A 44,022-nucleotide genomic window follows, 5' to 3' on the forward strand; every position below is an offset into this window, starting at 1 on the left:
TGGAACGGTCAACAGGTTATACTGGAACGCGCGACGACTCCAGGGTTGAGTGCAAATGGAGTGATAGCAGTGAATACTCAAACTGCGACACCGCAAATTACGGATATAAATTTGAATGTGGCTGCACGTAACTTTAACTTACAAAGGGCGCCGATTACAATTCCGAATTTAGCGGTTGCTGGTAGGCTTGACTTTACAGGTGCTGTTACAGGTAATCTGAAAACACCTGTTGCGAATGGAAATATAGAGTTACGAAAATTTGCAGTCAATAATTTAGCGTTCGACCCAGTTTTAACGGGATATGTGAGTTATTTGGGAGGAACAGGCGCCAGTTTAGATTTAACGGGTAACAAACAAGATAGAATAGCACTGAACCTTGGCGCCAATAATTTTCCCACATCATTTTCAATTCAACGTGGGAATAGTACTGCGAGTGGTCAGACTACTGGAGATATATTAACAGCTAGAGCAGAAAAATTCCCTGTAGCTGTTTTAAGAAGTCTTGTCCCAGCAAATAACCCAAATATCCAACCGTTAGCTGGAGATATATCAGGTAACGTTGTAGCGAATATCAAAACGAGAAATGTTGAAAGCGGCGCCGTTGCAATAGAGAAACCGAGAATTGGTAGAATAGCAGGGAAGAGATTCCAAGGAAACTTCAGCTTTATTAATGGAACTGCGAGTTTAAGTAATGGACAATTTCAAATAGATGATAGTAGTACTTTGGCATTAAGTGGTAGTGTAGAAACACGGGGAAATCGTCAAGTTCAAGTTACAGCGGGTATAAATCAAGCTAGAATTGAAAAGCTTTTACAAGCGTTTAGTATTTTCGAGATTCAAGATTTATCAACAGGTATACAGTCACCACAGTTAGTAGGTGCAAATGTATTAGGAACTCCATCTTTATCGATATCGCAGAATGTGAGTTTGTTAAGACAGTTAGATGAATTTAGTAAGATTACAGAAAAGATAGATGCTCAACAAACACAGCTTGAGCAGCAAGAAGCAATGGGTATACCAGCACTTTCAAAATTACAAGGTTTAATTAGTGCAAAGCTGGATGTGACAGGTTCGTTGCAGTCGGGGTTGAATGCGAACTTTAATGTAAACGGTTCAGATGTGGAATGGGGAAATTACAATATTGGAGAAGTGACAGCGAATGGTGGTTTTAAAGATGGTGTATTAAACTTGCAACCTTTACGAGTTGGTTTCGAGGGTGGAGTTTTAGCATTTACTGGACAGTTGGGTCAAAAAGATTTAGGTGGACAGTTACAGATATCTAGCTTACCTATATCTATAATAGATAGATTTGTGAAATTACCAGTTAAAGCGACAGGTGAGATAAATGCTTTAACAACGTTGAGTGGAAGTCTAACTAACCCTAGTGCGATAGGGGATGCGTCATTAGCAAATGCGACATTGAATGAAAAACCGATTAAAGACGCACGGTTGAGTTTTAATTTAAATAACGCGCGTTTGAATTTTGGTAGTACTGTATCTGCTACAGATGCACAACCGCTTAATATTATAGGTAGTATACCTGCTGCATTACCATTTGGTGCCAAGCCAGATAGTAATCAAATAAATATTACAGCGAATGTGAAAGATGATGGGTTATCGCTGTTGAATGTGTTGACCGACCAAGTAAGTTGGGTTAATGGTTCTGGAAATGTGGATGTGACGATAGGAGGAACATTAAGACAACCGACTATTACCGGAACAGCCAATGTTAATAATGCGACAATAACAGCACAAGTGTTGACAAAACCTTTAACTAATGTAACAGGCGCCGCGCAATTTGACCGTAACGTAGTGAATGTAGAGAATTTAGAAGGTGTATATAATAAGGGGAGAGTTGCAGCGGTAGGAAGTTTACCAATATTTGAACAGCAAACGGTAAATAATCCTCTTGTTGTATCGTTGAATGACTTGAATGTGAAATTAAAAGGGTTGTATGAGGGGGGAGTTAGCGGAGATGCGAGGATTACGGGTAGTGCAGTGAAACCAGTAATAGGTGGGACAATTACATTAGCTTCAGGTGAAGTGTTATTACCAAGTCAAAACTCGCAAACACAGCAAACGCAACAAACGCAACAACGATTTCAAATAATACAGCAAAAATCTTTAGATAGCTCAAATATTGAAGTAGCTCAAACTAGGCTGAACCAATTAAATCCAATCAATCAACCAACAGAAGTAAATCAAACCACTCAAACTAATACTACACCACGTCCACCGATTGGGTTTTCAGATTTAACATTAATATTAGACAAAAACGTGCGCGTTACGAGTCAACCGTTACTAGCAGGTTTCAATAATCAACTTTTATCGGGGTTTACTAGTCAACAACAGTTATTAAGTTTTAATGCGGAAGGCGCCTTAAAGATAAATGGTAGTTTAGAGAAGCCATTACCTGAAGGGGTGATAAAATTAACGGGGGGGAGAATAAACTTATTTACGACAGAATTTGTATTAGAGAGAGAGTATGAGCAAACGGCAAAATTTACACCAAGTCAAGGTTTAGACCCAACACTGAATGTAAGGTTATTAGCAATAGTACCAGAATCAGGAGCAACTCGACTACCAACAGCATCATCACCGAGTGAAATAAGTGATGTTCCGATAACAGGCTTAGGTACATTACGCAGCGTCCGTGTATACGCGCGCGCTTCGGGACCAGCGAGTAAACTTACAGACAATTTAGAATTAACAAGTGACCCAAGACGCAGCGAAGCGGAAATAGTATCATTAATAGGAGGGACTTTTGTTAATGCCTTGAATCAGCAAGATTCAGGTTTAGGAATAATATCGATAGCAAGTAATAGTGTATTATCGCCGTTGCAAGGGTTAATAAGTTCACTAGGTCAAACAATAGGTTTAAGCGAACTACGTTTAGCTCCTACAGTGTTAAATAGTCAAACAAGTCGCAGCAATTCTAGCACCTCGGTGTTAGGATTAGCGGGAGAAGCAGGATTTAATGTGAATAAAAATATTTCGTTATCAGTATCGCGCGTCTTCCTTGTAGATGAACCATTTAGATACAACTTATTATATAGAGTCAATGATGAAGTATTATTGCGGGGTTCAACCGACCTGACCGAAGACAGTCGCGCGTTAGTAGAATATGAAACGAGGTTTTGAGTAGGGTGCGTCACAGCTAAAACAATTAAACAACGAAGCGAAAATCTACTAGCTGTGACGCACCATCACTTATAGCGGTTCCTATTCAAATGAAGTACACTTCTGGACGGGCAGGGATGCCCGTTCCACAAGAGGTTCCACAAGAGGTTTACTGATTTAGTTTGTACCTTACTTGGTTAAAAAATGCTATATAAACTTTTTAATACCTACCAAATTCTATCTATAGAGTAGCAATCAAACGTAACTTCGGCGCCAATAATTGATACTTTTTCAGTAAGTACTTGTGCAATAAGCAACCTATCAAAAGGGTCGCGGTGATGTAATGGCAATGCAACATAATTAAATAAGTGTGCCATTCTAATTGGCAAAATCTCAATATCATTTAATGCAAGTTGTTCAGCAATACCTTCGCCAAAATAAAGAGGGCTTTCTGTAGTAGGGTTATGTTTACCAGACTACAACTCAAACACAACCAGAAAGCCCATGCCAAATATATTAGCACTACTCGAATGCTTACAACGATATACAACAAGAACAACTTTGCGACGATGGAGCCGAATCATACCAGCAATATTGGCGATGAGCGGAAGAATAACCATGTTGGGGATATCACGATGGTGTGGTAAAGGGGGTAGCTATCGAACAATACAACGCTTTTTTGCTTCTTCTCTACCTTGGGCAGCATTGCGAGCGGGTATTTTTTCGAGAGCATATATTTCGCAGTAAAGAAACATATATATTAGCAGCAGATGAAGTAGTAATTAGTAAAGCAGGAGAAAAAAGCTACGGGATTGATAGATTTTTTTCATCGTTGTATGAAAAGCCTATACTCGGATTATCTTTTTTTGCTTTATCCCTCGTAAGCATAGAGCAAAGAAAAGCATTTCCTATTAGTATAGAGCAGGTTATAAAACCAAAAGTAGAGAAACCAAAAAAAGTAAAATAAAAGCCTGAAGTACCTAAAAATGAGCCTCAAGCAGAAACTGCAAAAAAGAAAGGTGGGTGCCCAAAAGGGAGTAAGAATAAGGATAAGAAAGAAGTAAATTTAACTTCTGACTTTCTACGTATTCGTAGTATGGTTCAAGGTTTACTCAAAAAAGTTAGTAATTTTTTACCATTAACTTACTTGGTGTTGGATGGTTATTTTGGAAATAATAAAGCTGTAGTTATGGCTCGGCAGTTAGGTTTGCAGCTAATTTGTAAAATGCGTTGTGACTCTGCATTATACATCCCTTATGAGAATCCAGACCCTGTTTGAGTAAAGGTATTTGACGGCGCCTATCCTGCTTGTAAATTTGCTTGCTCGACTAACCAAGGGTCTACAGGTTGACCGTCTTTACGCTGAAACTCAATTTCCACTACCATTACAGACTTGGAACCAGGAGGCGCCGGTTTTTGTTTGAAGGTAATATTATAGTCGTTCGGGTCATGTCCATGTTCTTTTAACCAGTCATGTACTTTCGTAGCCGCAAAAAAAGATTGCCCTTGCTCAAACATCCGGGTAATCTGTAATTGTAAAGAGAATGGATTTAAACGTCCCATGCTTTTCTACCTAATGTGAGTTCTAACCATAACTTATATGTTATCTCTAAGACTATTTTTTTGCCAATAGAATAATGTTTGTCAAAAATTAGTAAATAAATAATTACTAAAGCAATAAATTATATTTAATTTAATTTATGTAACAAAATCTTTACTTTGCGTTTTCAATATGCGTCAAAGCTGCGCGGTCTCATGATGTCATCATCAAAAATCTTTAAAGGCGCCTGTACTGCGCTATTTTGTTACCAATACGATATATTTATCTGAGGATTATCTCAAAGAATATGGAAGTAATATTGATGCGGTTGCTTCAGTTATACTCGAAGAAATTGGTCACGCTGTAGATAACGAGTTTAACACAGTTGATGCTCTTGGTGATGAAGGAGAGATTTTTTCAGCACTTACGCGCGGTATAACGTTAGAACCTCAACAGTTAAAGCAGCTAAAAGCTGAAGACGATAGAGCAAGTATTAACATAGATGGGCACATTATTGAAATTGAGAAAGCAACAATTTCAGACAGTGGGGGTTTTGAAGGAAGTCAAAAAACTATCAAGTTAGATTCAAAGGGTGGTGTCGGTTACTATGGGCGCCCCGAAGTACATTTTTTTCAATCAACTTGCGCTCAAGCTCAGTATGTGCAAGTGTCTCTAGACTACCAATTATTCCAGGAATACATGTTTGTTGCCATATAGTCATGATGCTTATGCTCCTTTGTTGATTGTTTCACAGCAGCAGAAGCCGCTTAAAACTTCGGTAGAGGCAGAGAAAGAGAAAAAGTATGAGTAGTCGTTAGTCTCTTACCCATTTCAACACCTTTGGGTCTTTGTTATAGCTATAGGTAACACCATCTTTAGTAGTGATGGACTTTCCATGACTAGCCCTACTTCTGATAGTAGTAAGAGAGTAATCAGTTAATATGTTAATTTCCTGATGAGAAAGTCCTGTAATTGTGTCTATATTTTTTGATATCTTTGGTTGAACTTTGAGTTGATTTTTAGGACAGGTATCTATTGTAATTTTAGCTTTTTCAGGTGGAGTAATGACTATTGCTTTTTGCTTTCGATAATCCTGCATAGAAAGAAGCTGCCAGTTAGAATCTTCTGAAAGTTCTAGAACCCATTGATGATAATTCAACAGACTTTCCCTATGTCCAACACTGATAAAGGTTGTTTTCGTAGATTGTAATTGTTTGTATAAATTCTCTTCATTAGTTAAATCCAAAGCACTCGTAGCTTCATCTAAAATGGTGAAGCTAGGGTGAGTAATTAATAGTCGTGCAAAAACAAGACGTTGTTGTTCTCCCAAAGATAATATATTTTCCCAAGGAACTTCTATGTCAAAACCATCCACGCGCGTTAGCAAGTTTTGCAGGTTAACTTGCAGCAAAACTTCTTCGAGTTCGCGATCACTTATTTTCCGGTCTGTATGTGGATAAAGTAACTGTTCGCGCAAAGTACCCAAAATTATGTAAGGGCGTTGGGGTAAAAATAAGACTTCTTCAAGAGGAGGTCGGATCAAACGACCAGTACCCGCATTCCACAAACCAGCAATCCCTCTCAACAGAGAACTTTTACCCCGACCACTAGCACCAACGATCAATAACCCTTCTGCTGGTTGAACAGACACTGACAAGTCTTCAACGATCACCTGCTCATAGTTTGGTGTTTGTAAAGTGACATTCTCAAAAGCCAAATGTTTTTCTTCTATGATTTTAATAGTACTTAGATTCTCTGGTTTTCTAGTAACAATTTCTAACGCATCTGAAAACTCAGCTAAACGCTGTACATAACTAGAAAATCGCCCTAAATACCCAAATTGAGCTATTAATTCTCCCAGAGAACTAGAAAATACAAAGCAAGCAAAGCTAACTTGGTTAATTTGCCCATAATCAATTTGACCCTGAATAAATAAAGGTGTGAGAATGAACATCGAAAATACAGTGATAGCAGATTGATATGCTCTGTAAAAAGCATCTTGCCCTTTTTCCCAATTCAGCCTGGTTTCAGCATTTTTTATCACATTATTAAATCGGCGCTGAATTATATTGAATTCTTCGTTTTCTCCCTGGAAAAAAGCGATTGATTCAGCATGGTTGCGAACATGAGTTAGGCAATAAGCAAAGTCGGCTTTAAACTCAAGTTCTTCTTGATTAATTTTATTTAGTTTTTGATTTAAGTAAACAGCTATTAAATTACCTATAATTGTATAAATCACCAAATAAATTGCAATTTGTGAGGAAATTATCCAGAGAATTATCAGAGAACTTCCCATTTCCAAAACTTTTTCTATGAAAGTAGTAGAAAAATTCAAAGCATTGCTGATAATCGGCTCTATTTCTTGCGATAGGCGCTGATCTGGATTATTTATATCGGATTTAAAATTTATTCTATAATAAGCCTGATTGCTTAGATATTTTTTTAAAATATGATTATTTAGCCATTTATACCAATCAATAACTATTTTTTTTCTAACATATCTTAAAGAAGTTACCAAGAGGACTATCGCTACAATAATCAGACTGGACAGTAACAAAGTGCTATTATACTTATCAAGGTCTCTCTCTTCAATAACGATATCGAGTACATAGCGATTCCAGTAACTATTCGCAGAATTTATACCTACAATTCCAACTATTAATAATACTAATAGAATCAGCATTCCCCATGAACGAATCACGTCTGCAAATGCTCTGCCTTCTACCTCTGTTGGATACCAGTAAGGTTGAGCTACTACTTTGACATCTTCCCAAAATTTAGTCAAAGCTGAAAAAGGATTTGTTGTGGTTTGATCGCGCGCAACTGGAGTTTGCATATTTTCAAAATCAAATATCGCTAAAAATTGTTTGCCCCTGCCCTATTTTTGAGTCATTAAAATTTCTGCGATTGCCTGCGAAATCGGATAATGTGGTGGATATATCTCCATCCAGAAAAACTCTCCAACTGGGTTAACCTCAAGGAATACGTGCTGATTATCGGGTGTGACTATAATATCAATAGCCCCATAGTTTAAGCCAAAATAAGCCATGAGTTTAAGCAGCTTTTTCTCAACATCTTCAGGCAATTCATAAGGTTTCCAAGCCTTAACTAAGGCGAGTCCCTCTTTGCGCCAGTCGAAAGTAGAACCGGACAAACTTTGAGAGTCTACTGCGGCAGTAAATACGTGGTGTCCCACAATAGTTGTTCGCAACTCTAACGCCTTTGGTATATTTTCCTGAAATGTCATCGGACAAAAACGCAGTCCTTCAAGATATTTTAGATCCTCATCTGTGACTGGATTGGTGAACACAACATTTTCTCGCCCCTGCTCATCATAGATGGCGAAGGAAGAAAGCATTTTTGTAATTATACCCTGTTGTTTACACTCACAAGCAAATTGTTTGACTGCTTCTGGATTATTTGAAGTTAAGGTACGCGGAGTAATAAGACCTATCTCGCGCGCGACTTGTAGCTGTAGTTGCTTATTGTTAGCCCGATCCACATTTGCCATTTTGTCGAAGTGGAATCCTTGCAGGCTAGCAATCATACCCCTAACTGTGGTACGACATTCATTTATGGACGCTTCTCTAAATTGCTGATCCATTGAGTCAGGTATTTTTTGCCCGTAGCGCATCCGCCGATACCAAACTGAGGACACCTGACTCAAATCGAGCTTTTCGTCATCAGTAATAATTACCCGCTCAGTATTACCGTAGTAGATATCTAGCTTCACTTCGGTGGGATATCTGTCTGTGTCAAAACGAAATGCTTTTTCTCCTCTAGCTTCAATTGCTTTCATTACTAGAGGAATGCTTTCGTTGTCTTGGCTAAAAGTAACTATTAATACTGTCATAATTGAGTTGTGCTTACTTAGTTACCAATTGGTACAAGAGCATCGGCAATTGCACTTGAAATTGGCAACTCCAAATCTTTCTCTAGCATTCCCCACTCACCTACAGGATTAATTTCCAAAAAGACATATTCTCCTGATGGTGTAAGGATGAAATCTAACGAGCCTAACTTAAGCCCAAATCTATTCATAAAAGCTTGGAGACGACGCACTACTTCCGACGGAAGCTCATGATGAACCCATGCACCAACATTAACACCAGGTTTACGCCAATCAATAGCTGCATTTTCCGAGGCATTAAGTGCGCCTACAAAGACATTGCCATTCACATATACCACCCGCAATTCTTGCTGTTTAGGGATTTGCTCTTGAAAAACCATTGGGCAATAGCGCAGTGACTCAGCATTTTGTAAGTCTTCCTCTTTAACAATGTTGGTGTAAAGAAAAAACTCGGAGTTAGCTTCCATGCTGCGGGAAAGAGCAGTTAATAGCTTGGCTACCATTTTGCCATTGACTTGATGGAAAAACTCTCGTACTGCATCCGCTTTGTTGGTAACAATAGTCTGGGGAATGATAAAACCGACCTCAGACGCAATTCGCAGTTGACGTAGCTTACTACTTGCATGATTTATCCGCTCTAAATCATCTACCCAACGAGCTTGTTTGAGACTGTCCCAAAAACCTTCTAAAGTTGCTTGTGATTCTCTAACACAGGCTTCTCTGAACTCTGGAGCTAATTCTTTACTCAGTTCTGGTTCCCAAATGCGCCGCATCCAAACAGCTTGCACCTGTTCTGTGCTGATAGAGTAGTTGCCATATTCTAAACTGTGATAGCTTTTAGATTTGTCAAAGTGTGCTGTTAATTGCACTTCTAGGGGAAACTTATCGGTGTCAAACCGAAACGGTTTTACCCCTTTTTTGGACAAAGCTTGTGCCACTCTATCTATTGTAAAAAAATCACCACTGTGGGTAATTAATAAAACAATATCACGCGACAGGTGCATAAAAACTCCTGCTTACATAGCGATGAAATATTTTTTTAGTTGGAATTCCTTTAGCGATCCTCGAAATCGGAAGGATACTTAATAGTGTAAGGAAGAGGAGGAGGGAGAGTAGGAGTATCTTTATCTTTATCTTTGTCTTTGTCTTTATCTGTAGATTGCACTTCCAAGAAGCGCGCGAAGAATGGCACTACTTGAACATCTGATACTTTAACTGTATTTGTAGACATTGCTATTTTCCTTTGGTAAAATTTCTCAGGACTAAAGCTACTTATGGTAAATTCATAGTTGAGTCTGTCAATAGTGAATCGTCAAGAATTTTCTATTTTTGACTTTTGTCAACCCTCACCTTGATTTACTGTGCCAGTTGCGTGAGTCCTGTTTTTTTGAGCTATTAAAAGTATACCAGTAATTAAAAATGTGTACAAGAAAAGTTAAAATTCTTAAGAAATTAATCAGAAGACAGTTAAGACAGTTAAATTGCCATCCACAGGCAAAATTACCACTGTGACATGGAAGCATGACCATTTCGACGAAGAATTTTTAATGTAATAGCCCTAATTATTGAGAGATTAGCGGAAGCATTCCTCCCGCACATTCGTTGAATCGTCTTAATTAAAAACTTAACACCTTTTTAGCTAAAAAATTTTAGCTAAAAAATATGACTAACCGCTAAACTTTCACCCATTTCAAAACTTTGGGGTCTTTGTTATAGCGGTAGCTAGAGCCATCTTTGCCTTGAATGGACTTACCTTGGCTTGCTCTGCTTCTAATGGTAGTAAGTGAATAGTCTGTTAATGCCTGCATTTCTTTATGGGAAAAACCTTCAGTTATGTCTGTTTCTACTTTGTTTTCAGGTTGAGGTTGTGATTGATTATTAGGAATATTATCTACGGCTATGGTAGTTTGAATATTTTCAGTAGAATTAGTGACAATTTGTTTTGCTTTTTGGCGCCGATAATCCTGTACGGTAACAAGTTGCCAACTAGATTCTTGTGAAAGTTCCAAAACCCATTGATGATAATCAAATAGACTTTCTCTATGCCCAACACTGATAAATGTTGTTTTTGTCTCTTGTAACTGTTGATATAAATTCCCTTCATTTTTCAAATCCAAGGCACTTGTTGCTTCATCTAATATTGTAAACCTCGGATGAGTAACTAATAATCGCGCGAAAGCAAGGCGTTGTTGTTCTCCTAGCGATAATATATTTTCCCAAGGAACTTCAGTATCAAAGTCTTCTACTCGACTTAACAGATTTTGCAGGTTGACTTGTTGCAAAACTTCTTTAAGTTCAGAGTCGCTCATTTGACGATTTGTACTAGGATAAAGCAACTGTTCCCGCAAAGTCCCTAAGATTATATAAGGACGTTGGGGCAAAAATAAAACTTCTTCTAATGGAGGTCGCACCAGACGACCAGTCCCCGCATTCCACAAACCAGCGATCGCTCTCAGTAGAGAACTTTTACCTCGGCCACTTGGCCCCACAATTAATAAACCTTCTCCTGGTTGAACAGACAGAGATAAATCTTCAACGATTACCTGCTCATAGTTAGGCGTTTGTAAGGTGACATCCTCAAAAGCAAGATGATTTTCTTCTATTGTTTTAATTGTACTTACATTTTCTGGTTCTTTAGTAACAGCTTCTAACGCATCTGAAAACTCAGATAAGCGCTCAATGTAACTCGAAAAATTTCCGGAAGCCCCAAATTCAGTTATTAATTCTCCCACAGCAGTGGCAAACATATAACTAGCAAAAGAAGCTTGTACAAGTTGTCCATATTCCAGTTCACCTTTCAGGTATAAAGGTCCGAGTATTGCATATGGAAATATTTCAATAACAGCTTGATAACCTCTGTTAAAAATGTCTTTACCTCTCTCCCAATTTATCTTGCGTCCAGTATTTTTGAGGAGATTACTAAATCGGCGCTGAATTATTTCTGACTCTTGTTTTTCTCCCCTAAAAAAAGCTATTGATTCGGCATGATTCCGAACATGAGTCAAGGAATAATTATAGTTGGCTTTAGATTCAAGTTCCTCTTGATTAATTTTATTTAATTCTTGACTCAAGTAAGCAGCGATCACATTACCAACAATTGTATAAACCAGCAGAACTACAGCAATCTGTTGAGAAATTGACCAGATAATTATTAAAAAAACTGTCATTTCTAGTACTTTTTCTAAAAAAGTAGTTGAAAACGAGAGAGCATTACTAGTAACAGGTTCAATCTCTTGGGATAAGCGCTGGTCTGGGTTATCAATATCGCTTTGAAAATTAATTTTATAATAAGCGCGATTGCTCAAATATTTATCTAAAATCTGATTATTGAGCCATCGATACCAATCAAGAGCGATTTGTTTCCTCAGAAATTTAGAAAATCCCACTAGAAGCGTTACCAAAACAAGCCCAACAGCATAAACTGATAAAATGTTAATAAATTTAGAATAATCTTTTTCTTGAATGATGATATTGGCTATATTACGGTTAAGAAAACTATTGAACCCAGTCACACTTACAAGTGCGATGATTGATAATATCAGGAGAATGAGCATCCCCCATGCACGAATCACGTCTGAAAATGCTCTTGCTCCTGGTTTAGTTGGATACCAGTAAGGTGCTGTGATCGCTTTTACATCTTTCCAAAATTGAGTAAAACGAGAAAAAACATTTGTTGGGGGTTGAGCGTGAAAAACTTGGGTTGTCATATTATAGAAATAAACTAAATATCTTTTTTTTAGCCGTTCAGCACTTTTTAGTGCTGATGAATGAGTAATAAGTACCGAACAATAAACCCATTCAGCACTCGGTACTTATTACACTTACTAAATGCCCTATCTATTCTGGGTGAAATTTGATTATGCAGAGAAGGTTTTTTTCATTTAAAAACACTTCATCTGCTCATATTAAAGTTGATATTTTATTGTTTTAAATATCTCCTTTTGCCTGAACTGACTGTATGCTCTAACAATTCAATATATTTTTGAAGCATTGAGCGAATATATTTGTAACTAAAATACATCCTATCATACTCCACGGCTATACTTACATTACCTTCAGATAAATCCATTGACACAGCATAATTTAAAGGAAAGTTGAATTGGTCGTGAGACTTTCTCACATTTACCTTTAAGCCAGTATGAGCCAAAATCTTTTTGGAATTACTGAATCCTACAAAGTTAAATGTAGCAAAAAACAATTCCATTTTTTCTTGATCCGACAAAATTTTGAGGAGTGGATATCTAACATAAGGTTCCATATCAATTAAGGATTGATGCACATTTTTTATTTGTACACTTTTATCTTCAATAGTTCGTTGACAAAAAGGAACCATATTCCAGAACAAACCTAAAGTTTTAAACGGTTCGGATAGTCGTTCTGTCCTACCATTGGAGACAATTCCTACAGAAACCGTATGTTCTTTCATTTCATTTCCAATTATATCAAGGTAGGTACTCAAAAAAATTGCTTTTGGTGAAACTCTCAATTTTCCACATAATTGACGTAAATCAACAATTATTTCCGAGCCAAGCTGGTATTTTTCAGCAACAGGTTCTACTTTTTCCACTGGAGTAGTTAATGGCTTCAATGGAGTATATGTATAGTTCTTCAGTTGAAGCTTCCAGAAATTTGCTGCATCTTTTGACTCAATGATTTCTTTCTCTAATGCCACAAATTCTCTGTATACAATATCAGAGGCGGCTATTGTTAATTCTTCTCCTTTCTTGAGAGCAGAATATAACTCGTACAGTTCGCTCTGAAATTCAGTATTGCTCCAGCCATCTATAATTGCATGATGAATTGACATCAAGAATTCAAATCTATTTTCGGATTTTTGAAAAATCCAGAATCGGAAAAGCGGCTCATTCGGATTTTCAATCTTGAATAAGTTTTGCCGATCGCGCTTCATTAGCGTATCAATATAATTTTTCTGCTCGTTCGATTTGAGGTGACTAATGTCTTCCTGATTTATTGAAAATTCCAGATTCTTTCTTACCACCTGAACTGCTGGCTTTCCATTTTTAATGATAAATACAGTTCTCAAAGCCGGATGTTTTTGCACTAACAATTCTAATGCTTTTTTGAAAGCATTTAACGAAAGACTGTCATCTTCTAAATCATACGACCCTTGGCAGTGATAAACACCTGTTTTTTGATGGTTATTTGAGTAATGATGCAACATAAACTCCTGCATTTTGGCAAGAGGGTATGCTGATTCAATATCTTCGGGCAATAATTCACAGATTCCCTCTGGAAGTTCTAATAAATGTAGAGGTGTAGGAGCCTTATTTTCCTTTCTTTGGTAATTATTTAATGGTTGATCCAGGCTGTCAAACACTTGATTCTCAAATCCATCAAATGTAAAGTCTCCTGCATCAACAGATAGACAATGAGCAATAAGCGATCGCAATGCTTCAACAAAATCTTGAGCTAAACTTTCAATTGTGGCAAGTTGGTGAAAATTTTCACTGTAAGTCCAATTTACCTGTAACTGACCTTCTACTACAATTGAATTAACAGCTAATAAATGACTGCGGTATCCAACCAGGCTGTGTTCTGATCCGATTGATTCGGAGGCCATTTTAAATACAGAATTTTCTTGTATTCCCCAGTCGAATTGCCCCATATAATTGAAACTGACTTCAGCTTTGGAAAGTGCTTTGAGTGTGGAGGTAATTTCTGCATCTCCACTTAAATAGCGCAGTAAACCATAACCAATGCCTCGATTGGGTATGGCACGGAGTTGTTCTTTAATAGACTTTAACCTATCTCCTAAATCGTCAGTTGCTTTAAGTGTTAAAAGCACGGGAAAGATTGTCGTAAACCAACCAACTGTACGAGATAAATCTACATCTTCAAATATATCTTCTCGCCCATGACCTTCAAGGTCGAGTAGTAGAGAATCATCACCAATCCACTTACTTAAAACTTGCACCAGAGCAGTCAGTAGTATATCGTTAATCTGAGTTTTGTAAGCTTTAGGAACCTCTTGCAATAAAGCACGAGTTTCTTCAATGTTCAGCGACACCGATACCGTGTGGGCAGATGCTACAGTGTTAGTCTCACAAGCAAAGTCCACTGGTATGCCCAAAACTTGTTGACGTGATTGTGCCTGCCAATATGCAAGCTCTGATTTAAGATTATTTGAGCGCGCGTACTCTGCCAGTTTTAAAGCCCAATATTTAAAAGATGTCGTTTTGGGAGGAAGTTGAATCTCTTCACCTTGACTAAGCTGTTGGTAGCCCGAAAATAAGTCCTCTAACAAAATCCGCCATGAAACGCCGTCTACTGCCAGGTGGTGGATAACTATTAGTAAACGGCTAGGTTTGTCAGTACCCAGAGCAAAAAAGGCTACTTGCACCAGTGGGCCAGAAGAGAGGTTGAAGCTTGCTTGTAGTTCAGCGGCAGCAGTTTCAATGGCAGCTTTTTGCTCCTCATCTGGTATTGTCGATAAATCGATTTGGGAAAATGGAATAATATCATCAATATTATCACTTTCGCTATTGATTTGTTGCCAATAGTCACCAGACTGCACAAAGCGTAAGCGTAGCGCATCGTGATGCACCAATAATTGCTGCACCACTTGCGACAATAGGTTAGGGTCAAAATTTTGTGGTATTTCCAATAGGAAAGCTTGATTAAAGTGGTGAGGTTCTGGTAAATTTTGTGCAAAAAACCATTGTTGAATGGGCGTTAAAGGTAATGACCCAGTTACTTGACCTTGTTCTGCTTGAACAGTTGCAGTAGTGTGTGCCACGCTTGCTAATTCTGCAATCGTCTGATGTTCAAATATCTGTTTGGGATTGAGTTGCAGTCCTGCTTGATTGGCTTTAGAAATAATCTGGATGCTAACAATGGAATCTCCTCCTAGCTCAAAAAAGTTGTCATGGATGCTAACTTGCTGGAGGTGGAGAACGTCACACCAGATTTGGGCTAGTATTTTTTCAACCCAAGTGCGGGGTGCTACTTTGGATACTGTTAGTCCTTGATCTACTGTTTGAGGTGTTGGTAGAGAGCGACGATCTACTTTGCCATTGGGTGTTAATGGCAGGGCATCTAAGATTACGAATGCTCCTGGGATCATGTAATTGGGCAGTTTTTCTTTAAGAAAGCTGCGTAGCTCACTGTTAGTAGTTGCTAAGTCCTGGTTAGAGACGATGTAGGCTGCTAAGTATTTGCGCTCAGGAATATCTTCTCGCACCACAACCACAGTTTCTCGCACTGCTGGGTGCTGAACAAGTGCTGCCTCAATTTCCCCTAACTCAATTCGGAAGCCGCGTATTTTAACTTGATTATCAATGCGTCCTAAGTATTCAATACTACCATCATTCAGATAGCGTCCTAAGTCCCCAGTTTTGTAGAGACGGGAATCAGGTTCAGTGCTAAAAGGATTGGGGATGAATTTCTCTTGTGTCAACTGTGGACGGTTGAGGTAGCCTCTTGCCAACCCGGCGCCACCAATGTGCAACTCTCCTGGCACACCTACAGGAACTGGTTGATTGTACGAGTCTAGGATGTAGACTTGCGTGTTGGCTATCGGGCGCCCAATTGAAATTTTGTTGTCATCAGGAGTGCATTTTGCAACTGTAGCACAGACGCTAGCTTCTGTCGGACCATAAGCGTTGAAAAAGTTTCTGCCAGCAGACCATTTGTTAAGCAGTTCAATAGAACAAGCTTCTCCGGCGACAATTATTGTTTGCAGTGATGGGAGTTCAGAAGTTGGCATCACCGCCAATGCCGATGGTGGTAGGGTGATATGGGTAATGCTATAATCGCGTAATCGCTCAATTAACGGCATACCCGGCATTAGAGACTCTTTTGTTCCCAGGTAAAGTGTTCCCCCTGACCCCAAAGCCATCACCACTTCCCAAATCGAAGCATCAAAACTCACAGAGGCAAACTGGAGAACGCGACTATTACAGTCCAAGCCAAAAGTTTGAATCTGAGCTATTGCTAAGTTAACTAGTCCTCTATGCTCAACCATCACGCCTTTGGGTTTGCCTGTAGAACCGGAGGTATAAATCACATTAGCCAGATCAAAAGCCCTAACTTGAGTTGTTAGGTTATCTTGATTGTTTTGGCTAATTTTTGACCAGACCTGATCCAAACACACAACCTGCGCTTGATGCTTTGGTAGTCTCTTAACGAGGGACTGCTGGGTTAACAGCACTGAAACGTTAGCATCTTCTAACATGAAGCTCAAACGGTCTTGGGGATACTCTGGATCAAGCGGCACGTAAGCACCACCCGCTTTGAGAATGCCCAGTAGTCCTACAATCATCTCTAAGGAACGCTCGACGCAAATGCCAACAAGTACATCAGTTTCTACACCCAAAGACTGTAAGTAATGTGCCAATTGGTTAGCACGGTAGTTTAATTCGCCGTATGTGAGATGTTGATTTTCAAATACCACTGCCACTGCATCTGGAGTGCGCTTTACTTGCTCCTCAAACAACTGATGGATACATTTATATTGAGGATAATTTACCTGAGTATTATTCCACTCAACTAATAACTGATGCTCAACTTTCGTCAACATGGGCAACTGTGCTAGCTGCTGCTGGGGATTAGCAACAATTCCCTCCAGCAATTTCTGGAAATGTCCCAACATTCGAGTAATCGTTGCATCATCAAATCGGCTTGTATCATAGCTAATCTTCACAAATAATTGCTCACCAGGGACAGCAACTACCGTGAGGGGATAATTTGTTTGTTCAATAGCATAAATATTGTCTAGCTTCAAACTACCATCTTGTTGTTGCAGTGCATCATCAAATGGATAATTTTCAAAGACTACAATGCTATCGAACAAAGACGTTCCCCCAGGGATTTCACTAAGACCCTGAATCTCAGCTAATAAGCTATATGAATATTGCTCAGACTCAATTTGCTGCGTTTGTAAATCCTTTAACAAATCCAAAGCCTTCGTTTCTGCTGAAACTTGTACTCGCACTGGCAAAGTGTTGATAAATAGTCCTACCATCGATTCAATGCCAACAAGAGATGGCGGACGACCGGACACAGTTGCGCCAAACACTACATCTGTTTCTTGGCTGTAACGACACAGCAGCAGTGCCCAACTTGCCTGTACCAAATTATTCATCGTCAGTTGATGCTGTCGTGTAAAAGTCCCGGCTGCGGCTGTTGCTTGCGCTGTTAGTTGAATTTCTTGTGTACTATAACTGGAAAGTAAATGCTTTCGATTTGATGATCTTTTATTGACACTTAGAGGAGTTGGGGCGCCAAAGCCTTTAAGCTTTTCTCTCCAAAATTCTCTAGCTTTGAGTATATCCTGTTTCTGTAGCCAAGCGATGTAGTTGCGGTAGCTGGTAGTTGGTTGTAATGGTAAACTTTTACCCTGAGAAATTGTTTGATAAAAGTACAACAAGTCTTTGAGAACCAAAGGTAACGACCAACCATCAAGTAATATGTGATGATGACTCCAAATAAATTGATAACTATCCGCATCCAATTGAATGAGATTTAGCTGTATCAGTGGTGCAACAGACAGTTGAAAACCTTGTTGTCGCTGTGACTGTAAAAAAACTTCTAATTGCTGTTGCTGTGCTTCAACAGATAACTCTCGCCAGTCATGAGTTTGAAGAGCCACTTTTACCTGCCGATGTACTACTTGCAGTGGCTGGCTCACTAACTCCCAAATAAAACTAGTCCGAAAAATTGAATGCTGCGCTACTACTTGCTGCCAAGCTTGCTCAAATGCTGGCACATCTAAGTTTCCACTCAATGTCCAACTGGTTTGTTCAAAATATACTCCTGAGTTTGGAGCAGACAAGCTTTCAAACAGCATACCCTGTTGCATAGGAGAAAGCGGATAAATATCCTCAAGATTTTTCCATTTAGCTCTGCCCAGTTCTTGTTTCAATGCTAGGCTTGCCAAAACTTGATCCAGTTCTATCTGGTTGAGCTTGACTAGCGGAAAATCTGTTGGTGTATAACCTCCAGCATCAGCAGATAGACAATGGGCAATCAGCCCTCGCAATGTCGTCACAAATTTTTGCGCCAGATTTTCAATTGTAGCGTGCTGGTAGACATTTTTGCTGTAAGTCCAATATATTTGTAGCTGTTTGCCAGTAATGATGCTGTTAATGTCCAGCAAATGAGTGCGATTATTCTCTAAACCATGCTCAGCTCCAGCAGACTCATTAGCCAGTTGCATCCAAGAAGATGTACTCAGAACTTGATCAAATTGACCCAAATAGTTGAAGCTAATCTCAGCTTGAGGAAGTGCCTGTAGTTTGGCAGCAATTTCTACATCTTGAGTTAGATAGCGCAATAAGCCGTAGCCAATTCCTTTGTTGGGAATCGCGCGCAGTTGTTCTTTGACAGATTTTAAAGCAGTTCCTAAATTGTCTATTGCTTCGAGTTCTATAAGCACAGGGAAAATCGTCGTAAACCAGCCGATAGTGCGTGATAAATCCACATCATCAACAATATCTTCTCGCCCATGACCTTCTAGGTCAAACAACACAGAGCTTGAGTTAGTCCATCTGCTCAAAACCAGCACTAGGGCAGTCAACAGAATATCATTAATTTGAGTGTTGTAAGCTTTTGGTACATCTTGTAGTAACGCGCGAGTTTCTGACTCATCTAACGGTACTGTGATTGTACTAGCAGATGCAACAGTATTCGCTTCTCGTCCATCGTCCACTGGTATGGCAGGAACCCAGGAGCGAGACTCACTCAGCCAATAAGCCACCTCGGATTTGAGGGCTTCTGATTGTACATATTCTGTTAATTTGTAAGACCAATCCTTGAAAGAAGTTGTCTTGGCAGGAAGCGCGATTGCTTTACCAGTAGCCAGTTGCTGGTAAGCTGTTTGCAAATCCTCGAACAAAATCCGCCAGGAAACACCATCAACTACCAAGTGGTGGATAATAATAAGTAATCGCGCCTTTTTGTCAACACCCAACCAGAAAAAGGCAACTTGCATTAGATTTTCTGACAAATTCAAAGAAGCTTGTAAAGAAGTGGCTCTATCCTCAATGAATGCTTGTTGCTCGCTCTCTTTTAAAGTCGATAAATCTACAAAGGAGAAAGCAACATTATCATTCACGGTAGAGTGAATCTGCTGCCAACCCAAGTTAGAGTGTGTATAGCGTAAGCGTAGCGCATCATGATGTAGTAGCAGTTGCTGCACTACTTGCTTTAATAGCTCTGGCTTGAGGTCAGATGAAACTGATAGCAAAAATGATTGATTAAAGTGATGCGGCTGTGCTAATTTCTGCTCAAAGAACCAGTATTGAATAGGTGTTAGAGGTAATGCCCCTGTAACTAAACCTTGTTCTACTTCGATAGCTTTTGTTGTGCCTGCTGCTGTCGCTAACTCCGCGATTGTTTGATGTATAAATAGTTGCTTAACACTAAGATTAATTCCTAGCTGATTTGCTCTGGTGATAACTTGGATACTGAGGATGGAATCTCCGCCGAGTTCAAAGAAGTTATCATGAATACCTACTTGCTCTAATCTCAGCACTTTAGCCCAAATCTGTGCTAGCATTTCTTCGATTTGAGTGCGCGGAGCTACAAAGCTGAATTCTAGTTCCCCACGAGACTCTGGTACTGGTAGAGAACGGCGGTCTATTTTCCCATTGGGCGTTAGTGGTAAGGATTCCAGTATTACAAAAGTATGTGGCATCATATACTTTGGCAGTTTACTTAACAGGAAGGAGCGTAACTCGCTAACTGTGAGTATTTGCCCTAGATGCGGTACCACGTAGGCAACTAATCGCTTATCACCTGGATTGTCTTCGCGGGCGATAATACAAGATGTTTGTACGTCATCATGTTGGCTCAGTACTGCCTCAATTTCCCCTAACTCAATTCGGAAGCCGCGTATTTTAACTTGATTATCAATGCGTCCTAAGTATTCAATATTACCATCATCTAGATAGCGTCCTAAGTCCCCAGTTTTGTAGAGACGGGAATCAGGTTCATGACTAAAAGGGTTGGGGATAAATTTCTCGTTGGTCAACTCTAGACGGTTGAGGTAGCCTCGTGCTAACCCCGCACCACCAATATGCAACTCTCCTGGCACACCTACAGGTACTGGTTGATTGTGCGAGTCTAGGATGTATACTTGTGTATTGGCTATCGGGCGCCCAATTGAAATTTTGTTGTCCTTGGGAGTGCATTTTGCAATCGTAGCACAGACGCTAGCTTCTGTCGGTCCATAAGCGTTGAAGAAGTTTCTCCCATTAGACCATTGTTTCATCAGTTCAATAGAACAAGCTTCTCCTGCAACAATTATTGTTTGCAGTGATGGGAGTTCGGAAGTTGGCATCACCGCCAATGCCGATGGTGGTAGGGTAATATGGGTAATGCCATAATCACGTAATCGCTCAACTAATGGCATACCCGGCATCAGAGAATCTTTTGTTCCCAGGTAAAGTCTTCCCCCTGACCCCAAAGCCATCAGCACTTCCGAAATCGAAGCATCAAAACTCACAGAGGCAAACTGGAGAACGCGACTATCACAGCCCAAGCCAAAAGTTTGAATTTGAGCTATTGCTAAGTTAACTAGTCCTCTATGCTCAACCATCACACCTTTGGGTTTGCCTGTAGAACCGGAGGTATAAATCACATTCGCCAGATCAAAAGCTCTGACTTGAGTTGTTAGGTTATCTTGATTGTTTTGGGCAATTTCTGACCAGACCTGATCCAAACACACAACCTGCGCTTGATGCTTTGGCAATCTCTCAACGAGTGACTGCTGGGTCACCAGCACTGAAACGTTAGCATCTTCTAAAATGAAGCTCAAACGCTCTTGGGGATACTCTGGGTCAAGCGGCACATAAGCCCCACCTGCTTTGAGAATGCCCAGTAGTCCTACCACCATTTCTAATGAGCGCTCTACACAAATACCCACCAATGTATCTGGTTTTACAGCCAACGACTGCAAGTAATGTGCCAACTGGTTAGCCCGACAATTCAACTGCTCATACGTGAGTTGCTGATGTTCAAAAACTACGGCTACCGCATCAGGTGTACGCGCTACTTGCTGCTCAAACAACTGATGGATACACTTATTTCTTGGGTAAGGATTTGTGGTGGAGTTCCACTCGACTAGCAATTGCTGCTGTTCAGCTTCACGCAAAATTGGCAACGAAGATATTTTTTGCTGAGGATTTGCAACAATTGCTGCCAGTAGGGTTTGAAAATGCCCACTCATCCGCTCGATGGTGCTAGCATCAAACAAATCAGTGCTGTATTCCCATACGCCAATTAGTCCAGAGTCAGTTTTTTCTAAAGCTAAAGTCAAATCAAATTTTGCTTTGGCAGTTTCTACCACTAATTTGCTCAACGTTAAGCCTTCCATTTGTATTTGAGGTATCGGAAAATTGTAAAGCACCAAGTTTACCTGCACAAATGGTGTATAACTTAGGTCACGCGCAGGCTGCAATTCCTCTACTAACTTTTCAAATGGTAGGTCTTGATGAGCGGATGCTAAGAGCGTTACTTCCCGGACTCGAGACAGTAAATCCTCAAAACTCGGATTGCCGGACATATCAGTATATAGCACTAGGGTATTGACGAACATTCCAATCAATCCCGCAATTTCGGGGCGATCGCGTTTAGCAATCGCCGTGCCTACGCAGATATCGGTCTGTCTTGTATAACGGTACAGCAATGTTTTAAATGCTGCTAAGAGCGTCACAAACAAGGTAACTCTTTGTCGCTGGCTTAAAGAGATCAGCGCTGTCGTTAACTCCTGTGAAAGTACAAATTTATGAAGTGCCCCCCGAAAGGTTTGAGTTGAAGGTCGTACTCTATCTGTTGGCAGTTCCAATAAAGCTGGCGCGTTTGCCAGTTGTTGTTTCCAGTAACTCAGTTGAGTTTGCAATACATCTTTTTGCAACCATTGTCTTTGCCAAACAGTAAAGTCGGCGTATTGAATCGGTAAAGAGGGTAATTCTGGGGACAAGCCATTGCAGAAGGCTGAGTAACTGGTTGTCAACTCCTGTAAAAGAATATTCCACGACCAAGCATCGTAAACAATATGGTGTATTGTTAGCACCAAGACATGTTCTACCTCTGTTAGCCTCAGCAAAGTAGCCCGGATTAAAGGATCGCTTGCAAGGTTAAAGGGTCGCTGGTTCTCTGCCATTGCTAATTGTTGGATAGCAATTTTTCTATCGCTGTGAGCTAGCTCTTGCAGGTCTACTACTGGCATCGTCAAGGTCAAGTTGTCAGCAATTACCTGAACTGGTCGTCTCTCAAAGGTTGTAAAGTTAGTACGTAAAACTTCGTGGCGTTGGACAATGTTGTTCAAGCTTTTCTCCAGCGCGATAATGTTCAAGTAACCCTTCAGTTCCAAAGTTGCTGGTTCGTTGTAGAAGGAGTTATTTGGCGACAACTGGTTCAAGAACCACATTTGTTGTTGGGCAAAAGACAGAGGTAAATTCTGGGTTCGCTCAACTCTTACAAGAGGTGGAATATCACTTGCGATCGCGTTGCTATCCGACAGCAACTTTATTAGATCTGCCTTATGCAATGCTAATAAGTCGCGTACCTCTGCTGTTAGTACTCCTTTTGCAGCACGAACACGCAACTGGTCATCTTCGACCCACAACTTCACACCCTGTTCAGCCAGTTCAGCTATAAATTGGTTAAGATTCATATATTTATTTACTAATATTGGGTTAATTAAACTGAGAAAAGCTTGACAAATTCATTTTTTTATGTAGAGACGTTGTGTGCAACGTCTCTACACTATGCCAGGGGATAGGCTGGGTTATGGGCAATCAAGCAGAGACGATATTACAGGGCAATCTCCTCGATCTCCTCAGAGAGTTCAGTGGATGGGGGCGCATTCAGCACGATCTTCGCCAATGCTAATTCCTCAAGTATTAGCTGTGCTAGTTGGCAAATACTTGGTCCCTGCATTATTTTCATCACAGGCAAGTTTACCCCCGTTTCCTTATTGAGCCAACTCCTCAGTTCGATCGCCATTAGTGAGTCAAGTCCCAGACTAGTTACTGATTCTGCAATATCTATGCCTGTGGCAGAAAATCCCAGTACCTTAGCGACTTGTTCTGTAATGCGAGATTCCAACAACTGCTGACGTTCTAATGAGGTTGCAGACAGCAAACTGTGGCGGAGCGAATCTCCTTGGCTTTGCAAGACTGTCCCTTCTACAGACTGGCGGCGCAATCTCTGAATTTCTATCTTGAAATCTGCGAAGAACGGCCAGTTGGCTAATTCTCCTTTCAAGTAACGCGACCAGTTGATGGACGAAACCCCAACCTGTACAGGTGCCTCACAGAACAACTGCTCAAGTGCTTGGAATGCTTGTTGAGTGTCCATGCTTTCTTCTCCTTTCTCGCCAATACGATCAACTAATTGGCGACGAGCTGCGATGCCAATCTCTCCCCAAGTTCCCCAGTTGATACTCGTGGCTGGTAGTCCCTGCGCCCGACGATAAGATGCTAAGGCATCCAGAAAAGTATTGGCTGCTGAGTGGTTGGCTTGACCAGCAGAACCTAACAAAGCAGCAGTGGAAGAAAACAGAACAAAAAAGTCTAAAGATAGTTTTTGGGTTAATGTGTGTAGATTCCATGCCCCTTGTACTTTCGGAGCCATCACTCGCTCAAAGCGCTGCAAATTTTGCTGTTGTAGTATACCATCATCCAGAACGCCTGCGGCGTGGATAATCCCCCTTAGGGGTTTTGCTGATTGCTCAATCTCAGCCAGTGCTTGGGCAAGTTGCTCGCTATCAGACACATCTGCCTGGGCTAGGACTACCCGAACACCAGATAGTTCTAGCTCTGTTAACTGACTCTTGACCTCTTGGCTTGGTTGCGATCGTCCTAACAGTACCAAATGTCGGGCGCCATGTTCTACCATCCAACGAGCTACTCCTAAACCTAGACCTCCAAGACCACCAGTAATTAGATAGCTGCTATCTCCACGGAAACTGACACTAGGGCTAGCAGCATCACTGCTTTGGCTCTTTTGATAGCGTATCAGTCTTGCTACATAACGAGTTTGATTGCGAAAAGCCACTTGGTCTTCTGCATCCTCTGACCAGATTTCCTCAAATAGTCTTGATACTTGGTCTCCCATTGCTTCTGGGTCTAAATCGTAACCCTTACAGTTGAGTTCAGGGTGTTCTATAGCGATCGCTTTTCGCATCCCCCACAAGGCTGATTGAGCAACTCCTGGCAGGTGGTGACTGTTCACGGCTTGCGCCCCTCGCGTTACTAACCACAGGCGTGGAGGTTGAGACAATTTCTTTACGAGCGCCTGGACTAAGTGCAACGTACTGCCACAGCCTTTGTTAAAAGCTACTTCTAAATCGGCTGATGTTGGAGCAGAGGCTGCATCTAAACTCCAACAATGTACCACAGAATGCAGGTTAGGTGTAGCGGAAAGTAACTGCTCAAAGTGTTCAGGAATAGCTGGGTCTATGCTGAATTGTTGTGGAGCTATCTGTTCGTACTTCTTGCCTTGGAAAACTAAGGTACAAGCCTCACCTTGGGAACAAAGAAGTCTACGCAATTGCTGACCGATGCCTGAACCATCAGCTAAAATTAGCCAATTTCTCGGTATGGCTGACTGGGGTTTAGCGGCAGCTTGCGCGACAATTACTGCATCCTGTAGCCCAACATCTCTTTTTTCTGGTAAATCTACATCATCAGGGGAAACGCTTGCAGCTTGTTTAAACCCTACCTCCTGTAACAGAATCTGCCAATGCTTTGTAGTCAACAAGGGGTAGTCAGGTCGCAAAGAGCGATCGCTAAACTTCCACCACCCTTCGGTTAACCCAAATGTTAGATCCACCCAACCCAGAGGAGCCGTACCTTCTACCATCACCAGAATACCCTCAGAAGCCAACAACTGGTGGACGTGTTGCATAGTTACACGCAAATCGCTGGTGGCATGTAGCACATTTGCCGCCACAATTACATCGTAGTGATGGGGTTCAAATCCCTGTTCTATAGGGTCATTTTCGATATCTAATACTTGATAGCGCACAAACGGGTAATCTTGAAACCTCTCCTGCGCTTTTGCCATGAAAAAGGCTCCGATGTCGGTAAAGACATATTCTGTCCGATCCGGTTTCAGGTGCGGCAGGAGATAGGAGGTTGTTGCGCCAGTGCCAGCGCCAATCTCTAAAATCCGTAAGCCCCGTCCTTGAGGCAAACGTTCTAGGGCGGATAACACCGTTTCTTGGACTAAGGTATTCGTCACCCGCGAAGTTGGGGAGTCTTGATACAGCTTAGTTAGTGTAGTTGTATCCCCTTCGGGGAATAGTAGCCGTAAGGGGTTGCACTCTCCTTGAAGTACCTCAGCTAGTTTAGGTCCGCAACGTCCGAGAAGAGTTATCTCGGCTTCTGCTTCTGGGTAAGACAGGGAAGCGATCGCCTCCTGTGGGTCTAGAATTTCGGCAGTGGAAACCACTTCCCAATGTTCGTCGCTGCGTTGAAGTATGCCAACTTCAGCCAGCATTTCCAACAAACGTCCCAGCAGTTGCTGGTGTTGACTGACCACACCTAACTGTTGCACTATTTGGGCTGTGGAAAAGCGCTCTTTGGGCTGTAACTTCCATCCCATTTGCCGCAAAGCCGCAACAACATAAGTAACACTCAAAGCTTCGATCTGACTTAATGCTTCCCCATAAACAGGCAAACTTGGGTGGGCGATCAACTGAACTAATATGGAGGAGAGGCGATCGCGAACTTCTTTCGGACTGGGCAAATAATTTGGTGGAAGACCATAACCCACTTGGGGTCGCCACTCTACCTCATAAAGCCAATTTTTCCAGGATTCGGAGGGTATGCCTAACATGGATTCCTGACGGGCGTGCATTGCTTGCAGACCTTCTATAGCTGCAATTAGCTCACCTGAAGATGTAAACAGGCGAACATCACCGCTGATCAGGCTTTGTTGACCTGATTCTTCTACTTTTCGCATCTGGGCATGACTCCAGACGATAGTGTCAGGACGACCCCAAACCCGCAAGCGCTCAAAGCCTACTGGTACATAAGTATTTTGTTGGTTTTCATCAAAGGGAGTTCCTTCCAAAATTTGTGAACAGGTGTCTAACAATACTGGGTGCAAATGGTAGCGCCCTGCTTCTGGCAGCAATTCTGTCGGCAGACTTATTTTAGCCAGAGTTCCTTGTTCGTGCTGCCAAACTTGTTCAATCCCCCGAAAGCTATAACCATAATCAATTCCCTGCTTTCTAAATCCTGCGTACAACTCTTCAATAGCAATCTCTTGGATAGATTGACTCCTGATTACATTTAAATCCACCCGCTCCATTGGTTCTTTTTCTTTAACAAGCAACTTGCCTGAAGCATGGAGTGTCCAAGATGGTTTCCCGTTGTTTTCATTTGCATCAGGAGAGAGGCTGTAAATCTTAAAGGAGTAGATACCAGACTCTTCTGGAGTCAAAATCGTCTGAACAGTCTTAACTTCATTCTCCGGCAGAACCATCGCCTGTGGGATCAGCACATCTTCTAGCCAAAGATTATCGGACTTGGTAACTATAGATCCCGCTGCTAAGGCAATCTCTAAGTAACCAGTTCCTGGAAAAATCGGCGTCTCAAAAACACGATGGTCTTTAATCCAGGCTGGGAAATTCTGGCTAATTTGAGACTCGAAACGAATCTCCCGACTTCCTGCTAAGTATAACTGTTGACCCAGCAGTGGATGAAGGTTGTTGCTGCGGACACCATTGTTCTGGAAAAGCGGTTTGAACCCATTGCCATTATCAGTCGCTTCTATCCAATAGCGCTGCCGCTGGAAGGGATAGGTTGGCAGCTGCAGGCGCCGACGCGAATAGTCTTGATCAAAGCCAACCCAGTTTAATGGGACTCCTCGAACATACAACTGTCCCAAACTGGTTAGTAGCTGCTGCCAATCTCCTTGTGCTGGATGCAGACTGGGTAGCCATAGTCCCTTGTGTTCGGGTAGGCACAGGCGACCCATTCCCAACAAAATTGGTCTCGGGCCAATCTCTACCAACACCTCTACTCCTTGCTTTTCGAGACTCTTCATGCTATGTGCAAATCTGACGGGCTGCCGGATGTGACGACACCAATATTCCGGTGTTGCTACTTCTGAAGTTGCCAACTCGCCTGTGACATTGGAAATTAACTGAATTTGTGGCTGGGAAAAGCTCACTTGTTGGGCAACCTTTTCAAAGGATGCTAGCATTGGTTCCATCAAGGGTGAATGGAAAGCATGGGAGACATTTAATTTCTTAGTTTTGATTCCCGAAGCTTCTAACGTTTTACAGACGGAGTTAATCGCCTTGCTTAAACCGGAAATCACTACGCTTTCTGGACCGTTAATAGCAGCAATCGATACCTCTTGGGCGTAGGGTTGAATCAAAGAAACAATTCGCTCTTCGCTTGCCATTATCGAAACCATCTCCCCACCAGGAGGTAGAGCCTGCATCAGTCGTCCCCGTTCAGCAATCAGTTTCAGTCCATCTTCCAAGCTGAAAACTCCGGCGACACAGGCCGCTACATATTCTCCGACGCTATGACCCATGACGACATCGGGTTCTAAGCCCCAGGATTTCCATAGCTGGAACAGGGCATATTCCAGGGCAAATAAGGCAGGCTGGGTGTAGGCTGTCTCATCCAATTTTGGATTTTGAATTTTGGATTTTGGATAGAGAACTTCGAGTAAGGATATTTCTAGTAATGGACGGAGAATGCGATCGCACCTGTCTAGAGTTTCTCGAAAAGTTAACTGAGTTTCGTAGAGTTGGCGTGCCATTCCCACATACTGCGACCCTTGACCTGTGAAGAGAAAGGCGATTTTATTAGTTGTGTTTACACGCCCTTGAAACACTCCGATGGTTTCACCGACTGCACTCAAGGCAGCTAACTTTTCTTGTGCCTCCCAAGGTTCCGAGGCGATCGCACTTAACCTGTAGTTGAAGTGTGATCGCCCCGTATTGGCGGTAAAGCAAATATCTCCTAGTTCTAAGGTCGGTTTGTCTGCCAAGTACTGCTCGTACCGAGCGGCTAACTCTTTTAGAGCTTCCGGTGTTTTCGCCGATAAGCACAGCAAATGTAGGGGACGTTCAACTGCATCTTCTTTTTGATTTTGGAATTTGGAATTTGGAATTTCTTGGGGTGCCTCTGACAGCAGAACATGAGCGTTGGTGCCGCTAAAACCAAAGGAATTGACCCCCGCTACCCGACTCCCACTTGGCCAAGGCATCCGCTCTGTAACTACCTTAAGGGGCAGTTGCTCCCAGTTAACCATCGGGGTTGGCTGTTTAAAGTGTAAATTTGCCGGAATTTCCCCGTTTTGTAGGGAAAGCACTACCTTGATCACACCTGCTATCCCAGAGGCAGTTTCTGCGTGACCAATGTTGGTTTTGACTGAACCGATTATTAAAGGGTGTTCTCGGTGAGCAAACACAGCTGCCAACGCCTCCGCCTCGATTGGGTCTCCCACAGATGTCCCTGTACCGTGAGCCTCCACATAGCTTACCTGCTCCGGTTTTACGCCTGCGTCCACCAGAGCTTGGCGAATTGCAGCTTGTTGAGCCTTTCCATTAGGTACTGTCAAAGCGCTACTACGACCATCTTGGTTAAGTGCACAACCACGAATCACAGCTAAAATATTGTCGCCGTCAGCTTGGGCATCCCGGAGGCGCTTGAGAATAATTATCCCACATCCTTCTCCACGCGCAAAACCATTGGCACTGGCATCAAAGCTTTTGCAACGACCCTCTGGAGATAACATACGGGCTTTTGATAAAATAATACTCATTTCTGGTGAGAGAATTGTATTCGTTCCCCCAGCTAAGGCTAAATCGCACTCTCCATTACGCAGACTTTGACAAGCCAAATAGACTGTTACTAATGATGAAGAGCAAGCGGTATCAACTGAGAAACACGGCCCTGTTACACCTAGAAGATAAGACAATCGACCGCTCGCCGTGGCATCAGAAGTGCCTGAGTCCATGTAGCCATCAATCGCAGCATTACCTTGCTTGAGAAGCATTCGCAGGTAATCATTGCTACTAATGCCAATGAAAACTCCGGTTTTTGGCATCAGTCTTTCAGGCACCAGACCTGAGTTTTCCAGAGCTTCCCAACTCACCTCCAAAAGCAGGCGTTGCTGGGGGTCTAGGTTGAGAACTTCCCGGCGGGAGATGCCGAAAAATTGGGGATCGAACTCATCGATGTGTTCGACAAACCCCGCTAAACGGGAAATCATTTTCCCTGGTGCATCTGGATTTGGGTCGTAGTAGGCATCGATATCCCAACGGTTCTTTGGTACTTCTGAGATTGCATCCACCCCATCGCGGAGCAATTGCCAAAATTCCTCTGGATTATTTGCACCAGGAAATCGGCAGCCCATACCAATGATGGCGATTGGTTCGCTATTAGAGGACTTTAAACGCTCAACTTCTGCTTGTAGTTCGGCAATTTTTGCTGATGCTTCTATCATTAAAGAAGCATAATAGTTATCTGAATGATTGTTCATTATACTCTACTCAAATTTTAATTAAAAATTTTCCAAATCTGAAAAACTTGAGAATTTATTTCAGCCCAAGTTGTGCAGCCAGTCGTTTGGCAATCTCATCTAGAGATTTATCTTTTTTGCTATTTAAGTCCTTAGTAGCATCCATTATCTTTGCTTCCTTTTGCTGTGACTGTGAGTCAGTTACCATCAAAGCTGAAAGAACTTCTTGAGCTAGATAATCAACAAGTTCTGCCAAAGTGGGATAGTCGAAGACTAAAGTTGAAGGCAGAGAGGAACCCAAACTCGTTTGCAGACGGTTGCGTAACTCTATAGATGTCAGCGAATCCATTCCCATCTCAAAAAAGCCTCGTTGCTGCTCTAAGGGATTCGAGGGATTCCAACCCAAAACTTGAGCTACGTGAGAGCTAACATGAGCTACCAACAATGCCCTGCGTTCTCGGACTGGAACTGCTTCTAATTGCTGGGCAAATTTAATTGCACCTTGTTGTTTTGATGATTGCTGTAATACCTGGGTAAAATTCGTGAAGAATGGCGAGGCTGCCCATTGTTCTTTTTGGAACTGCGACCAGTTGAGAGGTACGGCGCCAACCCGGATTGGTTGCTCTAACAATAACTTCTCCAAAACCTGCAATCCTTGGTCAGGGGCTATAGTTCCCAGACCTACGCGATTGAGACGCTCGATTACCTGCGGGTTTCTCGCTGCCATTCCTACCTCACCCCAAGCTCCCCAATTGATAGTTGTGCTTGGTAGTCCAAGCGATCGCCGATAAAATGCCAAGCTATCTAGAAAAGCATTGGCTGCGACATAGTTGCCTTGACCGGCTGCACCTAGCATGGAAACACAAGAAGAAAATAGCACAAAGAAGTCTAAGGGCAATTTTTGGGTTAATGTGTGTAAATTCCATGCCCCTTGGACTTTTGGAGCCATGACTCGCCGGAAGGACTCCCAGTTTTGCTGTTTGAGTAGGCGATCGTCCAAAACACCTGCGGTATGTATAATTCCTCGTAGTGGCGGTGATGATAACATCAGGGAATCCAACAACCCAGCTACTTGCTGGTAGTTAGACACATCAACTTGAGCGACTACCACTTTAGCGCCAGCCTCTTCTAGCTGCTCTAACTGACTGCGGACAGCTGGCTTAACTGCACTACGCCCTACCAATACTATATATCTAGCACCACATTCTACCATCCAGCGAGCTACCAGTAAACCCAGATCGCCCAACCCGCCAGTAATCAAATAGCTGCTATCTTCACGGAAGCTAATACTATGGGAAGTAGCGTCACCTATTTCTTTTGGCTGCGTGACGACTATCTTGCCAATATGTTCGGCGCGCTGCATGTAGCGAAAGGCACTGACCACTTCTTGGATAGGAAACACCTTTTGCGGCGGTAGAGAGAGCTGACCTTGGGCAAACTGCTGGCTAAGGTGATATAGCATCGGCTGCACCAGTTCTGCTTGTTGCAGACATATTTGCCGTAAATCGATGAAATGGTAGGAAATATCAGCTTTGAACTGTTCAACTTGCTCTAAATCCCAAACATCCCGTTTCGCTATTTCCAAAAAACGCCCACTAGGTGAAAGTACTGACATACTCTTTTCAATAAAGCCATCACCAGTCAATGAGTTGAGGACAATATCCACCCCCTCACCGTTGGTGTCTTTCATCACCTGTTTGGCAAAATCTAGCGTCCGGGAATTATAAACGTGTCGCACGCCAATAGATTTAAGGGCTTCCCATTTGCTGGGGCTAGCTGTAGCAAAAACTTCGGTGCCTGTTGCTAATGCCAGTTTCACGGCTGCCATTCCAGTTCCTCCCGCCCCTGCATGGATTAACACCTTGTCTTTGGCGGTTATGTTAGCTATTTGGTGTAAAGCATAGTACGCGGTGACAAAATTGACTGGAATAGCGGCAGCTTGCTCAAAACTTAGAGCATCGGGGATAGGTGCTACTAACTTAGAGTTTACTGTCACATACTTACTGAAACTGCCAAAAGCGATCGCCATGACAGCATCTCCAACGCAAAAATCTTCTACTCCTTCCCCAACAGCGACTATTTCACCGGCACACTCAACACCCAGTTCATTTTCTCGTTCAAAAGGTAGCGTCCCTAGCACATCCAAAACATCTATAAAGTTCAGTCCTGTGGCACGCACCCGAATTTCTACTTCACCCGATCCCAGTTGATGACGGTTCGTCGGCACTAGTTGTAAATTATCTATTATACCTCGTTCAGGTATTTCTAGGGAAAACGACTCTGAGCGCAGCCAGCTAGCGGTCGTTTGGCTGCGTACCAGCCGTGCTACATAACGCTTACCATCACGAAAAGCAACTTGTGCTTCTGAAGTTGGCGAACTAATTTCTTCTAAAATTACTCGATCTGCATCTGTTCCATTGGGATCTAAATCCACTAGCACGCAGTTCAGTTCTGGATGTTCCAAAGCGATGGTTTGTCCCATACCCCATAAAGGAGATTGAGCTAGTCCACTCACGGCAGACGCTAATCCTACCGCTTGCGCTCCTTGGGTGACTAACCATAACTTAGGAGGTTGGGTATAGTTCTCAATTATTGCCTGCACTAAGTGTAAGGTACTGCCACAGATAACTTGGGAAGCTACATCTAAATCTTGTGTTGTTTGAATTGGTGGTGCATTTAAGCTCCAACAGTTTACTACCCCATGTACATGGCGAACAGCTTGGCATAGCTGCCCAAAGTGTTCAGGGTTAGCTGGGTTGAGGCGAAATTCTTGGTTAGATATCTGTTCGTACTCGTTTGCGGCAAATACAATTGTGCAATTTTCTCCTTGCGAGCGCAGGCGGTCTACTAACTGCTGACTAATTTGGCGATCGTCAGCCAAAATCAACCAGTTTCTTGTTGTGTCTGGCTTGGGCTGAGTTTTTTTGCCTGTATTATGCTCTTGGAGTATCCAATCCACCTCATAAAGCCAATTTTCCCAAGTTTTTTGGGAACTGCCTAACATGGCTTCTCGGCGAACGGCCTTAAGTTGCACGCCTTCTAAAGTAGCGATTAGCTCTCCAGAAGGAGCAAACAGTTCCAAATCAGCGATTAGGTTTTGTTTGAGTTGTGGCGCCACTTCTACTTTCCGCAATTGGGCATGGCACCATATGGAGACACCAGGACGCTTGTAAATCCGTAGGCGTTCTAAACCCACCGGCACGTAGCTAATTTGTTTTCCATTATCAGGAGAAATGGCTTCCAAAACCTGTAAGGCATTGTCCAATAACACTGGATGTAATTGATAATCTTCAGCATCTCGTGCTAATTCCTCCACCAGCCTTATTTTACCCAGAGCAACTTTTTCATGTTTCAAAAGTTGTTCCATCCCTCGGAAACTGTAACCATATTTGAGGTCTTGTTCTTCAAAGCGTCTATATAGTTTATCAATGGGAAATTCTTCAGTACACTGGGCTTTTAACTCAGCCAAATCTATGTACTCAGTTATCGATTTTTCTTCGGTGTAGAACAACTTACCTGAAGTATGGAATATCCAAGATGGCTTCCCATTGTTATTTTTTGCAGCAGATGCAAGACTATAAATCTCGAATGAATAAACACGTTCTGATTGTGGAGTTAAAATTATTTGAACAGTCTTAAATTCATTTTCTTGCCAAATTATGGGCTGCTGTAAGACAACCTCTTCCAGCCAGAAATTGTTAGATTTAGTGTCAGATTTAGCAATGATAGATCCAGCGGCTAATGCCATTTCCAAGTAAGCTGTTCCTGGCAGAATCGTTGCCTCAAAAAGACAATGATCTTTCAGCCACACTGGTGAGTCTGGGCTAATTTGGGACTGGAAACGAATTTCTTTGGTTCCTGCTAAACATAACTCTTGTCCCAACAAAGGATGAAGCTTTTGGTTATCCTGACCATTGTTCTGAAAAAACATTTGAGTCGGATATCCCTGATCTGCTTCTACCCAATAGCGCTGTCTTTGAAAGGGATAAGTTGGCAAGGGTAGTCGATGACGCGAATAGTTTCGATCAAAGCCAAACCAGTTTACAGAGGCTCCATACATATACAGTTTTGCCAAACTGGTTAACATTACTTGCCAATCATCTTGATCCGGATGCAAACTGGGAAGCCAAATTTTATTATCATCAGGCAGGCAAGATTGACCCATTCCCAATAAAATTGGTTTCGGCCCAATTTCCACCAAGGTTTCTATCCCCAAGTGTTTCAGACTTTCCATGCTTGACGCAAACTTGACTGGCTTGAGGATATGAGTACACCAATATTCCGGAGTCGCTACTTCTGAAGTTACTACTTTGCCTGTAATATTGGAAATTAGTTTAATCTGTGGAGCAGAAAAGCTAACTTCTCGGAGTACTTGCTCAAATTCTGCCAGCATCGGCTGCATTAACGGTGAATGGAAAGCATGGGAGACATTTAATTTTTTTGTCTTGACTCCTGATGCTTGAAGTTTTTCACAAATGGTGTTAATTACCTGGCGCCGACCAGAAATTACAATGCTCTGCTGACCGTTGATTGCAGCAATGGAGACTTCGTTGACGTAAGGTTGAATTGCTGTCTTTGCCTGTCCTTCATCGACTTGTAGCACTACCATTTCCCCATCTTGAGGCAGTGCTTGCATTAAACGTCCCCGTTGAGCAATTAGTTTCAAGCCATCTTCCAAACTAAAAACTCCTGCTACAGTGGCAGCAACATACTCCCCGACACTATGGCCCATAACAACATTGGGTTCTAAGCCCCAAGATTTCCACAACTGGAACAGAGCATATTCGAGGGCAAATAGGGCTGGTTGGGTATAAGCAGTCTCGTCAATTAAGGATGAGAGGTTTTCGCCTGCTTCGGGATAAAGTACCTCAAGCAGGGGTTTTTCTAAATAAGAAAGAAGAATTTCATTGCAGTAGTCAAGGGTTTCTCGGAAAGTTGGTTGAGTTTCGTAGAGTTGGCGCCCCATATTCACGTACTGCGACCCCTGACCTGTGAACAGGAAGGCAATGCGTTCTCTGCCTGTTGCTGGTAAAGGATTGTACGTTTCCTCGGTAGTCTCTTGCTGAAAATTGCTCAAGCGATCGCCAAGTTGTTCAATAGATTCAGCTGTGACTGCTAAACGATGGTTAAAGTGCTTGCGTCCTGTGTTAGCTGTAAAGCAAATATCTGCAAGTTCTACATTGGGATGCGAGCGCAGATGAGCTACATAATTCTGTGCCAACTCTCCCAGAGCTTTTTGAGTTCTTGCCGATAGGGTCAAAATATGCAATGGGCGATCGTTGATGTCTGAGATATCTAAATTTTTAGTTAATGGTGCTTCTTCTAAAACCACATGACAATTTGTTCCCCCCATACCAAAAGCACTAACGCCAGCTCGGCGTGGAATGCCCTCAGTTTTCCAGTCAGATAATGCCGTATTAACGTAAAACGGGCTGTTGGCAAAATCAATTCTCTGATTTGGTTGCCTAAAATGCAGACTAGGTGGTATTTGTTTATGCTTGAGAGCAAGTATAGTTTTGATCAGCCCTGCTATACCTGCTGCTTCAACAATGTGTCCAATATTGGTCTTGACCGAGCCAATTGCACAGAAATCTCTTTTTTCGGTAGTTTTGTGAAAAGCTTGGGTAAGAGCAGCAATTTCAATGGAATCTCCCAAAGTAGTGGCAGTTCCGTGGGTTTCAACATAAGTGATGGTGCTAGCATCAATTTGGGCGATCGCCAAAGCCTCGGAAATTACAGATGCTTGTCCTTCTACGCTAGGAGCGGTATAACCAACTTTTAAAGACCCATCATTGTTAATAGCTGAACCTTTAATTACGGCATGGATACAGTCTCCATCGGTAATAGCTTGCTCCAGCAGTTTCAAGGCAACAATCCCACCTCCATTCCCGAACACAGTTCCCTTAGCTTCAGCATCAAAGGCTCTGCAATGACCGTCTGGAGACCAAATCATGTCATCTTGGTACAAATAGCCCATTTTTTGAGGGACACACACATTAATCCCTCCTGCCAGAGCCATGTCACATTCACCGTTAAGCAAACTCTGGCAGGCAAGATGAACTGCTACCAATGCTGTTGAGCAAGCAGTTTGAATATTAACGCTAGGTCCAGTTAAATTCAGCTTGTAAGAAATCCATGTAGGTAGAAAATCTTTCTCGTTGGCAAGTCTAATTTGTAAATCACTGGTTGATGTTAAAAAAGTGCGCGATCGAGAAAAGCCTCGGTGAGGATGAACATTGTTCAGTAGGTAAGTGTTCATGCCCGAACCTACGTAAACTCCGATTATGCTCAAAGCGGTTTCTGGGTTGTAGCCAGCACTTTCAAGAGCTTCCCAGGCACATTCTAAAATAATTCGTTGTTGTGGATCCATAATTTCGGCTTCTTTAGCGCTATAGCCGAAAAATGAAGCGTCAAATTCTTCAATGTTTGGCAGAACCGCACCTGCTTTAACATAGTTAGGATGATCTAGCAAAGTCAGGTCAGTTTGCTCTAATTCATTATTAGAAAAAATAGCAATAGACTCCACACCATTTCGCAGATTCTGCCAAAATTCTTCGACATTTTTGGCGCCTGGAAACCGGCATGACATACCAATAATAGCAATATCTGATTCTCTAATACTGATAGTCATAGTTCTCTCCTGCCACGATGATTTTGCCTTAGCTGCCTTTGTTGCTGCTGTCTTGAAAAATGACTGTCATTTCTACTATTTTGCTGGTGCTTAATAGTCGAAACCTGTTTATTATAACTTAAATGTTGGGCTAAAGTATGAATTGTGGGGTATTGAAACAGCGCCACATCTGATAGTTCTAATCCAAAAATTTCTACTAGTTTTTTACGAACCTGAAGCAAGAGCAAAGAATATCCACCTAACTCAAAAAAATTATCATGAATTCCTACAATGTCTAATTGGAGAAATTCTTGCCAAACTTTAGCAATGAGTTTTTCGGTATCAGATTCAGGCATGACCACAACTGTTGATAACTCAGGTCTAGAATTTTCTGGAGGAGGTAACGCACGACGGTCTAGCTTGCCACTTGGTGTCAAAGGCATTTTGTCAAGTATAACAAAAACTGCTGGCACCATATATTCAGGTAGCGATTCTTGCAAGTAACTGCGTAATGTTGATCTGAGCTTACCTAATTCCTTACTTAATACGAAAGCAGCAGCTGATGGAACTACATAACCCACTAGGCGTTTTTGTCCGGGAATATCTTCTCTTGCTAAAACTGCACCTTCTTGAACAGCAGGATGTTGTGCCAATAAGGCTTCTATTTCGCCTAGTTCTACGCGATAACCGCGAATTTTAACTTGATGATCAGCACGACCAAGATATTGGATATTGCCATCTTTTAAGTATTTGGCTAAGTCACCAGTTTTATAGAGGCGACCAGAACCAAAGGGGTTAGTAATGAATCTTTCTTGAGTTAGTTCTGGACGATTAAGATAGCCTAAAGCTAAACAATTACCGCCTATGTGTAGTTCACCAGGAATCCCAATGGGAACAGGTTGGAGAAACTTATCAAGTATATATATTTGGACATTATTAATGGGACGACCGATAGGAGGAAGGGCTGGCCAATTGCTTACTTTTCCAGTTAGTTTGTATGCTGTAACTACGTGGCTCTCTGTTGGTCCGTAATGATTGTATAATGTGCAATCTATTTGGCTAAAGAAGTTGGCTATCGCTTTTGATATCTGCAACTGTTCTCCCGCAGTAATGACTTCACTAATAGTCATTGGAACTGATGCTGAACTTACTGCTTCAGCTAATTGTTGTAAGGCGACAAAGGGAAGAAATAATCTTTCAATTCCTTTCTCCGCAATAAAATCTAATAAAGCTGTAGGATTTCGTCGCACTTCCTCTGAAATTAAAACTAATGTTCCACCAGCGCACCAAGTAGAAAAGATTTCTTGGAAGGACACATCGAAGCTTAAGGGAGTAAATTGTAGAGTTTTGGCTTTGTTAGAAACTCTTGTATTTTTGAGTTGCCAATTAATCAAATTAGCAAGAGCAAGGTGGGTCATTGCTACCCCTTTAGGATTTCCTGTAGAACCAGAGGTATACATAACATAGGCTAAGTCGTGAGGTTGAATCGGAATCAGTGGATTTTCCTCACTCTGTTGACTGATAGCTTTCCAGTCTCTATCTAAACAGACTATTTTATATCCTGCACTTGCCTCAACTAGCTGTGGTAATGCTGTCAGTAGCTTCTCAGTTGTCACCAGTACACGCACTTGTGAATCTGACAACATATAAGCTAAACGTTCTTGGGGATAAGCTGAGTCTAACGGTACATAAGCCGCACCTACCTTGAGAATACCTAAAAGGCTGACTACCATCTCTAAGGATCGTTCAATACAAATGCCCACTAGCATCTCTGGTCTGACTTCTAGCAATTGCAAATAGTGCGCTAGCTGATTAGCTTTTTGATTCAGTTCTAAGTAAGTTAGCTGTTGCTCTCCATACACTACAGCTGCCACCTCTGGGGTGGTTTCCACCTGAGCTTCAAATAGTTGATGAGTATAATTATCTTGCGGCTCGTCTGTTTGAGTATTGTTCCACTGGTTTAGTATCTGATGTTGCTCAACTTCAGTTAACAATGGTAAGGTGGAAATACACTCGCTTGCATTGTGGATGAAGTTGTCAAGCATTGTCCGGATATGACCCAACATCCGCTGAATCGAAGCTGACTCGAATAACTCAGCATTATATTCACAATCTATAATTAATTTCCCTTCTTTTTTATAAGGAAAAATTAATATATCGCACTTGGTGTTAAAATTATGAATTTCTGTGAGACTTTCTAATATGGTCTTTATTTCTGAAAGACTAAACGGTATATCACCAGGCACCAGCATGAATTTAAAAATTGGTGCTTCTGTTAAATTATGCTCTTCTTTGAGTGTTGCAACCAGCTTTTCAAAAGGGTAGTCTTGATTCTGTGCAGCTTCTTCAACTGTCTTAACAACCCTTTTTATAACTTCTTTGGCAGTTGGGTCAATTAAATTCGTTCGTAGCAGCACTGGATTGATAATTCTTTCAAGGCTTGCTCCTTCTTTTTGCCGAAGACTATCACCTGTTAAAGAACCTACAATGATATCTTTCTGTCCTGTATAACGAAGCAAAACAACTTTTAATGCAGTAAGGATTATTGTAAAAATAGCGATATTTTCACACAAACAAAAATTATCTATTTGTAAGCAAAACTTTTCATCAAGCTCAATAGATTCTTTTGCTATAGTAAGTGTTTTAATCGGCTTTCGTAGATAATCAAATGGTATTTCTAGCACAGGAAGCTCACCACAAAGCTGCTGTCGCCAGTAGGCTTCCTGTTCATCTAAATTGATTTGTCTAATCAATGGTGTATATTGATTCATACGCTTTACGCCAACCAACTATTTGTTGTATTCTCTCAACTCAACTTCTTTAGGTTCAACTGAGTAGTTTCTTTAGCGATCGCTCATCAAAATTGCATCTCATCCTAATTTTAACAGGGTACTTGCTAGTCGGAACACTGTTAATTGGTAACGAATTGACGAAATTTTGTACTAAGACCTTAACTTGATACCTTTTTTCCGTGAAGATGGACATAATTTAACCTCCGTCTGTCAGCGTCCCCTAAATTTCATAAAACGGAAAGGCATAACACCTTTCCTCAGAGGTAATGCATAAATTTTTTTCCCTTGATATTTTCCGTTTATCAAAGCTGCTACTGTACAAATTCCCACGATTAGGCTTGTACGCTTTCTTAAAATCCTTTTCTATTTTAAAACATCTTTTGACTCCACGATTACAAACGATCTCACATTCACAAATAAAATACAATAGCACAAAAATACTATATTTAAGTAAGTAGATATTTAAATGGACAGTTAAGACAAGGTAAGTAGGGCAAACGCATCTTAAATGGGCTGTAGGCAAGGAATAGCGGTCAAACAGTGGCAACAATTTTTTTTCAAATACAATTATCATTCACTATCAATTATTTAACTATATTTATATTTAATTCATTCATCATCAACAATAATCCATATCATTATCATTATTGTTTGCCCTAGACAGTTAAGACAGTTAAGACAGTTAAGCAGATATTTAAAATAATTAAAAAATTGTGAAAACAGTAAATAAAGAATAGTTACAAAATATAACTAATTTGCTGCTAAGGTGTATTTGCAAAGGCACAACCATAGTATGATGGGTACAATCGTTAACATCGCAAATTAGTTTTTGGCGCGCTTTTCCTACCGTGCGACTTTCTGCAAAATGCTATATCTATTAGGATTTTAGTGAAATAGTATCAAATATTAAGATGGGTTTTTACTTACAAAGTTAGCTGTTTATCAATACGTAAGTTCTACTGAAGCTGTGGAGATGAAAATTTGTGACAAATAATAATATAGATACACGATTTGTGTTGACGTTCGATGGTCAAGATGATTACATAGATTTTGGCAGAAATGATGTTAGTGGTGTTTTTGCTGAGGGAAGTTCAGCTTTTACAGTTTCCGGATGGGTTAATCCTCATCAATTAACAAATGAAGCCACTACCTATGGAACCCACAATGTTTTTCTTGCTCGTTCCTCAGATAGATACAGCGATAATTTTGAGTTTGGCATCAGTGAGTCGGGAAACTTAGACGTATATATTGATGAGAAAGTTGACAATGTAATCAAAACCTTTGGCAATGGAGAATTAATTGTCGGGCAATGGCACTTCTTTGCTATTGTTTTTAATCAAGGTCAACTAACGATATATCTTGACGATAGTGAGTATACTGGCTCTTTAGCGGGTCCGTCTCTAAATAAAGCGACAAGTTCTCTAACTCTTGGCGCCACTTTACACAACAACATATATTTCACAGGTCAATTAGCTAACATTAGCGTTTGGAATTACCCCTGTTCCCAAACCCAAATCCAAAGCCAACGGTATCAGCCTATAGCTGGAAATGAAGAAGGATTAGTAGCTTACTGGGCATTAGACGAAGGAGAAGGGGCAACTGTCCGAGACCTAACTGGAAATGTCCGTGAAGGAAAGTTACGTGGCAATCCAATTTGGGATGTAGCAGAATTTCCATTTACGTCTCCACAATCACTTAATGAGGGCGAAACACAAGATGAAGCAACAAGTAATTTAGAGGAGAATTTCCCCTTAATCGAAATAATAGTACCACAGTCAGCAACAATTTCCGCGACTAATGAGGGCGAGACACAAAAAGATGAAGCAACAAGTAGTTTAGAGGAAAATTCCTCTTTGGTCGAAACATTAGTATCACAAGAAGCCACAACTTCCGCAACGACTAATGAGGGCGAGACACAAAAAGATGAAACAACAAGTAATTTAGAGGAGAATTCCTATTTGGTCGAAACATCAGTACCACAAGAAGCCACGACTGAAGCAACGACTCTGGCGCCAGTGGTAGTGCTGCTAGGAGGAGTCGAAACAGCCCAAACCACACAAAGCGAAGTCTCAGAAAATATCCAACAGCAGAAACAATCGGAAACATTAACCCAGGAACAAGCGGAAACTATGAATACGACAGCTAATCCCAAGTATAAAATACTGGCTATTGATGGAGGGGGTATTCGAGGCATTATCCCAGCAATGGTACTAGCAGAAATTGAAAAGCGGACACAAAAGCAGATTTTTAGTTTGTTCGATTTGATTGCTGGCACTTCAACCGGAGGAATTCTTGCACTTGGACTGACTAAACCCCGATTGAATTTAGATGTATCTGATAGCGAGCCGATTGCTGAATACAGTGCCGAGGAGCTTGTCAAATTATATGTTGAGTATGGGGTTGAAATATTTTACGAGCCATTGTTTGAAAGATTACTCGGTCCATTAGAGGACATATTTATCCAGCCCAAATATCCTTCTAAGAGCAAAGAAGAAATTTTACGACAATATTTTGGAGATGCTCCTTTAGACAAGAATCTGAAAGAAGTGTTTGTTACTAGCTACGATATCGAGCAGCGAATTCCTGTATTTTTTACCAATAAACTGGAAAAACAACAGATAGAATCTCGGAAGTTTCGCAAGTTATGTGGAAGTTTTACAGTTTTAGATGCAGCATTGGCGACTAGTGCTACTCCCACTTATTTTGCTCCCCATCGTATTTCTACTACCCATAATACCAATAAGCATTATACTTTAGTAGATGGAGGGTTGGTAGCTAATAATCCTGCTTCTTTGGCTATTTTAGAAGCGCAAACAAGTAGACAAGAAAACGAACAACTCCTTAATACAAAAGATATTTTGGTAGTCTCATTAGGTACTGGCTCCCTAACTAGTGTCTATCCTTATGACGAAGTGAAAAATTGGGGACTTTTGCAATGGGCAAAACCGCTTTTAAATATTGTGCTTGATGGTGGTAGTGAAGTAGTCGCCGGAGAATTAGAACGGTTGTTTGAGTCTAATAAAGAAACAAAAAATTATTATCGATTTCAAACCTTCTTAACTAGTGAATTAGAAGAAATAGATAATATTAAACTGAAGAATATCCGCGATTTACAAGTGGCAGCAAATCGAATGATTGCCGAAAACAGCAAAGAAATCGACGAGTTGTGTAGTATTTTATTAAACTAAGCATTATAGCATGATTTATATTTTAGAGTGATTTTAGAGTGGTAAAAAAATGGAGTTTTTAAGTAAGAAGTCTTATCGAATTGTCGCGATTCCTGGAGAGGGAATTGGAGCGGAAGTTGTAGAAGCTTCCTTAAAAATTCTGCAACACGTCGCTAAACTCGAAGGATTTACTTTACAGGTAGACTATGGTTGGCTTGGCGCCTTAGCTAAAGAGCAATTTGGTACTTACTTACCTGAAGCTACCATCCAACTATGCGATGGTTCTGATGGAATTGTATTTGGTGCAACAAGCGTTGGGGGACTGCTAGAATTGCGAAAGCATTTCGACTTTTTTTGCAATCTTCGTCCGATTCGTATTGTTAACAGTTTGCTGCATAAATCTAGCCTTCGACCAGAGAAAGTTCAAGGACTCGATATGCTGATCGTTCGAGAACTGGTGAGCGGAATTTATTTTGGATCAGCTGGACGGTCTTGTGATGATAAAGGAGCTTATGGTTATCATACGATGCACTATTACGATGAAGAGATTCGTCGTATTGCTCGCAAAGCCTTACAGCAAGCCCAACTTAGACGTGGCTTACTCACCATAGCCCATAAAGAAAACGCCTTACCCCATTTACCTTGGACTCGTTTAGTGCAAGAAGAAGCCACACAGTTTTCAGGTGTTAGCGTCGAACCAATGTTAGTGGATAACCTAGCCATGCAAATGGTTTTGAATCCCCAAAGATTTGATGTGATATTGGCGGGCAATTTGTTTGGAGATATTCTTAGTGACATTGGCGGCGCCTTGGTTGGCTCCATTGGCTTATTAGGGTCTGCCAGTTTGAACGCTGATGGATTTGGGCTGTACGAAGCAATCCACGGTACAGCCCCAGACATTGCAGGTAAAGGAATTGCTAATCCCCTTGGAACTCTTGCAGCCTGCATTTTAATGCTTCAGCAATGGGGGGAAGTGGGGGCTGCTCAACGAATTATTACGGCGCAAGACCGAATTTTAGCCAAAGGATATCGAACGGCTGATTTGGCTCCCCAAGGATCAGAAATTTTTGTCAACACTGAAAACCTAGTTGAGCTTTTGGTGGAAGAACTTTCCACTGTGCAACATTCTGAACAAGGAGTAGTTTATGAGTCATGCAGATAAAGTTTTATACCTAGATAATGATATAAATACTGATGATATTACTCCCGCCAATCGAGCAACGACAGATGACCCTGATCATTTAAAACAGTATGCTTTGGAGCATTTGATTGGAGTAGGGGAGTTATTAAAATATAATTTAATTGAAGCTGGAGAAAATTTTGGATGTGGTTCTAGTCGAGAAGTAGCTCCCATTGCCCTTAAAGCAGCTGGAATTGAGAAAATTCGCGCGCGCTCTTTCGCCGAAATCTTTTATCGTAACAGTATTAATATTGGACTTTCCTTAGAAATTCTGGGGGAAAAACAGCACAATCCAGTAGTAGAT

Annotated in this window: 17 protein-coding genes and 1 pseudogene; 6 read left to right on the forward strand and 12 right to left on the reverse strand. The window is 41.4% G+C overall.

The window, feature by feature from the left end; genetic code table 11:
* Positions 1–3,141 (forward strand): translocation/assembly module TamB domain-containing protein (locus AC2JBO_RS14905; RefSeq protein ID WP_496954433.1); only part of this gene is annotated, 3,141 nt, incomplete at its 5' end.
* A 206-nt stretch (positions 3,142–3,347) separates the two neighbouring features.
* Here AC2JBO_RS14905 and AC2JBO_RS14910 read toward each other — a convergent pair.
* Positions 3,348–3,497, reverse strand: a complete 150-nt coding sequence (locus AC2JBO_RS14910) for a PIN domain-containing protein (RefSeq protein ID WP_496954434.1) — start codon at positions 3,495–3,497, stop codon at positions 3,348–3,350.
* Between the two features lie 87 nt (positions 3,498–3,584).
* Between AC2JBO_RS14910 and AC2JBO_RS14915 the strand changes: the two genes are divergently transcribed.
* A complete protein-coding gene (locus AC2JBO_RS14915) occupies positions 3,585–3,767 on the forward strand; it encodes a hypothetical protein (protein ID WP_496954449.1) in 183 nt (60 codons plus the stop codon).
* Positions 3,682–4,393: pseudogene (locus tag AC2JBO_RS14920) on the forward strand (transposase); the annotation flags it as partial. The gene AC2JBO_RS14915 and the pseudogene AC2JBO_RS14920, both read left to right, overlap by 86 nt.
* Positions 4,394–4,419: 26 nt before the next feature.
* On the opposite strand, the gene AC2JBO_RS14925 reads toward AC2JBO_RS14920, so the two are convergent.
* The 11 genes from AC2JBO_RS14925 to AC2JBO_RS14975 form a co-directional block, all read right to left on the reverse strand.
* On the reverse strand, positions 4,420–4,683 hold the full coding sequence (locus AC2JBO_RS14925; protein WP_496954435.1) for a hypothetical protein: 264 nt from the start codon (positions 4,681–4,683) through the stop codon (positions 4,420–4,422).
* A 551-nt stretch (positions 4,684–5,234) separates the two neighbouring features.
* Positions 5,235–5,381 carry a hypothetical protein gene (locus AC2JBO_RS14930; protein WP_496954436.1) on the reverse strand — a complete coding sequence of 49 codons (147 nt, stop codon included), beginning with the start codon at positions 5,379–5,381 and terminating at the stop codon, positions 5,235–5,237.
* A gap of 93 nt (positions 5,382–5,474) precedes the next feature.
* Positions 5,475–7,496 carry an ABC transporter ATP-binding protein/permease gene (locus tag AC2JBO_RS14935; RefSeq protein WP_496954437.1) on the reverse strand — a complete coding sequence of 674 codons (2,022 nt, stop codon included), beginning with the start codon at positions 7,494–7,496 and terminating at the stop codon, positions 5,475–5,477.
* Between the two features lie 42 nt (positions 7,497–7,538).
* Positions 7,539–8,513, reverse strand: a complete 975-nt coding sequence (locus AC2JBO_RS14940; protein WP_496954438.1) for an MvdD family ATP-grasp ribosomal peptide maturase — start codon at positions 8,511–8,513, stop codon at positions 7,539–7,541.
* 17 nt (positions 8,514–8,530) lie between these two features.
* The gene (locus AC2JBO_RS14945) at positions 8,531–9,514 is read right to left on the reverse strand and encodes an MvdC family ATP-grasp ribosomal peptide maturase (protein WP_496954439.1); all 984 of its coding nucleotides are present in this window, start codon (positions 9,512–9,514) and stop codon (positions 8,531–8,533) included.
* A 50-nt stretch (positions 9,515–9,564) separates the two neighbouring features.
* Positions 9,565–9,741 (reverse strand): microviridin/marinostatin family tricyclic proteinase inhibitor, encoded by a 177-nt coding sequence (locus AC2JBO_RS14950; protein ID WP_496954440.1) that lies wholly within the window; start codon positions 9,739–9,741, stop codon positions 9,565–9,567.
* A gap of 442 nt (positions 9,742–10,183) precedes the next feature.
* Entirely contained in the window at positions 10,184–12,217 is a 2,034-nt protein-coding gene (locus AC2JBO_RS14955) for an ABC transporter ATP-binding protein/permease (protein WP_496954441.1), read from the reverse strand.
* Between the two features lie 212 nt (positions 12,218–12,429).
* A complete protein-coding gene (locus AC2JBO_RS14960; RefSeq protein ID WP_496954442.1) occupies positions 12,430–23,148 on the reverse strand; it encodes an amino acid adenylation domain-containing protein in 10,719 nt (3,572 codons plus the stop codon).
* A 140-nt stretch (positions 23,149–23,288) separates the two neighbouring features.
* A complete protein-coding gene (locus AC2JBO_RS14965; protein WP_496954443.1) occupies positions 23,289–29,990 on the reverse strand; it encodes an SDR family NAD(P)-dependent oxidoreductase in 6,702 nt (2,233 codons plus the stop codon).
* 55 nt (positions 29,991–30,045) lie between these two features.
* Positions 30,046–36,600, reverse strand: a complete 6,555-nt coding sequence (locus AC2JBO_RS14970) for an SDR family NAD(P)-dependent oxidoreductase (protein WP_496954444.1) — start codon at positions 36,598–36,600, stop codon at positions 30,046–30,048.
* Complete coding sequence (locus AC2JBO_RS14975) at positions 36,597–39,350, reverse strand: non-ribosomal peptide synthetase (protein ID WP_496954445.1); 2,754 nt, start codon at positions 39,348–39,350, stop codon at positions 36,597–36,599. Before AC2JBO_RS14975 ends, AC2JBO_RS14970 begins: the two co-directional genes overlap by 4 nt.
* Positions 39,351–40,354: 1,004 nt before the next feature.
* Between AC2JBO_RS14975 and AC2JBO_RS14980 the strand changes: the two genes are divergently transcribed.
* The 3 genes from AC2JBO_RS14980 to AC2JBO_RS14990 form a co-directional block, all read left to right on the forward strand.
* Positions 40,355–42,559 (forward strand): patatin-like phospholipase family protein, encoded by a 2,205-nt coding sequence (locus tag AC2JBO_RS14980; protein WP_496954446.1) that lies wholly within the window; start codon positions 40,355–40,357, stop codon positions 42,557–42,559.
* A gap of 49 nt (positions 42,560–42,608) precedes the next feature.
* Entirely contained in the window at positions 42,609–43,700 is a 1,092-nt protein-coding gene (gene leuB, locus AC2JBO_RS14985) for a 3-isopropylmalate dehydrogenase (RefSeq protein ID WP_496954447.1), read from the forward strand.
* Positions 43,684–44,022: 3-isopropylmalate dehydratase small subunit (locus AC2JBO_RS14990; RefSeq protein ID WP_496954448.1), on the forward strand; the 339-nt coding region annotated here is incomplete at its 3' end. The genes leuB and AC2JBO_RS14990, both read left to right, overlap by 17 nt.

Source organism: Calothrix sp. CBUCES-K 9914 (assembly GCF_059640475.1).

Bases quoted from the DNA above. Each gene is read 5' to 3' on its own strand.
- AC2JBO_RS14910 (WP_496954434.1), bottom strand. From the start codon at position 3,497: ATGGCACACTTATTTAATTATGTTGCATTGCCATTACATCACCGCGAC.
- AC2JBO_RS14915 (WP_496954449.1), top strand. From the start codon at position 3,585: ATGTTTACCAGACTACAACTCAAACACAACCAGAAAGCCCATGCCAAA.
- AC2JBO_RS14925 (WP_496954435.1), bottom strand. From the start codon at position 4,683: ATGGGACGTTTAAATCCATTCTCTTTACAATTACAGATTACCCGGATG.
- AC2JBO_RS14930 (WP_496954436.1), bottom strand. From the start codon at position 5,381: ATGACTATATGGCAACAAACATGTATTCCTGGAATAATTGGTAGTCTA.
- AC2JBO_RS14935 (WP_496954437.1), bottom strand. From the start codon at position 7,496: ATGCAAACTCCAGTTGCGCGCGATCAAACCACAACAAATCCTTTTTCA.
- AC2JBO_RS14940 (WP_496954438.1), bottom strand. From the start codon at position 8,513: ATGACAGTATTAATAGTTACTTTTAGCCAAGACAACGAAAGCATTCCT.
- AC2JBO_RS14945 (WP_496954439.1), bottom strand. From the start codon at position 9,514: ATGCACCTGTCGCGTGATATTGTTTTATTAATTACCCACAGTGGTGAT.
- AC2JBO_RS14950 (WP_496954440.1), bottom strand. From the start codon at position 9,741: ATGTCTACAAATACAGTTAAAGTATCAGATGTTCAAGTAGTGCCATTC.
- AC2JBO_RS14955 (WP_496954441.1), bottom strand. From the start codon at position 12,217: ATGACAACCCAAGTTTTTCACGCTCAACCCCCAACAAATGTTTTTTCT.
- AC2JBO_RS14960 (WP_496954442.1), bottom strand. From the start codon at position 23,148: ATGAATCTTAACCAATTTATAGCTGAACTGGCTGAACAGGGTGTGAAG.
- AC2JBO_RS14965 (WP_496954443.1), bottom strand. From the start codon at position 29,990: ATGAACAATCATTCAGATAACTATTATGCTTCTTTAATGATAGAAGCA.
- AC2JBO_RS14970 (WP_496954444.1), bottom strand. From the start codon at position 36,600: ATGACTATCAGTATTAGAGAATCAGATATTGCTATTATTGGTATGTCA.
- AC2JBO_RS14975 (WP_496954445.1), bottom strand. From the start codon at position 39,350: ATGAATCAATATACACCATTGATTAGACAAATCAATTTAGATGAACAG.
- leuB (WP_496954447.1), top strand. From the start codon at position 42,609: ATGGAGTTTTTAAGTAAGAAGTCTTATCGAATTGTCGCGATTCCTGGA.